This window comes from Acinetobacter sp. ESBL14 (assembly GCF_036668815.1).
GTDB lineage: Bacteria > Pseudomonadota > Gammaproteobacteria > Pseudomonadales > Moraxellaceae > Acinetobacter > Acinetobacter gyllenbergii.
This window is the reverse complement of record NZ_JAZEVS010000008.1, coordinates 57110-114780: the sequence shown is the minus strand read 5'-3', so window position 1 is coordinate 114780 and position 57671 is coordinate 57110. Positions and strand designations below refer to the sequence as shown.

Below are 57671 nucleotides of genomic sequence, written 5' to 3'. Positions count from 1 at the left end.
TTTACGCCTGTGCGCAACATATTACGTATTAGAGCAATTAAGACCCCAATAAAACCACCAGCCAAAATGGCAAGAATCAAAACCAGGAGTTTTTTCGGTTTAATTGGTTCAACGGGCTGAATTGCGGTATCGACAATACGAACATTACCAATCTCACCTGCTTTGGCAATACGCAGTTGTTGGTAGGAGTTTAACAATGCAGTGTAGAGTTGGGTTTTGACTTCAACTTCACGATACAGTTGTAGATATTGTCTTTGCACATCTGGCAATTGTTTTAAGGTATTGTTTAATTCAGCGATTTGTTTATTTAATGCAGTAATTTGAGCATTGATTTCACGCATTGCCGGATGTTGGGCTGTGTACTTGGCTGCGAGGTCTGCTTGTTGTTGTTGTAATTCAATTTTTTTGGTTTCTAAGGCAATACTTTGGGTCAGATACAGTTCAGACTCTTTGGTGACATCGACAGTATTATATTGTTGACGGAATTTATTGAAGACACGCTCGGCATCATCCAGTTGCTTTTTAAGCTCAGGGAGCTGTTCATCAAGAAATTTTAAAGTTTGTGCTGACTCAGCTGAACGACGTTCAATGTTTTGTGCGCTATAGGTCACTAAGATTGCATTTAAGACTTTGGTGATATGCTCTTGATCTTGTCCTTGATAGCTGAGACCTAAAATACCAGTGAGTTTTCCTCTTTCTGCAACGGAATAGTTAGAACTTAGTGTATCAACAGCCGCAGGCATAGATAAATTTTTAATATTATAGGCTGTATCTAATAATTGATCCTTTGTAAAAATGCCAACTTTCCATGTGCCTTTAGCCCCCATGACTTGATTTAACTGATTAAGGGGGACTGTTAGGATGACCTCTTCAGTTTTAGGGTCGGTTAAACGTAAAGACTGTTTATCAAAATTCAGAGAGAGTTGCTTGTCGAGGTAATAAGAAGGCACTTCAAATTGACGGATTTCAAAGCTTTTGAGACCATCGTTAAATATCACTGAGTTTTTTGTATAGTTCGTTTGATAATCTGTATTGTTTAATAAACGATGACTAAGAGTGTCTTCGGTACTCGAAATTTCAATATTAAGATGTAAATCTTTAATAACCGACCCTAAAACCAGACGAGATTTTAAAATTTCAATTTCAGCTTGAGCTGGTGATTTTTGCTCAATCATTTGAGAAAGATCACCTAAAAGAGCAGCGGATGCTCCTTTACTGTCTTCAACCTGCACTAAAGCATCAACAGAATAGGTGTCTGGTGTAACACGGAGATACAGTAAAGCGATGACTAAGCTTAGAATAATACACAATGCAACGAGCTTCCACTGCGCGATGAGGGCAAAGAACAGCTCTTTGAGGTCAATGGTATCTTCAGTATTGGTATTTTGGCTCATAATCTTAATCTAAAAAGTTAAATATAATTTTTCCAGTCAGTAACGCACTGTTGAATTAGTTGACAGGTATTATCAAAAAAAACTTGATCGTGTTGGTAGGGGTCAGGGACGTTTTTATTTTGCCAATGCCCAAGCCGAAACACTTTCCCTTTTGCAAATGGCCATGTTTGCTCAATATGCTTTTGTTGATTGTTGCTCATCACTAAAATCAGATCTGCCTGTTTCAGCAGTTCTGCATTGAGTTTCTTTGCAATATGTGGACTCATATCAATATTTAAGCGCTGCATACACAGTTGTGCCTTGTCATCGGCGGCATGTCCAATCAACCCAGAAATACCTGCAGATTCAATCTGCATTTCTGGGTATTGTCGTTTAAGTAGATATTCCGCCATTGGGCTGCGGCAAATGTTACCGACACAAACAACCAGAATTGTTTTAATATCCATTTTAATTATTGTCCCAAACGGTCTATGTTATATAACGCACTAGAGAAAGGAACAACTTGGTTGATCACACGCTGCCAACGAGTTAGGCCTGTTGCATCGACATAAACAATATCATTACTACGCAGTCTAAATTGATTGGCCAGACCAAAGTCGCCCAGACTCATTAAGTTTAAATGATAGAGTTCGGTATGACGATCATTAGGATTGGTTCTTAACACATAGATGCGGCTAGCACTAGCAGAGTTTGGGTTTAAGCCCAAGCTTTCACCTAAGGCATCGCTGAGGGTCATGCCTTGATCGCGCATAGGTAAAGCCTGATTTTTACCTGATTCACCCATCACATAGATTTTTTGATTTTCTCTAGGACTGACATAAATCGTATCATTCGGCTGTACCAGTAATTTGTGCAGGGAGTAGCCCGATTTTTCGAGTGCAATGGTATTGAGGTCATAAGTGATACCATTGCGAATCAGTTGAATAAAGGTATTATCGCCTTTATCTGTCACGCCACCCGCCATGCCCAAGGCGGTATAGATACTAATAGGTTGATCATTGAGGAAGAACTGTCCGCCTTTAAGTACACTGCCTTGGACCGAATAGCGTTGCCCTTGATAAGACAGTACACGTACAATCACATCAGGATTTTTAAGGTACTGAGCAAATTGGCTACGCAGGTCATTATTCAACTGAGCCAATGTTTTCCCCGATGCTTTATAGCGACCCACTAAGGGGATTTGTACAAAACCGTTATAGTCAATCGGATAGCCATTGGCCTGAATCGATTGATCGTTGGTCAGGTTATTGACTGGCGGCGTAATTTCAGGATAAGCCCACAGTTGAATCGAGAGTACATCACCAGGACTCAAGCGATAAGCGAGTTGTTGTTGTTTAAAAAGCGTCGAGTAATTATTTCGATAATCAATTTGAGCGGGTTGAATCGCTGGTAGATTGTCTTGGGTAATTTTTATAACATTAACATTGGTTCCTTGGTCGGTAGTGTATACGCCTTCACTCGGAATATCATGTGTTTGCAAGCCTGAAGTCACAGCACAAGCTGTCGCACTAAGACTAATCGCAAGAATGGAAAAAAGTTGGTAATGCTTCACACTCGACCCTTGAATAGTTATATCTGTTGTCACACAACAACATATCTTTGGACTTAGAATTCGGCTCATTCTAGCTGAAAAAGTTTAAAAAAGCACAGAAGAATCATTTCGGTTTGTAGGTTTAGTATTACTAAACTGATAGCTATAAGTAGAAACACATTCATCATACAATTGAAATGCGGCATTCATAAAAAATTTGCTATAGTACGCACGATGATGAATATGCGACATTAAAGGCTGAAACAATTATTTTGATCCAGAGAAAAGCTGTATTAGAGTAGTGGCTACTTAACATACAGCATGTTGAGATTATGAAGATATAGTAATTATTGCTTTTATGGCATATAGGGTTGCCAAGCTATTTTTATTATGACGACATCAAAATATGGATTGTTCTGCCCTTAAAAAAGCAAGTTATATACTCACTAGGGATGATGACAGGTGATTAAGAAGTAATATTACTGGCTATAAGTTGATTGTACGATTTGTAAAAGCCTGTACACAAACAGAGATGGGTAAAAAAGCGATATATTCTGTGAATTGAACTTGAAGCGTGTTTTAAACGGGTTTGAAACACATGCTCGGTTCTGATTTAGTTAATTAATAATTCAATTGTTTGAAAATGAGGAAGAGATGTTACAAGATTCAACAATACTGGTAACAGGTGGAACAGGTTCTTTTGGTAATACATTTATCCCAATGACATTGGCGAAGTATAACCCTAAAAAAATAATTATTTTTTCTCGCGATGAAATGAAGCAATGGGAAATGGCGAAGAAATTCAAAGATGATAGCCGTGTTCGTTTTTTCATTGGCGATGTTCGCGATAAAGAGCGTTTATATCGCGCATTAGATGGTGTGGACTATGTTGTGCATGCTGCTGCTACAAAAATCGTCCCTACGGCTGAATATAATCCTTTCGAATGTATTAAAACAAACATCAATGGTGCCATGAACCTTATTGATGCTTGTATTGATAAAAATGTAAAAGGTGTCGTGGCTCTTTCAACAGATAAGGCAAGTAGCCCAATTAACTTGTATGGTGCAACAAAACTTGCATCTGACAAACTATTTGTTGCTGGTAATGCATATTCTGGTGAACATGGCACGAAATTTTCAGTGGTTCGTTATGGGAATGTCATGGGCTCTCGTGGGTCTGTGATTCCTTTCTTTATGTCAATTAAAGATAAGGGTGTATTGCCAATTACTGATGATCGTATGACGCGCTTTATGATCTCGTTAGAGCAGGGTGTAGAGCTTGTTTGGCACGCATTTGAAGACATGGTTGGGGGAGAGATTTATGTGAAAAAAATTCCTTCAATGAAAGTCACTGAACTTGCTAGCGTTGTTGCACCAGAAGCGAAACAAGAAGTTGTCGGCATTCGACCTGGTGAAAAACTACATGAGCAAATGATTAGTGTTGAAGACGCTTATTATACTTATGAGTATCCAGAACATTATAAAATCTTACCAGTGATTAATGACTGGGCTGAAACACAAGAGCGTATTAAAGACGGTAAACGCGTTCCAGAAGGTTTCCATTATTCTAGCGATAACAATACTGAATGGATGAGCCCAGAAGATTTGCAAAACTGGTTAGTTCAAAATGCTGAGAAAGTAGGAAATATCTAATATGTTTATCCCTTATGGCAGACAAAATATAAATCAGGCTGATGTTGATGCAGTTGTTCAGGTTCTTCAATCTGATTTCTTAACACAAGGACCACAAGTTCCTTTGTTTGAAAAGTCAATCGCAGAATTAGTTGGGGCGAAACATGCCTTTGCTATGAATAGTGCGACATCAGCTTTGCATGTGGCTTGTTTGGCTTTGGGATTAAAACAAGGAGATGTCCTTTGGACATCTCCTATTACTTTTGTTGCATCGGCAAATTGTGCTTTGTACTGTGGAGCCGATGTTGATTTTGTAGATATAGACCCAGATACGTATAATCTTTCAGTGACTGCTTTAAAAGCAAAGCTGGAGCTTGCAAAACAAAATAATAAACTACCCAAAATCGTAGTGCCTGTGCATTTGTGTGGGCAATCCTGCGATATGGAAAAGATTCATGCGCTCTCGTTAGAGTATGGATTTAGTATTATTGAAGATGCCTCTCATGCGATTGGTGGTAAGTATAAAGACCAGTATATTGGTTCTAATCAATATTCTGATATTACGATTTTCAGCTTCCATCCAGTTAAAATTATTACAACTGCAGAAGGTGGAATGGCACTGACCAATAATGACGAATTGGCGAAGAAAATTGACTTGTTGCGAAGCCATGGTGTTACAAGAAACACTGAGTTTATGACGAAGCCTTCAGAAGGTCCTTGGTACTATCAACAGGTTGAGCTGGGTTACAATTATCGCATGACTGAATTACAGGCAGCGTTGGGCGTTACACAGTTGGCTCGCTTAGAAACGTTTGTTGCTAAGCGACACGAGATTGCTAAAAAATACAATGAATTATTTAAAGATTTACCTTTAATCACACCGTATCAATTACCAGACACATATTCTGGATTGCATTTATATGTAATTCGTTTAATGCAAACAGAGTTAAGTAAAGGCCGTAAAGAAATCTTTGAAGCATTGCGAGAAAAGGGTATCGGCGTAAATGTTCATTACATTCCTGTCCATGTTCAACCTTATTATGCGCAGTTAGGCTTTAAGCAAGGCGATTTCCCAGAAGCAGAAGCTTATTATGAAACAGCAATTAGTTTACCGATGTTTCCTGATTTGAATGATGAGCAAATCCAGTATATCTACCAAACACTAAAAGAGGTTTTGGTATAACAATGCAACTGGCTGTTATTCCTGCACGAGGTGGAAGCAAAAGAATCCCTCGTAAAAACATTAAAGACTTTTATGGTAAGCCGATGATCGCATGGTCTATAGAGGCGGCATTGAAAAGTGAATGTTTTGATGAGGTGTGGGTTTCAACTGATGATGAGGAAATTGCTGATATTGCAAGACAATATGGAGCAAAAATTCCATTCATGCGGCCTGCTCATTTGTCCGATGATTTTGCAACAACTGCTGATGTCATGCAGCATGCAACACACGCTTTTGCACAATTGCAGGGACAACGACCAGATTATGTCTGTTGCCTATATGCAACAGCACCATTTGTACAAACAGATGATTTGAAAACTGGGCTCAAGTTGTTGCAAAACCATCCGCTAGATTATGCATTTAGTGCAACAACATTTGCGTTTCCGATTCAAAGAGCAATTAAATTAAATCAAGATGGAAATGTTGAAATGTTCCAGCCTGAAAACTTTAATAAACGCTCTCAAGATTTGGAAGAGGCATGGCATGATGCTGGCCAGTTTTATTGGGGAACTGCACAGGCATGGTTAGACAAGTCTGTAATTTTCTCTAATAGATCAAGAATTGTTGAATTATCTAGAACACGAGTTCAGGATATTGATACTCCAGATGACTGGCATCGTGCAGAGTTGATGGCACAATTATTATTAGACGTATAAACGATGAAGTTTTGTTTTCGAGCTGATGCATCTTTACAAATAGGTTCAGGGCATGTGGTACGTTGTTTAACGATAGCAGACGCTTTGGCTAGACATGGACACGAGGCCTATTTTATATGTCGCGAGCATCACGGTAATTTAATTGAGTTTGTTAGACAACGTGGTTATGCCGTCTATACCTTAGCTGAACCTGTGCTTAATACCAGTTCTGAGTTGTCCGAATACCAACGCTGGTTAGGGGTAACAGAACAAAAAGATGCTCAAGAAACATTAGCAATTTTAACTGAACAGCCTGTAGATTGGATTATTGTTGATCATTATGCTTTGTCCGCAGTATGGCAACAAGTTGTTCGTCCGCTAGCTAAACGCATTGTCGTTATTGATGATTTGGCAAATCGTTTACATGATGCTGATATCATTTTGGATTGTGGCTTAGCAAATACATCTTCAGATTATGAGAAATTAAATAACCGTAAAGGCCATTATTTAATGGGGCCACGCTATGCTTTATTGCGCCCCGAATTTCGTAGCAAACGATTATGGCTAGAGCAGCATCCAAAAACCTATCACCATGATAAGTTAAAAATTTTGGTGAATTTAGGTGGAATAGATAAAGATAACTTAACAGGCAGCGTGTTGGACGTTTTATCACGTAGTCCACAGCAACAGCATTTATCTATTACTGTCGTCATGGGGGTAAATGCACCTTGGAAAGAGTCTATTCTGGAGCAATCAAAGAATTTACCATTCAGCAATCATATTTTGATTAATGCCAATAATATGGCAGATTTAATGCTTGAGCATGATTTAGCAATAGGTGCTGCTGGTAGTACAGCTTGGGAGCGAAGCTGTTTAGGCCTGCCTACAATTATGATTTGTATGGCAGATAATCAGAAAATGATAGCAAAATATTTACATGATCTAGGGGTAACGATCTCCCTAGATCAAACAGAAATTGATGCAAAGCTATTACAGATATTACAACAGCTTGATCAAGAACGATTGCAACTCATGCATCAAAAAGCCTTAGCTATTACGGATGGTATTGGTGCAGATTTATTGTTGCAAATCATTTTTTCTGAGGAATTTAATGCATGTTAGATCTAAAAGATGCACAGCTCAGAGTATTGAGTGATGATGATCTGGAAATGGTACTGCAATGGCGTAACCATGATGATATTCGCAAGTGGATGGTTAACTCGGATGTAATTACTTTAAGTGACCATCTTGCTTGGTTTGAGAGAAATAAGAATAGAGCTGACCGCTTGTTCTATATTTTTGAATATCAGCAGCGACCGCAAGGCTACATCTCTTTTGTTGCTATTCCAAATAGTACGGCATATGAGTGGGGCTTCTATGTGAAACCTGATGCAGAAAAGGGAATGGGGCATTTATTAGGGAGCGCTGCATTAACCCTTGCATTTGAGGAGCTTGGACTCGATAAGATTTTTGGTCAGGTTTTGGCATTTAATGAAAAATCATTAAGTTTCCATAAAAAAATGGGTTTTGTCCAAGAGGGTTTGTTGAGAAAGCATTTCAAAGATCATCGAGGCACATTTGATATATATCAGTTTGGTTTGCTACAAGCAGAATGGTTAGAGGATAAATGAAATGAGCAAAAAAATTACAATTAATAATCGTGATATTGGTACAGGCTTTCCACCGTATATTATTGCTGAGCTTTCTGCAAATCATAACGGTAGCTTAGATACGGCACTCAAAATTATTGAAGAAGCCAAGCGCTGTGGTGCCGATGCGATTAAATTACAAACTTATAGCGCAGATACCATCACACTAAATAGCCAAACTGAAGAGTTTATGATTCGTGGTGGTTTATGGGATGGCCAGTCTTTATATGAACTTTATCAAAAAGCTCAAATGCCATGGGAATGGCACAAGCCACTTTTTGAGCATGCACGTGCTTTAGATATCACGATTTTTAGTTCCCCATTTGATAAAACAGCAGTAGATTTACTTGAAGATCTGAATGCCCCTGCATATAAAATTGCTTCTTTTGAAGCGGTAGACTTGCCATTAATTAAATATGTGGCTTCGACAGGGAAGCCAATGATTATTTCGACTGGAATGGCAGACAAAGATGAGATCGGTGAGGCAATTCAAGCTGCTTATGATGGTGGTTGTAAGGAGCTTGTGGTTCTACACTGTGTAAGCGGTTATCCTGCACCTGCAGAAGATTATAATCTATACACCATGGTCGATATGGCAAAATCTTTTAATGTGCCAGTCGGACTTTCTGACCATACACTAGATAATACGACTGCAATTACGTCTGTTGCTTTGGGTGCATGTCTCATCGAAAAGCATTTTACGCTAGATCGTAAAGGGGGCGGGCCAGATGATAGTTTCTCTTTAGAGCCAAAAGAACTACAGCAGTTGTGTCAAGGTGCTAAAACGGCTTGGCAAGCACTGGGCAATGTAGATTACGGTAGAAAGTCTAGTGAACAAGGAAATGCTCAATTTAGACGTTCACTTTATTTTGTCAAAGATTTAAAAGCTGGCGATATTATTGATGAATCTTGCATTCGTAGTGTACGACCTGGTTATGGTTTACCACCAAAATTTTATGATGAACTTTTAGGAAAAAGAGTTAATCAAGATATTTCAAAAAATACAGCTACAAGTTTTGATTGTATTGATAGATGAAAAAACATTTATTATCCATATTTAATCTAGCAGTACGAGGATTAAATTTAGCCAGTAAATTTATTTTAATTGTTTTTCTGGCTAAATTTTTAACAGTTGCAGAGCTAGGATTATATGGGTTGATTGCTGCGACAATTAATTTTGCTATGTATTTTATCGGGCTTGATTTTTATGTTTACAGCAATCGAGAACTACTGAAAAGTTCAGATACTCAAAGAAATACTATTGTGAGTAGTCATGCACAACTGCTATGTTTTGCTTATCTATTTGCTTTACCTACTTTGTCTATTATTTTCTTTAAAGATTTTTTGTCACTGGAATACCTTATTTCATTTTATGGACTAATTATACTTGAGCATTTAAATCAAGAGTTTACGCGTTTATTAATTGTGTTGAAAAAACCAATTAGCTCTAATTTGCTGTTGTTTGTACGCTCTGGTGGTTGGAGTTTTATTATAATTCTCATGCATTTTTTGCATGTTAATTTAACTTTAATGGATGTTTTAAATGTTTGGATAATTGCTGAAGTATTATGTTTTGTATTAAGCATTATTCTGCTTTATCGAGAGCAGGTTCGTCTTTACTTATTTCAACAAGTGAATTGGAGCTGGATCTGGAAGGGGCTAAAAATTTGCTTGCCTTTTATGCTAGGTACTTTGGCTGTACGCGCAATATTTACTGGTGATCGCTACATACTAGAATATTTTTATGACGCTAATATTTTAGCAGCGTATGTCTTTTTTGCTTCGTTAGCTGCTGCAACAATGAGTTTTATGGATGCAGCAGTTTTTTCATTTGATTACCCTGAACTAGTGAGATCAATGAATACACGAGACAATAAGCATAGGGAACTTATAAAGAAACTATATAAAAAAGTAGCGTTTTTATTGGTTTTGATTAATTTTAGCGCATATATTTTTATTGATTTATTGTTGAAGCTAATTGGAAAAGATATTTTTAATTCTTATCTAAATTACTTTTATTTGTTAATGTTAGTGCAGGTCTTATATGCTTTTAGCATGATCCCTCATTATATTCTATATGCCTTGGATGCAGATAAGCCTATTATTGTAACTCAAATATCTAGTTTAGTTATCTTTCTTTTATTCTGTTTTGGTCTGATTGGATTGTTGCGGGAAGATTATGGGATATTTGTTGCACTATTAGTTTCATTCTCTTTCTTGTTTTTGTCGAAATATATCTATTCTTGGAGATTGTTAAAGAGATATGAACATTCTTATTCTAGTTAATCCCGCGAAAAATTATAAATATTTTTTCTATAATGTTGCTAAATCGTTGGTGGATTTAGGTCATAGTGTATATTACGCATATGATACGGAAAAAAATAAAATTTTATTTCCAATTCCTGAAATAGATGAATCCTCTAACAGTTACTTTTTCGACGTTTTTTTTAAAAATAGTCAAGAAGAAAGCTTTCAATCTAATGGTGAGTTTCTTTTTGATTGTACTTGGGGGGAGTATTTTTATTCAGATTTTGATCGATTTTTAACTCATGGTTATAATTTGGAAAAAGATGCTGAAGAGTGGGTAAAGATCCGTAAAAAGATGGATAGTTTTTTTTATAAAATTATAACAGAAAAAAATATCGACCTCGTGTTGTATGAAAATATTTCCAATAGTTTTGAGTACTCAGCATATAGAGTAGCTCAAACGTTAGGTAAAAAGTATTTTGGTTTAATTGCATCACGTATACCTGGACGTTATGAAATTCAAACTTCTATTATTGATGATTTATTAGTAGATTTAGAGCAGGTGAAGAAAAAGCCGCTTACAGAAGAAGAAATAAGTTGGTATAAAGATTATAAATCTAATATTAATAAAATCGAACCCGACTATATGAAACAAAATGGTTTAGATAATGTTTCTTTGTTGAATAAGGTGAGTTCTAATATTTTTTATAAAATTCTCAGGTCTATAAAAGCTGATATTAAATATGGAGCAAGCTCAGATTATGCTAGTGGGCTTCTGTTTTTGAGAATTTTGTCGGCTTTGAAAGTTGCTATAAATAGAAGATTAAACCATAAAAAAACAAAAAAATACTTTTTGAAGGTGAGTGAGGTTAATGATATTAAACAGCAACATAGGTTTTATGTCTATCCTATGCACTATCATCCTGAATCATCAACGTCAGTATTAGCCCCTCAATATACGAATGAGTATCACAATATATTAAATATTTCTAATAATTTGCCGTTTGGGCAATATTTGTATGTGAAAGATCATAGAAGTGCTATAGGCTTAAACTCCGATGAGTTTTATCGAAAAATTTCAGCATTGCCTGCAGTTAGATTAATTCCCGCAGAGTATAACATTAAGGATTTAATAAAATATTCTGCTGGTGTGATTACGGTTAATAGTACTGCTGGTTATGAAGCTCTTATCTTAGGTAAGCCTGTATATTTATTAGGAAATGTTTTCTATCAAAATTTTTCTAATGTTGCTCGTCTAGAAAATTTTGATAGTCTTAAATCTTGTTTAGAAAACCCCACTGCTTTTACAGAGAGCGTGGCAGATATTGTTGCTTATAGACGTGTAACCTATGAGGGGATTCTTAACTTTAATATGGTTGAGTACGATAAGAATAAACATTTCTTTGATCAACTTTCAAAAAATATAGAAGAAAAGATGTCAATATGAATTTGCTAATAATATCTATTCTGACTTTTATATTGTTGGGAATAAACATTTCTATTTCTAATGAAGTGCCAACTATGCGTATTTATGTTGATTATTTTTCAATAATTATATTGGTATGCTGGTTTGTAGCTGTGGTTAAGAGAGTTAAAGTTCCATTTTTATCTAATATTTATTTCTGTTTAACTGTCTTAACTACAGTCTGTATTTCTATAATTTTAGAGCACGGCATTTTTCTTACGGAAATCCAAGAAATTACATACAGAACTGGTCTGCCTACACGGGCTGCAATGCAAGTCTTTCTTTTATTTGGAGGACTTTTTTTGGGGTATTCTTGTCTTGATAGGTATATTAGAAAAATCGAGTTTTTTAGGTTTGACTCTTATTCTAATTTTTTAATAGAAAGATCTTTTGTTGCAGTAGTTATTATAAGTTTCTTGACGCTATTAGGTATTTTTTTAATTTATGGTTTCCCTTTTTTAATGAGTTTACATCGGCAGAATTATTGGGCATCTTATGCTCCTGAATGGGGGGCTACATTAGTTAATGCAATAATTCAATTTAACCTTGGATTGGGGTATTTGTTCTATAAGAAAAAATCAAAAATATATCTAAATTTAATGTTAATATCTATTTTTGTTCTTTTTTGCGCTGGTGTTCGATTTACTGGAATAATAACAACCCTATTTTTGTTTTTCACCCCCTTTATTGTCTTAAATGCAAACTCAGTTAGGCTTCTTAATAAGAAAGTAATAGTTGCATCAGGTTTTATTCTTAGTTTTGTTGTGGTTGGGATTTTTCTAGGGTTCCAAAGCTTAGATGATGTTTCAACATCTGAAAGATTTTTTACTCGTGTAAGCTTGCAACCACAGATGTGGTGGATTACTGATTTAAATTCCTCTGTTTTTCCACGTGATATATATTTAGCTTTTGTTCATTATTTAGGTTTTGGAGCCGAACCAAAATCAGTTGGTCCATATTTTTTTATGTATCAATTTGCACCTACATATGTTGCTGAAAGTTTATTTGAAACTGGAAGTACTTTTACATCAGTTGGTGTTTTTAATCATGTGTATTTTTTTGGTTATTTTCTTGGTGGCCTATTAAATTTCATATACGGATTAGTTTTAGCTTTTTGTACTTGGCTGTTTGTTAGTTCTGTTAGATCTAATAATTTAATAATTGTTCTGCTAGTTTTTAGGCTAATGTATACTATGCAGATTGTTATTGTTTCTGCTACAAATTACCAATTATTTACTTTTAAATACCTTTTATTCCTGTTGGTAATCATGCTTTTAATAGTGCTGTCTATGCGGAAAAATGTATAAGGTGTTATATGTTTAATGGTTTTTTCTTCTCAGTATTGGCCTCTTTATATCATAAAGAGAATCCTGTTTATTTAGATAGTTGTTTGAAAAGCATTTGGGATAATCAAAATTTAAAACCAAATGAAATTGTATTAGTACTTGATGGTCCCATAGGTGGAGAACTTACTGCTTGCGTACAAAATTGGCAGTCAAAAATTGGTGAGACGCTAAAAATTATCGCACTCCCTCAAAATGTTGGACTTGGAAAAGCATTAAATGAAGGTTTAAAACATTGTAGTTACGATTGGGTCTTTCGTATGGATACGGACGACATCTGTACCGCTGATCGTTTTGAAAAGCAGGCGGCTTTCATACAACAGCATCCAGATGTAGTATTGTTTAGTGGGCAGGTGATGGAATTTGATCAGGATATCTCTGATGCCAATGTTTTGAAAGCTGTACCACAAACTTATGAAGAAATTAAAGAATTTGCAAAAAAACGATGCCCTTTTAACCATATGACTGTTGCTTACAAACGTGAAGTTATTTTAGCTCTTGGTGGATACCAACATCACTTGTTCATGGAGGACTACAACTTATGGTTGCGTGTGATCGGTAACAATCATAAAGTGGCGAACTTGCCAGATGTTCTGCTATATGCTCGTGTTGGCAATGGTATGCATGCACGTCGTAAAGGTTTCGAATATATTAAAAGTGAAAAACAGTTACTAGATTTAAAGAAACAGCTAAAGTTACAAAATCCTCTATATGCTAACATGCTGTTCTTGGTAAGGTCTGCATTTAGGCTGTTGCCAGCAAATATGCTAGGGAAAATTTATAATAGCTTTCTTCGTAAAGATATTAAAAAATGAGTGAATGAAAATATGAAGCGCTTAGTCGACATAGTTATCTCTTTAATAGCTTTAGTAGTGTTGTCGCCAATATTTATAATTGTAGCTTTTAAGGTACGTAAGAATCTAGGATCTCCAATATTCTTTTATCAAGAAAGACCTGGGAAGGACGGAAAATTATTTAAAATGATCAAGTTCCGTTCAATGAAGGATGCTTTTGATGCAGAAGGAAATCCATTACCTGACGAAGCTCGTATAACACCGTTTGGTCAAAAACTACGTTCAACCAGTCTAGATGAAATGCCGCAGCTACTGAATGTATTAAAAGGCGACATGAGTGTGGTCGGACCTCGTCCAATGCTCAAAGATTTTGTTGAACTATATTCCCCAGAACAAGCACGTCGCTTAGAAGTCCGTCCTGGAATGACAGGACTGGCTCAAGTGAGTGGGCGTAATGAACTGGATTATGAAGAACGATTCAAATGTGATGTGTGGTATGTTGATAATCACAATACTTGGGTTGACTTTAAATTGATGTTCCAGACCGTTAAAGTGATGTTGAGGAGAGAGGGAATTAATGCTCCTGGTCATGTTGGACCCTCACTGTTTAAGGGAAATGGATCTCAAGATAATGTTGACCAATCTGTGAAGTAACGATTTATTTTTTAAGTAATAATGATGATGATCAAAAAAGCAATTTTACCCGTCGCAGGTTTAGGTACCCGATTCCTACCAGCAAGCAAATCTATTCCAAAGGAAATGGTGACCGTTGTTGACCGTCCCGCAATTGAATATGTAGTTCGAGAGGCTGTTGAAGCAGGTATTGAACAAATTATTTTAGTGACGCACTCATCAAAGGCATCAATTGAAAATTATTTTGATCGTAATTTTGAGTTAGAAACAACCTTAGAGCAGAAAAAGAAGTTTGATCTGCTGAAAGAGATCACTGATATTTTACCAAAACATGTCAGTGTTATCAGTGTGCGCCAACCACAGCCTTTAGGTCTTGGGCATGCGGTATTGTGTGCTAAAGATATTGTAGGTGATGAGGCTTTTGCCGTGTTATTACCTGATGTTTTAGTTAAAAATCAGACTGCTGAGAATGATTTATCTCTGATGATTCAACGGTTTGATCAATCTCAGGCTGCACAGATTATGGTTGAGGCTGTGCCAGATCATTTGGTCGACCAGTATGGCATTGTAGATGTAGCTGTTTCTCCAAATGAAGGTGAAAGTATCGTCATGCAGGGTATTGTAGAGAAACCTGCAGTAGGTACCGCGCCTTCAAACTTGTCTGTTGTTGGTCGTTATATCCTACCTGCTCAGATTATGGAGCTGCTAGCACATACCCCACGTGGGGCGGGCAATGAAATTCAACTGACTGATGCGATTGCAGCATTACAGCAATCGGAAGCGGTTGAAGCGTATCGTATGAAGGGGCAGACCTTTGACTGTGGTAGTAAGCTGGGTTATCTAAAAGCTGTATTACACTATGGGATTGAACATCCAAAACTTGGCGAAGATTTTAAAAGCTTAATCAAAGAGCTGGCTCTCTAGATTGGGGGCAAATGTTTATGAAAGTTGCAATTTTTGGTAATACTTTATATGCAGGCGTCATGTCTGCATTATTGTCCGAATCTGGGCACTTTGTATATTGGTGTTCTCAACTTGATGGGAATGTGGAGGGGCAGCAATATTCATTTCATGATGAAAATGTCAGCCATCTTCTGGAAAAACAGCGGAACAGCGGTTTCTTAAGTTATCGTGAGTTGGATGGTATTCCGCTGGATATTGATGCCTATTTATTTAGTTTTAATCAGACTCAAGAACAGCAAGTTTTTCAACTACTGCAATCTTTAAAACAGCGCCCAATTATTCATCCGAAGTTAATGATCAATGCTTCAACTTTTGGTTTGCAGGGTACTGAGCGCTTTAAGCAAATTCTTTCTGAAGATGACTGGGTGTATTTGCCAGATACGATTCAGGAAGGGAATGCTTTACATAGTTTGACTCAGGCCAAACAGCTGATTGTGGGATGTACTCAAACCGATGTTCAGATTAAAGTCAAAGAACTGCTTCGCCCTTTTTTCCCTTTAGCGCAGCAATATCTGTTTATGCCAATTTTAGATGCCGAGTTTACCAAACTTAGTATCTCGGGCATGTTGGCGACACGAATTAGCTATATCAATGACTTGGCCGTGGTCGCTGAGAAACTCGGAATTGATATTGCTTCTGTTCGACAGGGCATGGCAGCGGATAACCGGATTGGCTCAGCTTACTTGGCGCCAGGTGCGGGTTTTGGTGGTGAAAATTTTTCTCATGATATTTTGACACTCTCCAATACCGTTGCAAATACTGGGGTAAAAAGCCAGTTGTTGGGTCAGGTCTGGGAAATTAATGAGCAACAGAAAGAAATCCTATTTCGTAAGCTATGGAATTATTACCATGGTGATTTACAAGGGAAATCTGTTGCGATTTGGGGAGCTTCTTTTAAGGAAAATACCTCAAGTATTCAGCAGTCCCCAATTCATCAAATGCTTGCAGCACTTTGGGCTCAAGGTGTAACGGTTCATCTGCATGATCCGCAAGCTTTAGATGAAATAAAACAGATGTATGGACAACGCGAGAATTTGATTCTTTGTGAAGATCAATATGATGCGGTCAAAAATGTGCATGGTCTTTGCGTGCTGACCGCATGGAAACAGTATTGGAGCCCAGAGTTTAAACAACTTGAGCAGCTCATGGCGCATCCGTTAATTTTGGATGGTCGTAATATTTATAATCCGGACTATGTTAAAGCACAAGGTTTTGCATATATGGGGGTGGGACGTTAATGATGGTAAAGCAGATTCAGCCCTTTGCAGTCAAGGAGCAGGTTTCAGTGCTTGAGCATTTGTCATCTTTAAAACAGCAATTTAAAGAGATCCATCTAAAAGCATTATTTGCAGAAGACTCAACACGATTTAAACGTTTTTCAGTTGAATATGATCAAATCGTTTTAGATTTTAGTAAGCATCGTATAGACCAGACGATTTTAAATGGTTTGGTGGATTTGGCTCAGGCGCAAGATTTAAAAGGCTGGATCAAAAAGCTCTTTTCATCTGAACCGATTAACTATACTGAACACCGCGCAGCGATGCATTGGGCTTTACGCTTACCACAATCGAGTTCAGATTTTACTGAAGTGAATCATCAGGTACAGCAGCAGCTAGAACGTATGTATGCTTTGGTGGATAAAATCCATGCAGGGCAGTATCGTGGTGCGACGGGTGAGGTGATTCAAGATGTAGTCAATATTGGTGTGGGTGGCTCTGATCTCGGCCCACTCATGGTGACGCATGCACTCTCCGACTTTAAGGTCGCGACCACAAAAGCTTTAGATGTGCATTTTGTTTCGACCATGGATGGCAGCCAGTTATCTGAGTTATTGCATCAACTCCGTCCTGAAACAACCTTATTTATTATCTCGTCAAAATCCTTTGGCACCATTGATACACTTTCCAATGCACAAACCGTGCGTCAATGGTTAGAAAAGGCATTGGGGCATAATGACAAGATTCTGCAAAATCATTTTATCGGGGTTTCGACTAAGCCTGACAAGATGACAGAGTGGGGCATTGCTGCTGATAAACAGCTGTTGTTATGGGATTGGGTCGGCGGTCGTTATTCACTGTGGTCATGTATTGGTTTACCAATTGCCCTGACCATTGGCGTTGAGGGATTTAAGCAACTGTTAGCAGGTGCTTATGCGATTGACCAGCATTTTCAATCCGCACCATTTCAGCAGAATATTCCTGTTTTGATGGGGCTTTTAGGTGCGTGGAATAACAATTTTCTGGATATCCAGACCCATGCAGTTTTACCGTATGATGGCCGTCTCAAATATTTCGCCGCTTATTTGCAGCAGCTTGAAATGGAATCTAATGGTAAATCGATTCAACGCAATGGAGAAAAGGTCAGTTCAGCCACTTGCCCAATTGTGTGGGGCGAGGTTGGGCCCAATGCACAGCATGCCTTTTATCAGTTGCTGCATCAAGGCACGCACTCCGTCAGTTGTGACTTTATTGCCCCTGTGAAACGCTATAATGCTAATCAGTTTACCTATGCTGAAAGTGCAGAGGCCTTGGCTGAGCAGCATCATTTGGCTTTATCCAACTGTTTAGCACAGTCGCGCCTGTTGGCTTTTGGGAATCAAGCCTTGGCAGCAGATGAACTGGAAGATTTACCAACGTATAAACAATATGAAGGCAATCAACCCAGCTCCACTATTTTACTCAAAGAGCTGAATCCTTATAGCTTAGGGATGCTGATTGCGATGTATGAACATAAGGTTTTTGTGCAGTCGGTATTGTGGAATATTAATCCCTTTGACCAATGGGGCGTTGAGAAAGGCAAAGAAATTGCCAATCAGCTGTTACCGATTTTGAACCGTGAACAGGATGATCTCTCTAAATTTGATGCATCAACACAAGGTTTGTTGAAAATATTATTAGGAAAAACAGATGGCTAAAATTTTAGTGACGGGTGGTGCGGGCTATATTGGCTCCCATACTTGTTTAGAGTTGCTTACTGCAGGTCACGAGGTGATTGTTTTCGATAACCTCTCAAACAGCTCAGATGAATCTTTAGGTCGAGTACAAGCATTAGCAAATAAAAGTTTGGTGTTTGTGCAGGGTGATATTCGCAATCAGGCTGAGTTAGATTCAGTTTTCCAAGACCATCAGATTGATGCGGTCATTCATTTTGCTGGTCTGAAAGCGGTTGGTGAAAGCCAGCAGATTCCATTGGCTTATTTTGATAATAATATTGCGGGTAGTATCCAGCTGGTCAAGGCGATGGAGCGCGCAGGTGTATTTAGCCTGGTATTCAGCTCATCTGCAACGGTTTATGACGAAGCCAATGTGTCGCCTTTGAATGAAGATATGCCAACGGGAATGCCAAATAACAATTATGGTTATACCAAACTTATCGTTGAGCAAATGCTGCAAAAACTTGCACAAGCAGATGCACGCTGGTCGATTGCTTTACTTCGTTATTTTAATCCTGTCGGCGCGCATAAAAGCGGTCAGATTGGTGAAGATCCGCAGGGGATTCCAAATAATCTCATGCCGTATGTCACACAGGTCGCAGTGGGCCGTCGTGAAAAATTGTCCATTTATGGCAATGATTATGACACTGTAGATGGTACTGGTGTTCGTGATTATATCCATGTGGTGGATCTGGCGAATGCTCATTTGTGTGCTTTGAATAATCGTTTATCTACACAAGGCTGTCGTGCTTGGAACATTGGCACGGGCAATGGCTCATCGGTATTACAAGTCAAAAATACCTTTGAGCAAATCAATGGTGTGCCTGTTGCGTTTGAATTTGCACCACGTCGTGCAGGTGATGTTGCCACTTCTTTTGCAGACAATACGCGTGCATTGAGCGAGCTCGGTTGGCAGCCTCAATATACCTTGGAAGATATGCTGGCGGATAGCTGGAATTGGCAGAAGCAGAATCCCAACGGCTTTAACTGAATGTTAAAGCAATAAAAAAGGAGCAATATGCTCCTTTTTTATTGGGCTGAATTAACCCTGAATTAACCCAGTTAATTCATCAACATAATGTTGCATCGGTTGCGGATTTTGATCGGCACGGCTTTCAATATTTAAACGCAGTAAAGGCTCGGTATTGGAAGCACGGACATTTAAACGCCATGCACCAAAATCAAGGCTCACCCCATCAGTACGGTCCACTTGCGGATTTTGATCGGCATAATGATCAAAGATCTTTTGTACGGTGGCTTGGGTATCTGCCACTTTAAAGTTGATTTCACCACTACACGGGAATTTGGCAATCATGTTTTCAACCAGCGTTGAGAGTGATTGGCCTGTTTCCGAGAGTAGGGCAATAGTCAGTAACCAAGGAATCATACCGCTATCGCAATAGGCAAAATCACGGAAATAGTGGTGCGCGCTCATTTCACCGCCGTACACGGCATTGTGTTCACGCATGACATCCTTAATAAATGCATGTCCAGATTTAGATTGTACTGCGATGCCGTGGTATTGATCGACGATGTCAAAGGTATTCCAGACCAAACGTGGGTCATGCACAATTTTTTCACCAGCCTGTTTGATCAGGAAGGCCTGTGCCAATAAACCAACGATGTAATAACCTTCGATAAATTGCCCTTTTTCATCAAACAGGAAGCAACGGTCAAAGTCGCCATCCCAGGCAATGCCCATATCGGCTTGATGCTGAAGTACGGCATCACGCGTACTGTCTCGGTTTTCAATGAGGATTGGGTTCGGGATACCATTCGGGAAAGTGCCATCTGCTTCATGGTGAATTTTAATGAACTCAACGGGAATGTTCAGTTGTTGGAATTTTTGTTCGATGGCATCAATCACATGACCTGCTGCACCGTTGCCTGCATTGACCACCAGTTTAAGCGGTTTAATTTTTTGTGGATCAATATAGGTCAGAAGGTGATCAATAAACTCAGGCAAAATATTATAGTTTTGCGTTGTGCCTTTTTGCGATACTTCGTTAAATTGGCCAGTTTCAGCCAATGCCTGAATTTCTTTTAATCCCGTTTCTGCGCTGATTGGACGTGCATTCTCACGCACCAATTTCATCCCGTTGTAATCCATTGGGTTGTGGCTGGCAGTCACTTCAATCCCACCTTGTACATCAAGATGGAAGGCAGCGAAATAGACTTCCTCAGTCCCTGTCATACCGAGATCAAGTACATTTACTCCTGCATCATTTAAACCCTGAATGGTTGACTGTTTTAGGCCTTCGCTACTTAAACGGATATCACAACCGATCACAACCGTTTTTGGTTGATAGATTTGTCCATAGGCACGACCAATGTTATAGGCAATCTCTTCATTCAGTTCTGTGCCGAGTTTGCCGCGAATATCGTAGGCTTTAAAGCAAGTCAGTTGCGTCATATTTTTCAATTCAATTGCTGTTTTGAGTTGTGAACAGATTATACAGATATCGTCTAAAAGTCATATTTATAGTTTTGTCTTTCGCGATTGGTAACCCGAAGTACACAAATGGAATACTGCTCGGGATATTTTTTATCAGACTTTAGTCGAATGCTGAAAGCCCACAGCAACAGAAAAGGGTTGATTTGATTTTAATTATTATTGGTCTTACCAATATTGGTGGGTGATTGGTGGTTGCGCCTGATAATTCATGTAATTAAGATAAACGACTTGTGTAAATGGATAAATTTTGCCAATAAAATTTATATTGGTCATACCAATATTCGTGATGATGTTTTGTCTCGAAGTGAAAACAAAATAGCGCCCAGCATTTCAAGGAGATGAGAATGCTTAATGTGTGGCAACAACTTTATGATCCTTTGAATAATATTTGGTTATCCAGTGCCGTTGCGCTGATTCCGATTATCTTCTTCTTTCTGGCTTTGGCGGTATTTCGTTTAAAGGGCAGTATTGCGGGGACCTGTACGGTCATTCTTGCCCTTGTCATCGCTTTAGTGTTTTATCAGATGCCAGTAGAAATGGCATTTGCTTCCGTGGTTTATGGCTTTTTTTATGGTTTATGGCCGATCTCTTGGATTATTATCGGGGCGGTGTTCCTGTATAAAATTTCGGTAAAAACGGGGCAGTTTGATGTGATTCGCTCCAGTATTTTATCGATTACTGAAGATCAGCGCCTACAGATGCTGTTGGTAGGTTTTGCCTTTGGGACCTTTTTAGAAGGTGCGGCAGGCTTTGGTGCCCCTGTTGCGATTACGGCAGCCCTGCTGGTTGGCTTGGGCTTTAAACCGCTATATGCGGCGGGCCTTTGTCTGATTGTGAATACGGCACCTGTGGCCTTTGGTGCCATGGGGATTCCGATTATTGTGGCGGGGCAGGTGTCGGGTGTCGATACCATGGAAATCAGCCAGATGGTCGGTCGCCAGTTGCCTTTTTTAACCATCATTGTGCTGTTCTGGATTATGGCGATCATGGATGGTTGGCGTGGCGTGAAAGAAACTTGGCCTGCGGTACTGGTCGGTGGTAGTGCCTTTGCGATTGCACAATATCTGACCTCGAACTTTTTGGGACCCGAACTGCCTGATATTACCGCTGCAATTGCCTCATTGGTCAGTTTGACCTTGCTGTTCCGTGTCTGGAAACCGAAACATATTTTCCGTTTTGAAATGACTGATGAACAAGCAGCTAGCTATGCGGCCTCATCACAACAGCGTTATAGCATTGCTCAGATTGCCAAAGCATGGTCGCCGTTTATGATTTTGACGCTGATGGTGACGATTTGGAGTATCAAACCATTCAAGTCATTATTTGCCAAAGACGGTGCCTTGGCGGATTGGATTTTTAAAATCGAAGTGCCTTATCTGCATAAGTTGGTGGAAAAAATGCCGCCGATTGTGTCTGAAACCACGGCCTATGAAGCGATTTATAAATTCGATTGGTTCTCTGCCACAGGCACTGCCATTTTTATTGCGGCGATCATCACCATCATTTTCCTGAAAATGAAAACCCGTGACGCGGTCAGTACCTTTGCTGAAACATTAAATGAGTTAAAAACCCCAATTTATTCGATTGGCATGGTATTGGCCTTTGCCTTTATTGCCAATTACTCAGGCCTGTCTGCGACCTTGGCTTTAGCACTTTCACATACAGGGCATGCCTTTACTTTTTTCTCACCCTTCTTGGGTTGGCTGGGTGTCTTCCTGACGGGTTCCGATACCTCATCCAATGCCTTGTTCTCGGCATTGCAAGCCACCACAGCGCAGCAAATCGGTATTCCAGAAGTGTTACTGGTGGCTGCCAATACCAGTGGGGGCGTAACCGGCAAGATGATTTCACCACAATCGATTGCGATTGCCTGTGCCGCGGTGGGTTTGGTTGGAAAAGAATCGGACTTGTTTCGTTTCACGGTAAAACATAGCATCATATTTACTGTCTTTGTCGGCATCATTGTCACGGTTCAGGCTTATCTGGTGCCGTGGATGATTCCATAACGCTAATCAAGGAAATGTGATGAGAATCTCCGATCAAGTGGTCAAGAAATTACAGGCACTCATTGAGCAACGCCAGATGAAACAAGGTGATCGCTTACCTGCCGAGCGTCAACTGGCGACCAGCTTAGGCGTATCTCGTCCGTCCTTGCGTGAAGCGATTCAACAGTTGAATAGTCAGGGGGTGTTGAGTAGCCGCCGTGGTGATGGGACCTATATTCAACAATTACCCGAGCAGTGGCCGCAACAGCTCATCGTCAATCCGATCAGTCATTTGATTGAAGAAGATCCACTGTACCGTTTTGATGTACAGGAAGCGCGTTTGTTGCTTGAAGGCGGCACTGCATGGTACGCCGCATTGCGTTCAACACCTGAAGATCGTGCCAAAATTCATCATTGTTTTGATGAGATCAGCCGTTATCAAAATGCAGGTGATTCAGCTCGGGCGGCAGTGGCAGATGCAGAATTTCATTTAGCGATTGCGGAAGCCTCACACAATATTGTGCTGATCCAAATGATGCGTAGTTTGTTTGACTTGCTGCAATACAACGTCTTGCTCGGACGGAACAAAGTTTATAACCATCCTGTCAATGGTGACTTGCTCAGCGAGCAGCATTTTCAGGTGATGGATGCGATTGATCGTCAAGATCCCGAAGCTGCACGCCAAGCGGTGTGTGGGCATATTGAATTTGTGATTAATCATGTACGTGCTCTGGGCGAAGATGAAGCGCGCCAGAAACGTGCAACACGTTTAACGAGAGTGGACTCAAAATGATTATTTCTTCTGGCAATGATTATCGTGCTGCGGCACAACGTCGTTTACCGCCATTTTTATTTCACTATATCGACGGTGGTGCCTATTCAGAACATACCTTAAAGCGCAATGTGCAGGATCTTTCTGACATCGCCTTGCGTCAACGGGTGTTGAATGACATGTCCGCGCTGAGTCTGGAAACCAAACTGTTTAATGAAACCTTGTCGATGCCTGTGGCATTGGCACCTGTGGGTTTAACCGGTATGTATGCGCGTCGCGGTGAAGTTCAGGCGGCAGTGGCAGCCGATCAAAAAGGGATTCCATTTACTTTATCGACAGTTTCTGTCTGTCCGATTGAAGAAGTGGCACCTGCAATTCAGCGTCCAATGTGGTTCCAGCTCTATGTGTTGCGTGATCGTGGCTTTATGCGTAATGCCCTGGAACGTGCTAAAGCGGCAGGTTGTTCAACACTAGTGTTTACCGTGGATATGCCAGTGCCGGGTGCGCGCTATCGCGATGCGCATTCAGGTATGAGTGGTCCAAATGCGGCGATGCGTCGTTATATGCAGTCTATGTTTCATCCGCATTGGGCATGGAATGTCGGGATGTGTGGTCGTCCGCATGATTTGGGCAATATCTCGAAATACTTAGGTAAACCGACTGGGCTTGAAGATTATATCGGCTGGTTAGGTTCTAATTTCGATCCGTCGATTTCATGGAAAGATCTGGAGTGGATTCGTGAGTTCTGGAATGGCCCGATGGTGATTAAAGGCATTCTAGATCCTGAGGATGCCAAAGATGCAGTCCGTTTTGGTGCAGATGGCATCGTGGTATCCAATCATGGTGGGCGGCAACTGGATGGGGTGCTGTCTTCTGCGCGGGCTTTGCCTGCGATTGCTGACGCGGTGAAGGGTGATCTGGCGATTCTGGCTGATTCAGGTATTCGTAATGGTCTGGATGTGGTGCGGATGTTGGCCTTGGGTGCGGATACGGTGTTATTGGGTCGTGCCTTTGTTTATGCCTTGGCAGCAGCAGGGGGGCAAGGGGTGTCTAACTTGCTCGATCTGATTGATAAGGAAATGCGTGTGGCGATGACCTTAACAGGGGCTAAGTCGATTCAAGAGATTAATGCGGATTGTTTGGTACAGGCAATCAAACAAGGTTTTTAAAAATAATTTGCTAAGTGATGCAGTAGGCACGGCCTCCAAGTCTGGTGACATGCTTATGTCTGAGGTATAGGCATTTGTCACTTTTGAAGGATCAAAAGTAACCAAAAATCCTCTATTCCGATGACGGTACTTCCCTGCTACCGCATCGGAACAGGCGGCATCCTTGCCGCCAACTGTGATAGTAAATACAGGGCTGATTCAAATTAGTGAATCAGCTAGTCCAATGATAAATGACAAACCGTAAGTCCCTGCCGTGCTGATCTAGTTTTAGCATGCATAAGATATAGCTAGATTTTATATGTATGACCCAAAGGAGCCATCATGCAAACATTTTCTCCCAAAGCAGTGATTGGTCGTTTACAGCAGATTGTTGGACGTCAGCATGTACTGAGCGATGATCAAAGTACCCGCCAGTATCGGCAAGGTCGTCGTTTTGGTGAGGGTAAAGTCTTTGCAGTAGTGATCCCTGGCACCTTGCTGGAACAGTGGCAGGTGCTGCAAGCAGCAATTGACGCGGATTGTATCGTCATCATGCAAGCGGCCAATACGGGCCTGACTGGTGGTTCAACCCCCTATGGCGATGATTATGACCGACCTGTGTTGATAATGAGTACGCGCCGTTTAAAAGGCATTCAAGTGATTCATAAGGGTCAGCAGGTGATTTGCTTGCCGGGGGCGACCTTGGACGATCTGGAACAGATACTCAAAGGCTATGATCGTGAACCGCATTCGGTGATTGGTTCTTCCTGTATCGGTGCTTCGGTGCTGGGTGGTGTTTGTAACAATTCTGGCGGTGCCTTGGTACGCCGTGGGCCTGCTTATACGGAGTTGGCACTATATGCGCAGGTCAATGCCCAAGGTCAGTTGGAGTTGGTGAATCATCTGGGGGTGAACTTGGGCGCAACGCCAGAAGAAATCCTGACCCGTTTAGAACAGCAGCAATATCAAGCCACAGATATTTTGGATGATGCAGAAAAACAGGCATCTGATCAGCGTTATGCGCAAGATGTTACCCAAGTCGATGCCGATAGCCCTGCACGTTTTAATGCTGATCCCTCACGTCTGTTTGAAGCCTCGGGCTCGGCAGGAAAAGTCTGCGTATTTGCGGTACGTCTGGATACCTATGAAAAGGTCGAGAGCAATGTCTTTTATATCGGCAGCAATGATGCCGACGACCTGACCGCGATTCGCCGTTATTTATTGACTTCATTGCCAAGCTTGCCGATTGCAGGGGAATATATTCACCGCGATGCCTATCATATCGGTGAAAAATATGGCAAAGATACCTTTCTGTTTATCGAGAAATTTGGCACAGCTAATGTGCCGAAAGCTTTTGCATTAAAAGACAAGGTCGATGGCTTTTTAGAAAAATTTAAAATCAAAGGGCTGACCGATCATCTTTTACAAGCGGTCACTTCGTTGTTACCGAGCCATTTACCGAAACGGATGACCGAATATCGTGATCGTTATGAACATCATCTGATGTTACGCGTTGAAAATAATTGCAAAGCCCAGACCGAGCAATTTTTACAAGACTATTTTGCGGTGCATGCTTCGGGCAATTTCTTTGTCTGTGATGCGGATGAAGGGCGTAAAGCCTTTTTGCATCGTTTTGCCGTGGCAGGTGCCGCAATTCGTTATCGTGATACCCATCGGGATGAGGTAGAAGATATTGTGGCGCTAGACATCGCTTTACGCCGCAATGACCGTGAATGGGTCGAGCAATTGCCTGTGGAGATGGAACAGCAGATCATACATAAGCTCTATTATGGGCACTTTTTCTGTCATGTCTTTCATCAAGATTACATCCTTAAAAAAGGCAATGATCCTTTAGCGATGGAACATCAGATGTGGCAATTGCTAGATGCCCGCCGTGCTGAATATCCTGCCGAACATAATGTCGGTCATTTGTATATTGCCAAGCCTGCATTGGCCAATTTCTACCAGAAACTTGATCCGAATAATTGTTTTAATGTCGGGATTGGACAGACTTCTAAATTAAAATATTGGGGCAAGGCCAAGTCCTGACTTTAAATAAAACAGGAAATAAAAAAGGCGCTTCAAGCGCCTTTTTTATGCGTGATAACTTAAGCGGTTGCAGCAGATTTTGCTAAAACTTCAGCCACTGCTTTGGCAACTTTGTATACGTTGTTCATGTTCAGGCCTGCAACACAGATACGACCACTGCGTACCAAGTAGATTGCATATTCTTCACGAAGAATGTCCACTTGCTCAGCGGTTAAACCGGTATAGCTGAACATGCCTTTTTGATTCACAAGGTAGCTAAAGTCACGCTCAGGAAGGGCTTTAGTCAACTCATCTTTTAAGATGCTACGCATTTTGATAATACGCTCACGCATCTCTTTGACTTCGCCTTGCCATTGTTGATTCAGATCAGCGTCATTTAACACTTGATCAACCAACCATGCACCTGTTGTTGGTGGGCTAGAGTAGATACGACGTACCGTTGCTTTCAACTGACCGAATGTGCATTTTGCTGCTTCAGCATCGTCACATACGAACGTTAAACCGCCAACACGCTCACCGTAAAGTGAGAAGATTTTTGAGAACGAGTTGCTGACAATAAAGTTCAGACCTGATTGGTCTAGGGCACGGATGGCATAAGCATCTTGTTCCATACCATCGCCGAAACCTTGATACGCGATGTCGAGGAATGGAATCAGGTTACGTTCTTTTAATACCACAATCACTTGATCCCATTGTGCTGGATTCAAGTCTGCGCCTGTTGGGTTATGGCAGCATGGGTGCAATAACACAATGCTTTGTTCTGGCAATGTTTTCAGTGTAGACAACATCCCATCAAAATCAACGCCACGTGTTTCAGCATCGAAGTATGGGTAGAAGTTGCTCTTGATGCCTGCACCATTGAAGATGGCAACGTGGTTATCCCAAGTTGGCTGGCTGACCCAAACTTCTGAATTTGGGAAGTAGGTTTTTAAAAAGTCTGCACCGACTTTTAATGCACCAGAACCACCCAACGTTTGAATTGTTGCAACACGACCTTGTTGAATTGCAGGGCTGTTTGCACCAAACAATAAGGCTTGAATCGCATCACGGTAAGGCTTGAAACCTTCCATTGGTAAGTAAAGCTTGGTTTGCGTATTTTTAGGTGCAATACGTTTTTGTGCTTCGATAATGGTATCAAGCTGAGGAACGATACTGTCTTCGTTATAGTACAAACCAATACTGAGGTTGACCTTTTCAGCACGTGGATCAGCATTGAACTGTTCCATCAATGAAAGGATCGGATCGCCTGCATAAGGTGGGATATGTTGAAACATTAACAATGTCCTTTTCTTCAACAAAGTGCATAGATGTCTGGGGAGGTTGGCGCTTCAGGAGCGGAACCTTTGATGCCCAATAATGTATCAATAAAGGCTGCATGAAGCACGCTGTTATTTACATTTTGGTGCAGTATTTACTTACAAAATTTGTCGCTACGAGCTGATTATAAAGATTGTCTACAATCAAGCTGTCATACCATGGTCGTAGTATTAAAACTATAAGGCTGCCCAATAGACCAAAGCGCAGGGCTGAATAATGAGTTTGAATATTGTTAATTTATTGTTTTTTATATTTTTATATAAGATTTTTGCAAGTGTGTTGATCAGCAAGTTGGTTATATCTCGCTAGTCGAATTGGCAGCACCAGTCAGATTTATTGTCGACAATCCTATTGCATTTTTTCTTTTATCTGGTTATAAAATCATAAAAATTGTAGAGATTGTCGACAATATGCAAGATACCCTTGTTCCTCAAGCCCTCAGCACCAGTCAGGGAATGACCCTGACGGAACACGTATTTAAGCAAATTCAGTCGGCAATTGTGTTAGGGCATATTCCTGCGGGCAGTAAGATTTCAGAACCTGAACTCGCGCGTATTTATGGCATCAGTCGCGGGCCTTTACGTGAGGCGATTCATCGTCTAGAAGGGCAGAAACTGGTGGAGCGGACTGCGCATGTCGGTGCCCGTGTGGTGTCACTGTCACTGCAACAGTTTCAAGAACTCTATCAAATTCGTGCCTCTTTAGAAGGCTTAGCCTGCAAACTCGCAGCACAGCATATTGATAAAAAACAGATTCTGGCCTTGCGTGATGTATTGCGTATGCATGCCGAGGATGAAAACTTTAAAGCAGGCAAGGGTTACTATCTGCAAGAAGGTCAGGATGATTTCCATTACTGCATTATCAAAAGCAGTGGCAATAAAACCTTAGAAAAAATGTTATGCGATGAGCTGTATCACCTCATCCGGATGTATCGAATCCAGTTTTCAAATACCCCAGATCGCCCAAGTAAAGCTTGGGATGAACATATCCGTATATTAGATGCGATTGCTGAAGGTGACGGTGAACTCGCCGAAATGCTGATGCACCGTCATATCAATGCATCTTACAAAATTGTTGAGCAAACATTGCTACAAAATCAAGGAGAACAACAACATGGCTAAACAGTCTGCTGGTCAGCTATTCCGCGACGCGGTCGCAAATGAAAAACCATTACAAGTGGTGGGGGCGATCAATGCCAACCATGCGTTATTGGCAAAACGCGCTGGCTACAAGGCGATCTATTTGTCAGGCGGTGGTGTGGCTGCTGGTTCTTTGGGTTTACCAGATTTGGGTATCAGTAACCTTGATGATGTATTGACCGATGTACGCCGTATTACCGATGTCTGTGATCTGCCATTGTTGGTCGATGTGGATACAGGTTTTGGTGCTTCTGCGTTTAATATCGCACGTACCACCAAGTCGATGATCAAGTTCGGTGCTGCTGCAATGCATATCGAAGACCAAGTCGGTGCTAAACGTTGTGGTCACCGTCCGAATAAAGCCATCGTAACCCAACAAGAAATGGTCGATCGTATTAAAGCCGCGGTCGATGCACGTACCGATGACAGCTTTGTGATCATGGCACGTACCGATGCGCTCGCGGTTGAAGGTTTACAAGCTGCGATTGACCGTGCAGGGGCGTATATCGAAGCAGGTGCAGACATGCTGTTCCCAGAAGCGATCACTGAATTGGCTATGTATAAGCAATTTGCGGAACTGACTAAAGTGCCCGTTTTAGCCAATATCACCGAATTTGGTTCAACGCCATTATTTACTACGGAAGAATTGGCTTCTGCCGATGTCAGCATTGCGCTCTATCCACTGTCTGCATTCCGTGCCATGAATAAAGCAGCAGAAAATGTTTATGAGACTTTGCGTAAAGAAGGCACGCAAAAGAATGTGGTCGATACCATGCAAACCCGCCAAGAACTGTATGAACGCATTAACTACCATGCGTTTGAACAATATCTTGATGGAACTTTTGCGAAGAATAAATAAGTAAACCCTTAATTCATAAGAATTTAGGTTGAAATTTGCTATGCAGAAAAGTCATCTGCAACCTGCGTGGTTTAAACAAGATATTGTTTCTGCGATAGATTGATTAAATGGTGTTATTGGACAGGTTTTGCAGATGACAATGGTTTTGCCTACTTTTCCCGAAAGAAAAGTAGGTCGAACCGAAGGTTTATCCTGAAACAGGATGAGAACTCGGCACGACTCCGTTGAGTTGCTCAAAAATAAATTAAATAGATAGAAAAGGACAATCTTATGAGCAGTAATGAAACGCCAACAGGCTTCAAACCAAAAAAATCAGTTGCACTCAGCGGACAAGTTGCAGGCAACACTGCACTCTGTACCGTAGGCCGCAGCGGCAACGACTTACACTACCGCGGCTATGACATTCTTGACCTTGCAGTGGGTAGCCAATTTGAAGAAGTGGCACACCTTCTGGTACACGGCAAACTTCCAAACAAAGCCGAACTCAAAGCCTATAAAGCAAAATTAAAAGCACTCCGTGGTTTACCCGCAGCATTGAAAACTGCACTTGAGCAACTGCCACCATCTGCACACCCAATGGATGTGATGCGTACTGGCGTCTCTGTATTGGGTTGCTTAACCCCAGAACATGAAGACCACAACGAAGCGGGCGCAAAAGACATCGCTGATAAATTGATGGCAAGCTTGGGTTCAATGTTGTTGTACTGGTATCACTTCAGCAACAACGGTCGTCGTATCGAAGTTGAAACCAATGATGACTCGATTGCTGCACATTTCTTGCATCTCCTTCATGGTGAAGCGCCATCAGAAGAATGGATTCAAGCGATGCACACTTCTTTGATTCTGTATGCAGAGCATGAGTTTAATGCCTCGACCTTTACGTCACGTGTGGTGGCAGGGACAGGTTCAGACATGTACTCAGCAATCACAGGCGGTATCGGTGCGTTACGTGGACCTAAACACGGTGGTGCCAATGAAGTGGCGTTCGTGATTCAACAACGTTATGACAATGCAGATGAAGCAGAAGCCGACATTCGTAGCCGTGTGGAGAAAAAAGAAGTGGTGATCGGTTTTGGTCACCCAGTTTATACCGTTTCTGATCCACGTAACGAAGTGATCAAGCAAGTGGCGCGTGAACTTGCTGAAGCACAAGAAAATACCAAGATGTATCTGATTGCTGAACGTTTAGAAGCCGTGATGAAAGAAGTGAAGAACATGTTCCCGAACCTCGACTGGTTCAGTGCGGTGAGCTATCACTTGATGGGTGTGCCAACGGCAATGTTCACGCCATTATTCGTGATTGCACGTACTGCGGGTTGGTCTGCACACGTGATTGAACAGCGTCAGGACGGTAAAATCATTCGTCCAAGTGCCAACTATACCGGTCCTGAAAATCTTGAATTCAAACCATTGGCGGAGCGTGGTTAATGAACACAAAATATCGTAAACCGCTGGCAGGTACCCAGCTCGAATATTATGACGTGCGTCAAGCCGTTGAAGATATTCAGCCAGGCGCATACGAAAAGCTGCCATACACCTCGAAAGTGCTCGCTGAACAGCTGGTGCGTAAAGCGGATGCCGAGAATTTAACGGCCTATTTAACCCAGTTGATCGAAGGCCGTCAGGATCTCGATTTTCCATGGTATCCAGCACGTGTGGTCTGTCACGACATTTTAGGTCAAACCGCATTGGTGGATCTTGCGGGTCTGCGTGATGCGATTGCCGATAAAGGTGGTGATCCTTCCAAAGTGAATCCTGTGGTTCCAACCCAGTTGATCGTGGATCACTCTTTGGCAGTGGAGTTCGGTGGCTTTGACCCTGATGCATTTGAGAAAAACCGTGCAATCGAAGACCGTCGCAACGAAGACCGTTTCCACTTTATTGAGTGGACCAAAACCGCTTTTAAAAATGTCGACGTGATCCCTGCGGGTAACGGCATCATGCATCAGATCAACTTGGAGAAAATGTCTCCAGTGATTCAAAATCGTGATGGCTTGGCTTTCCCTGATACCTGTGTTGGTACCGATTCACATACCCCACATACCGATGCGCTTGGCGTCATTTCAGTCGGTGTTGGTGGTTTAGAAGCTGAGAACGTGATGCTCGGCCGCGCGTCTTGGATGCGTCTGCCAGACATCATCGGGGTTGAGTTTGTCGGTCAGCGTCAAGCAGGCATTACTGCAACGGATATCGTGTTGGCATTGACTGAGTTCTTGCGTAAAGAACGTGTCGTCGGTGCTTACCTCGAGTTCTTCGGTGAAGGTGCTGACAGCATGTCGGTAGGCGACCGTGCCACCATCTCAAATATGACGCCTGAATATGGCGCAACTGCGGCAATGTTCTATATCGACCAGAACACCATTGACTATTTACGTCTGACCGGTCGTGAAGATGCGCAAGTGGCATTGGTTGAACAATATGCCAAAGTAATTGGTCTTTGGGCATCGGATATGACTCAAGCACAGTACCCACGTGTACTTCGTTTTGATCTTTCAACGGTGACTCGTAACATTGCAGGCCCATCAAACCCGCATGCACGTGTCTCTACCGCTGATTTGAAAGCCAAAGGCATTGCAGGGAATTTGGATCTTGCCAAGGCACAAGAAGCAGAAGGTTTAATTCCTGATGGTGCTGTGATTATTGCTGCAATTACCTCATGTACCAATACCTCTAACCCACGTAACACGGTTGCTGCTGGTTTATTGGCACGTAAGGCCAATGAGCTGGGCTTGGTACGTAAACCTTGGGTAAAATCATCATTTGCACCGGGTTCTAAGGCAGCTGCGCTGTATTTAGAAGAAGCAGGTGTGTTGGGTGATCTTGAGAAACTTGGTTTTGGTATCGTAGCCTATGCCTGTACCACCTGTAATGGGATGTCAGGCGCACTTGATCCTGTGATTCAACAAGAAATCATTGAGCGTGACTTGTATGCGACTGCCGTGCTTTCGGGCAACCGTAACTTCGATGGTCGTATCCATCCATATGCAAAACAAGCATTCTTGGCATCTCCGCCGTTGGTTGTAGCCTATGCGATTGCAGGAACCATTCGTTTTGATATCGAAACAGATTCGCTTGGAAATGACAAAGACGGTAATCCAATTTACCTGAAAGATATCTGGCCTTCGGATGCTGAAATTGATGCGCTTGTCAAAGAAGCCGTGAAGCCTGAACAGTTCCGTAAAATCTACATTCCGATGTTTGATTTGGGTGTCAATGAAGAAGCGGCGAGCCCACTGTATGATTGGCGTCCAATGAGTACTTATATTCGCCGTCCTCCATACTGGGAAGGGGCGTTGGCTGCACCACGTACTTTAGCCAACATGCGTCCGCTTGCGATCTTGGGTGACAATATCACCACGGATCACTTGTCTCCATCGAATGCGATTGTGTTAGACAGTGCTTCAGGTGAATATTTGGCGAAAATGGGTGTGCCTGAGGAAGACTTTAACTCTTATGCAACCCATCGTGGTGATCACTTAACCACACAACGTGCCACCTTTGCCAACCCGAAACTGTTTAATGAAATGGTGGTTCGTTCAGACGGCAGCATTAAGCAAGGTTCAAAAGCGCGTGTCGAGCCAGAAGGCGAAGTGATGCGTATGTGGGAAGCGATTGAAACCTACATGAACCGTAAGCAACCGTTGATCATTGTGGCGGGCGCGGATTATGGTCAGGGTTCAAGTCGTGACTGGGCAGCAAAAGGTGTACGTCTTGCAGGTGTTGAAGCGATTGTGGCCGAAGGTTTTGAGCGTATTCACCGTACTAACTTAGTGGGTATGGGCGTTTTACCGCTTGAGTTTAAGCCGGGCGTTAACCGCAAAACTTTGAAGCTAGATGGTACTGAGCTGTATAGCGTAATTGGTAATATTGCACCACGTTCGACCTTAACTTTGGTGATTGAACGTGCTACAGCAGATGGTAAGGAAGAGATTGTTGAAGTGCCTGTGACTTGCCGTTTAGATACAGAAGAAGAGGTTTCTGTGTATGAAGCGGGTGGGGTGTTACAGCGTTTTGCGCAAGACTTTTTAGAAGGTCAGGTGGCTTGATGCCTTAGCTAAAAAGCGATCAACAGTGTGATTAAAAGACTCTACTTTGCGTAGGGTCTTTTATTTTTATATAAAAGAAATCCGGCTTCATCTTTTTTATCTTGAATATGAATGATGTTAAGTATTTAGCTGTATTTGGCTTGATTTATTTTGATCAAATATTGTTGCTAAAATGATCAAATAGTATATATCATAAGGTATATATCAGAATAGTTGGAGTAGCAACAATGTCTACCGCAAAAGTTTTTATGACCGGTCGTAGTCAAGCGATTCGCTTACCGAAAGAGTTTCGATTTGAAGGTACAGAAGTTGAAATATTTCGCCGTGGCGATGAAGTAATCCTACGTGAAAAGCCAATGACCGCGGAACGCTTATTCAATGTATTGGCACAAATGCCAGATGATTTTTATGCAGAAGGAAGAGTGGATCAACCACCGCAAGAACGAGAAGAGTTTTAATGCAGACACAATATTTATTGGATACCAATATTTGTATCTATATCAGCAAACATCAGCCTGAAAATGTCCGTCAGCATTTTGAAAAGCATCTTCCCAATCGAAATATTTTAATCTCGGTGGTTACCTTAGGTGAACTACGTTTTGGCGCTGAAAAATGTCAAAGTAAAGAAAAAGCATTAAAAGTCATTGATGAGTTTACATCAATGATTCAAGTGGCTGAATTAGATGAAGATGTTGCGGATCATTATGCGCAAATACGTCAAGCGCTTTCTTCTCAAGGTCAGATCATTGGATCTAATGATTTATGGCTTGCAGCGCATGCCAGAGCAAATAATTGGGTGATGGTCACCAATAATGAAAAAGAGTTTTTACGTGTTGATGGACTGCGTGTGGAGAATTGGGTGTCAACTCCCTTATAACTCGTTTAAATTGTAAATAATCCTCAACCTTCACCTTTCCGCCATCACCATTCGTCGGAAAGGTCAATAAATAATCAAAACTATCACGCTATAGTATATGTACCATTTCTAAAATCTATGGAGAGCAAAGATGGTCACTGCTGGCGAAAAACCTGGAACAGGCTTCTATTTTTGTGTTCAATGCGGACACCGCACCTATTTAGAAATTGGTACTGATCGTTTACCTCCGTGTACCAAATGCCTTGGCAATCAATTCAACAGTAAGAATGCCTAAGCCGCAAAATACCAAACAGTTACCCACTGTTTGAATAAAAGCCCTATCCCTTGATAGGGCTTTTTGTTACCTTAAAAATAAGAGGTAAATAACAAGACCTGTCATAGGCATAGAAAGGTAATCCGTGATGGAAACAATTTTAGGACTCTGTATTGGCGTTGGACTCAGCGCAGCTTGTGGCTTTCGTGTCTTTGTGCCGCTATTGGCGATGAGTATTGCGACCCTCATGGACTGGTATCAACCTGCCCAAGGTTTTGAATGGCTGGCACTTCCATCAGTCTGTATGGCATTGGGTTTCGCCACAATCTGTGAAATCGCAGCCTACTATGTGCCGTGGGTAGATAACCTATTAGATACCATTGCTACACCTGCTGCTGTGGTGGCGGGGACACTGACCACGATGGCGGTCAGCAGTGGCGAAATGTCCCAGTTTGCCACTTGGGCAGCGGCATTGATTGTCGGTGGCGGAACCGCTGGTGTGGTGCAAATGAGTACGGTTGCAGCACGTGGTGTCTCGACAGCAACCACAGGTGGATTGGGGAATTTTGTGATCTCGACCGGTGAGTTGATTGGCTCGATCGTATTGTCGATTTTGGCTTTTATCATGCCTGTGCTAATTACCGTCTTGGTGATTGTTTTTATTATTGTTGCCGCACGCTGGATTCGTTCAAAAAAACAAGAGAAACTCAGCCATTCCATATAAATGCAATAAGTCTGATAACAACCTGAATGGTGACATAAAAAGATGATCAAGACGCAAGTGATTGCCGCATTATTCGTATTATCAGGCTTAGCGATACTGCCACAACTCAGCTTTGCTCAAGAACAACCGACAGCGGAAGAGCTTAAATTAGGCCAAGACCAAGTCACTTATCAAGCCTATATCCCTGCAAAATATCGTTTATTTAAAGCCATTGAAGGTGACTTGAATAAAGATGACATAAACGATGTCGTGCTGATGGTGAAAGCAACCGATCCCAAAGATTTTGTTGAACATGAGTACCGTGGTCGTATCGATATTAACCGCCGCGGCGTGATTGTATTGCTGAATGAAGAAGGCAAATACAAGCCGATTGTCAGTAACTTAAGTTGTTTTTACTCGGAAAATGAAGACGGAGGTGTTTATTTCGCCCCTGATATACGCGTAGAAATTAACAATAATGTGCTGAATGTACACTTTGCCCATGGACGCTATGGCTATTGGCGTTATCTATTTCGCATGGAAGGCAATGACCTTCGTCTGATTGGTTATGACAATTCAAGCAATCATGGGCCTTATATTGAAAGCCAAACCAGTATTAACTTTCTAACAGCAAAGAAAGTTATTCGTGACAATTTAAGTCAAGACTTTGAAAGTGAACCAAAATTTAAGGAAAGGTGGAGTAAAATTAATCCAGCCCCAATCTATCTATCGAAAATTAAAGAGTTTGATTATTTAAGTTTTTAAGAACGGGGCACAAGTTTGAAGATTGTTGCCGTAGGTTGAATTCGCGCAAAATGCCAAGAGAAATTCAGTCATTGTTTATAAAAGAAATAGCATCAATAACCACCTGAATGATGAGATAAAAAGATGATAAAGACCCAGCTCATTGCCGCCTTATTCGGCTTTTTAAGCCTATCTGCACTGCCGCAAGTCAGCTTTGCCCAAGAACAACCGACAGAGGAAGAAATTAAATTAGGTCAAGATAAAGTCACCTATCAAGCCTATATCCCTGCAAAATACCAACTCTTTAAAGCCATTGAAGGCGATCTGAATAAAGATGGCTTGAAGGATGTGGTGCTGATCGTCAAAGCCACCGATCCCAAAGCCTTGGTTGAACATGAATATTATGGACATTTAGACCGCAACCGCCGTGGCGTGATTGTATTGCTGAATGAAAAAGGCAAATACAAAGCTATTGTCAGCAATCTCAATTGTTTTAGCTCAGAAAATGAAGATGGCGGTGTCTATTTCCCACCCGAGCTATGGATGGAAATTAAAAATAATCTGCTGAGCGTTTATTATTCGCATGGACGTTATGGCTACTGGCGTTATCTATTTCGCTTGGAAGGCAATGATCTGCGCCTGATTGGTTATGATGATTCAAGCAATCATGGCCCGCTCATTCAAAGTGAAACCAGTATTAATTTTTTAACAGGCAAAAAGGTTTTTCGTGACAATTTAAGCCAAGACCCAGAAAAAGATCCACGGTTTAAAGAAACATGGAGCAAAATCAATCAAGTGCCGATTTATCTATCCAAGATAAAGGACTTTGATGATTTAAGTTTTTAAGCACTGGCGCCTATCGAAAAACCAGTCAGAACAGCGTAAATTAGCGGCACTTATAATATTGCGTTCAAGCTTATGATGATGACTTGGATTCTGTTCACGCTCATGGCTGCATTTATGCAGGCTTGGCGCAATGCATTTCAAAAACAACTCAGTACCAGCGTGGATGTTTATGGCACCACACTGGCTCGCTTTATCTTTTCACCCATCTTTGCCTTTAGTTATTTGGCTTTTCTCTATTGGCATCAACCGGTTACAGCATCGGTGCATTTTTCTGATAAATTCTGGCTGTATATTGTGATTGCAGGCATTAGTCAGATCTATGCCACTGCTCTAATGGTGAAACTGTTTCAACAAAAGAACTATGCTATTGGGGTGGGACTGGCTAAAAGTGAAGCGATCTTGGCAGCCTTGGTCGGTGTGCTGTTCTTACAGGAACATCTCAGCACATGGGGCTGGGTTGGGGTAGTGATTGGTGGACTTGCGGTATTTTTACTGAGCAAAGGCAAGCAACAGTCCGATCTGTCCTTTAAAACCTTGATGATTGGACTTGGGAGTGGCCTGTGTTTTGCGATTACCTCTTTATTGGTGCGCGAAGCCAGTTTAGAACTGAGCATGTTGCCATTCTTACATCGTGCGGCTTGGGTACTGTGCAGTCTGATCAGTTTTCAATGCATCGTACTGTTGGTCTATCTCGGATTTTTCAGCCGCCCGACATTGTTTAAAATGTGGCAACGTGTTGGCTTAACCTTAAGAGTGAGTATCTGTAGCTTTTTGGCGTCCGTTGGTTGGTTTAGCGCCATGAGTATGCAGACTGTGGCGATTGTGAAAACGCTGGGTCAGGTCGAAATTCTATTTAGTCTATTAATCTCAGCCTTCTTTTTTAAAGAAAAGCTCGCCAAAACTGATCATTTAGGCCTGTGGCTGGTGATTGTGGCAGCGATTATGGTGATTTGGGCATAAATCAAAAGTTCTTTTTGAAAAAATACACATGTAAATTTGGATTTATCGGAATTTAAATCGTGGTTCTTTGTTAGATATGGGAAATATTTTAACTTTTAGAATAGAGTGTGCAAAATTATTTCATTGATCACCAAAAAAAGCTGTTTTTAGGAAAACAATCCCACCGTGATCTGCCTAAACTATGTCTCAAGGGTGTGAAAGGGATCGAAAAGAGTAGCATGCACCGACGCTTATAAAGCAAGTGTGTACGAACCCAAAAGGTCTCGATTCGGCTTAGGACGCTATAGATCAAAAGTTTATAGGCAAAGGTTATGGCTTACAAAGTCATAGGTGTTGAAGTAAACAACCTCTGTTTTCCCTTGATACCCTAAAAAATTTAAGTAAATAGAAAAGAATAATCAGACCTAAATAATAAAAACTTGATCAATAAAACCAAAATTGAATGTGAAGTAAATCTTGAAATCCTTCAATTGTGAATATAAGTCGATATTTTTATATTAAAAAACAAGGTGATATAATTGTTTTTATATTAATAAATCAAAAAAATCACAGTAATAGGTCAGCACCCGCATGAATGAGTTCGAGCTTAAAATTCGCTATCCACATCAAATGAATCACAATGAAATCGATCATGTGGGCAGATTCGATTTGGCAACCATTTTAACCAAATTTGACGAGATGACATGGCGTCAGCAGTTGGTTCGTCAATTACAACTCAATGGTGCAGATACCCGTTTTATGGTGACGGATCATCGTACTGAACAGACCATTGCGATTACTCTGGATGCCTATGCCAAGTCACAACAGCTTGAATTTAAACTGGACAGTGATATTCCCGTCATCATTCCTAAAAAGGATCTGTTTGGTTTGATCACACGTAAAAGCAAAGACAGTATTTCGTTTAAACAACTCAGCCTTACCCGAGTCAAAGACTACTTGATTGCATTCTTAAATCGGGACATTGCTACATTAGAAGAGATTTATAAACAAGGTTTGGGCAAGGGCTTAAAAACGTCATCTTGATCGTGATGGCGATGAGGAAAATCAGCAGTTGCGAAAGCCGTTGACGCAACTATAATCACTCCCCATCCTGTACCCGATTGCATTTGTTCTGTTGCCATGGCTCTAAACGACAATTTTATTTATACCCCGCCACAAGATGCTTTAGAGATCGTCTATGAAGATGACGATTTGCTGGTGATCAATAAGCCTGCTGGGCTATTGTCTGTGATGGGGCGTTTACCTGAACATCAGGACAGTGCCTATTTACGGGTTTTAGAAAAATATCCTGCGGCCAAAGTCACGCATCGTCTGGATATGGCAACTTCGGGCTTACTCATGTTTGCCAAACATCGTGATGCAGAAGTGGCGATCAGTAAAATGTTTCAGGCGCGTACTGTCAAAAAATACTATGTGGCCTTGGTACAGGGACAGATTCAGCGCGAGGGTAGTGTGGAAGTCCCCCTGATCACCGATTGGGAAAACCGTCCGCGTCAGATGGTTCATTTTGAATTGGGTAAGCCTGCCAAGACCTTATTTCAACGGATGCACTATGATGCAGTAACGGATCAAAGTCGTGTTCGCTTAGAACCTGTCACAGGGCGTTCCCATCAACTGCGCGTGCATATGATGCATATCGGCCATCCAATTATGGGCGATAAGCTTTATCATCCTGAGCCCGCCAAATTCCATTTAAAACGCATGGCGCTGCATGCGGCTTATTTGGCATTCCAACATCCACTCAAGCTACATGCAGTTGAAATTCATTCTGAGGTAAGATTCTAAGACAACAATAAATAGGCAAGATCATGTATTCGATTCAACACGCTGGATGGACAGCACTCTCAGAGATACAGCAACGGCAATTAAAAGCGCTGTTATTAGAGGCTGATCCAAGTTGGCAGCAGATCTCAACCTATTTATTGCAGTCGAATCTGTTCTTTATATTGAATGATCAGGCGCAGCTCATTGCACAACTTTGTTTGTTCAAAATAGATGATCAAGCGGAAATTAAAAACCTAGCTGTAGATTCATGTTATCAAGGACAAGGTCTTGCCAAGGCTCTGATTCAATCTGCTATTGCAGAGAGTAAAGGTCAAAATATCCAAATTTTATGGGTCAAAACAGGCAATTCCAGTTTGGATCAATTGGCGCTTTATCAGAAATGTGGCTTTCGTTTGTCGCATATAGAGCCAGACGTATTTAGAGATTATCCAGAACCCATCTATGAACATGGCATTCGCTGTCTCGACCAAGTGGTCCTGCGTCTGGGATTAGATTGAATACAGGCTTCGTCTGTTATTCTTGTTTTTGACTACAATATTTATATTAATGCGTCTAAAAACTGACATAAAAATCGGTTAATCTATAGCCAAATATCAAGCCCAAAACACAACAAAGGATATTTCTATGACACGCGACTATGACCAATTCCCAGATAATGATAATGGCAATGTGCTGTGGCAGATGGTTGAGGATGGCAATGACCTGAGTGAGCCGCATGAAGTCGAATTTTCGATTGTTTTTGAGAAGCAGGAACAAGTTGAAAAATGTGCCTTGCATCTGTTACACCAAGAACAAAAAATTTCTTTTTTTCAGGAAGAAGTCCATTCAGACGGTTCAGATCTGTGGGTTCTGAATATCCATGTGAATATGATTTTGGAATATGAGGATATCGCAGACTTGGAAGAATGGATGACCAAGATCGCTCAAGAGTTCAATGGCGAGTATGATGGCTGGGGCTGTATGAGCTATATTTATGACGAAGATGAATAACCCTTGTTCTGTTGGATAAAAAAGCTCTGTTCAGAGCTTTTTTTATTGATTATCAATCAGAGTTTAAACGCCCATATCCAAATATAAAGACTCTTTGACTTCTTCCATCACCACATAGCTATGTGAAGAGGCTGAGGCAGGTAGTTTTTTTAATAAGTCACCTAACAGACGGCGATAGGCACTCATTTCTTTTAAGCGTGCTTTGACCAGATAATCAAACTCACCTGAAATCAAATGGCATTCCAGTACTTCGGGGATATCGACTAAATCTCGTGCCACCTGATCAAATACATCACCCGATTTGGCCGAGAGCTTGATCTCCAAAAACACCAACAAGTTGCGATCCACATATTCAGGATTGAGTCGGGCGTAATAGCCCATGATGATACCTTCACGTTCCAAACGTTTGACCCGTTCTGAGCAGGGGGTGGTAGACAGGTTGACCCGAGATGCCAACTCACTGATGGCAATCCGGCCTTCACGCTGCAAAATGTCTAAAATCAGGCGATCAATACGGTCTAATTTACGCATCATTTATTTCCTTTTATTTTCATTTTTTCGTGACGAAAATATGAAATTACCTAGATTATACCCATAAAATCAGTGAAAAAAACTATTGATCCAAAAATATACTAGTTAAATAACCTAGTGTGTGCTTGAGGGATCTATTATGCGCGTAATCGTTTTAGGAAGTGGCGTCATCGGTGTGGCAAGTGCCTATTATCTTGCACAACAAGGTGCGCAAGTGACGGTACTTGACCGTCAATCAGGACCTGCCAAAGAAACCAGTTTTGGTAATGCAGGTCAAATCTCCCCAGGATACTCAACCCCGTGGGCAGCACCGGGTATTCCATTCAAAGCCGTTAAGTGGATGTTCCAGCATCATGCGCCATTAGCCATCAATATTGATGGCAGTATGTGGCAGTTGCAGTGGATGGCACAGATGCTAAAAAACTGTAATCCACAAAGCTATGCAGTGAACAAAGAACGCATGATGCGTGTGGCAGAATACAGTCGTGACTGTTTACGTGATTTAAGAGCAGAAACCGGCATCAACTACGAAAACCGTTCAAAGGGCACCTTACAAGTGTTCCGTAGCGATGCACAACTTGAAGCGGTACAACGTGATATTCAAGTATTGCAAGAATGTGGTGTCGACTTCGCGTTATTGAATGCCCAAGAATTGGCGAGTGTAGAGCCGGCTTTGGCCCATACCGATAAACTGGTCGGTGGCTTACATTTACCCAATGACGAAACGGGTGATTGCTATTTATTTACCAATGCCTTGGCAAAGCTTGCGCAAGATTTGGGTGTGGAATTCAAATTCGATCAAAATGTCGAAAACCTGATTGTTGAAGGCGATGAAATCAAAGGCGTCAAGGTCAATGGTGAGGTTCTCACTGCGGATCGTTATGTCTTGGCCTTTGGCAGTTATTCGCGTGATTTCTTAAAACCATTGGAACTGAATTTACCAGTTTATCCAGTCAAAGGTTATTCACTGACGATTCCGATTGTAGAGCCAAAATTTGCACCACAATCTACGGTCTTGGATGAAACCTACAAAGTTGCGATTACCCGTTTTGATCAACGTATCCGTGTTGGTGGTATGGCAGAACTCAGTGGTTTTAATCTCGGATTGAATCAAGATCGCCGTGCCACCTTGGAAATGGTGACTCAGGACTTGTTCCCAGGTGGTGATCTCGCTCAGGCTTCATTCTGGACAGGCCTACGTCCAATGACCCCAGACAGCACGCCGATTATTGGTGCAACCCAGTACAAGAACCTGTTCCTGAATACGGGACACGGGACTTTAGGTTGGACCATGGCTTGTGGTTCAGGCAAATTGATCAGTGATCTGGTTATGAACCACCGTCCTGACATCAGTACCGATGGTTTGTCGATTCAACGTTATTCACACGCTGCTTAATTGCACAGACAAGGAAGTGAATTATGCCTCGTCCAATTACGGCGGTGATCCATGCCCAAGCCTTACGCCAAAATCTTGCGGTGGTAAGGCAAGCAATGCCAAACAGCAAAGTGTTTGCGGTGGTTAAAGCCAATGCTTATGGGCATGGCATTGAACGTGTTTATGCATCTTTTAAAAGCGCCGATGGTTTTGCCTTGCTCGATCTGGACGAAGCTAAACGTCTGCGGGCTTTGGGCTGGACAGGGCCGATTTTATTGCTGGAAGGGATTTTCTCTGCCCAAGACCTGTTTGATTGTGCTCAATACCAACTCAGTTTTACCGTGCACAATACGCAACAGGTGGCGTGGATACAGCAGCATGCTTATCCAGCCCAGTTCGATATTTTCCTCAAAATGAACAGTGGCATGAACCGTTTAGGGTTTAAACCACCGCAATATCGTGACATTTGGCAGCAGCTGAGCCAGTTGGACAACATTGCCAGCATCACCCATATGATGCATTTCTCCGATGCCGATGGTGACCGTTTTGGTGAAACAGGCATTGACTATCAACTGCAGCAGTTCGACGCCGCGATTGAAGGTTTGCCAGGGGAACGATCGGTCAGTAACAGTGCTGCAATCTTAAGATATCAAACCCAACTACAGTCGGACTATGTACGTGGCGGCATCATGCTGTACGGTAGTTCTCCCGATTATCCCAAGCATACGATTCAGGACTGGGGTCTTGCGCCAAGCATGAGCTTGCGCAGTGAGATTATTGCTGTGCAACAGCTCGATGCACAGGAAAGTGTTGGCTATGGTTCCAGCTATGTGGCCGAGCAACCGATCCGAATCGGGATTGTGGCCTGTGGCTATGCCGATGGTTATCAACGCATTTCAGCAACAGGCACCCCAGTTTTGGTCAATGGGATTCGTACCCAAATCATTGGACGGGTCAGCATGGATATGTTGGCGGTAGACCTCAGCCCGATCAGCGATGCCGATGTTGGCAGTGAAGTGGTGCTTTGGGGCCAGTCCAGTTCAGGCTCAGTTTTAGCCATTGATGAGGTGGCAGCAGGTTCAGGCACTATCGGTTATGAACTGATGTGTGGCGTGACTGCACGTGTTTCATTTATTACTCAGGAATAAGGATTTCTTATGTCTCATTCAGATATTCAAAAGCTCAATACCAATGAAGTCATGAGCGCAGTGACGGTCTTCAATCAAGTGGTGTATTTATCAGGTCAGGTGCCTAAAAATGTGGACCTAGATATTGAAGGGCAAACCCGTGAAATACTTGCAACCATCGAACAACTACTCGCTTCAGCAGGGACGGATAAATCACGTTTATTGTCTGCGCAATTATTTTTAAAAGATCTTTCAGACTTCCCTGTGGTCAATACCATTTGGATTGACTGGTTAAAAGGTCATGTTGCACCTTCGCGCGCGACTATTCAGGCAGACTTGGTCAATCCGAAGTGGTTGATCGAAATTGCAGTCGTTGCAGCACAAAAATAAAGCGATCCGCTTTATTTTTGTTTAAAAAATATAAAAAAAGAAGAAAAGTAACGTATTTGCAGTAGATAAAACGTAGTCAGATACGTATTTTCTTGCAATCGAAATGAGTCAGCCGTCTTTAAAAGACAGCTAGGGTATGGCGTATAAATCAAGGCTGACTCATTTAGGAAAAAAGTAAAAGGAACTTTATATGACGGTTACATCTCAACAGTCAGAAGGCGAACAGTCGCCCCAAGACTTACAACGTAAACTCTCCAATCGCCATTTGCAGTTAATCGCCATTGGCGGTGCAATTGGTACGGGCCTATTCATGGGCTCAGGCAAAACCATCTCTTTGGCAGGCCCATCGATTTTGTTTATTTACATGATCATTGGTGGCATGTTTTTCTTTTTAATGCGTGCACTGGGTGAGTTATTACTTGCCAACCTGCATTACAAATCCTTTGTCGATATGGCGCATGATCTGATTGGACCATGGGCAGGTTATTACATGGGCTGGACCTATTGGTTGGGTTGGGTGCTGGTCGGGATTGCCGATCTGGCCGCCGTAATCAATTATCTCACCTTTTGGTTGCCCGAAGGCACCATGTTTACTCCAATTGGACAGGCCGCCATTAGTGCAGGCTGTGTATTGTTTGTGCTGTTCTTAAACCTGCTCACCGTGCGCCTATTTGGTGAAATTGAATTCTGGTTTGCCCTGATCAAGATTTTAGCGATTATCGGTTTGATTGGTGTTGGTGGTTATATGATCTTTAGCCATTTCCATGCACCGCATGGTGCTGTCGCTTCGCTCAGTAATGTTTGGTCGCATGGTGGTATGTTTCCAAAAGGTTTGGATGGCTTCTTGGCTGGTTTTCAGATCGCAGTCTTTGCCTTTGTCGGTGTGGAATTGATAGGAACTACCGCTGCTGAAACCAAAGATCCGCATAAGAATTTACCCAAGGCCATTAATGCGATTCCGATTCGGATTATTTTGTTCTATGTGTTGGCCTTGTTGGTGGTGATGTCAGTGACACCTTGGAACATTATCCGTGCCGATAAGAGTCCATTTGTGGAGTTGTTCCTGAATGCAGGGATTGTCACCTCGGCCATCATCATGAATTTGGTTGTCCTGTCTTCGGTGATGTCTTCTATGAACAGTGGTGTGTTCTCCACCAGTCGGATGCTGTTTGGTTTATCTAAAGATGGTCAGGCACCCAATGCCTTTGGGCGTTTATCCAAAAGTGCCGTGCCTGCCAATGGTCTGATCTTCTCGTGTGTGTTCATTATGGGCGGGGCGGTGTTGCAATACTTTGTGCCGAATACCCTTGAGGCTTTCACTTTGGCGAGTTCACTGTGTGTGATTCTATTCATTAGTGTCTGGAGTCTGATCATGGTGTGTTATCTGCGCTACCGAAAATTACGTCCAGAACTGCATGCACAATCCAAGTTCAAAATGCCGGGTGGTGTATTCATGTCTTATATCGTGATTGCTTTCTTGTTATTTGCTTTGGTGATTTTGGCACTTGAACCAGATACCTTAAAAGCACTGTATGTTAGCCCATTGTGGGTGGTTATTTTGGCAGTGACCTACCAGCTGATGTATAAACCCCGCATGAAAAAATTGGGGCGTGAATTGACCCAATAGCCTATGCTGATAGGAGTAAAAAACCGATCTCCATTGATCGGTTTTTTATGGTCTAGCGATTGTGTTTAATCCACCAATAAGTGCTGATATTGATCGGCCTGTTTACGTAGATAATCCCAGACCAGTTTAATACGGGGTTCATGTTGCAAATCGACAAAGGTCAGCATCCAAAAGGTATGGGTATAGCGCACCTGTTGCTCCAATACAGCTTCAAGCTCGGGTTTATCATCGGCCAAAAACTTGGGCAAAATGGCCAATCCTGCACCTGCACTTACGGCAATTTGTTGGGCTAAAATACTACTGCTGCGGAAGTTGGCATTCAGTTTCAAAGGTAAACGTTCCAGACAATATAGCTCAGGGCTATACACAAGATCATCAATATAATTAACAAAACGATGTGGGGTTAAATCCTGCAAATGCCGAATTTGTGGATGCTGAGACAGATAGCTTTTGCTGCCGTAAATTTTTAAACAATAGTCGGACAAGCGCGTGATGATATAGGGCCCTGAAGTTGGGCGCTCAATTGAAACCACAATATCGGCTTCACGATGCGACAGTTTGATCATTTTCGGCACGGGAATCAGGTCAATGGTCAGCGAGGGATATTGAATGGAAAACTCCGCTAACAAGCGTGCCAGAAAGGCAGTACCAAAACCTTCAGGTGTGCCAATTCGCACACGGCCTTGCAAAGGTTGGTCGGGCTTTTCAATTTGCAGAAAGGCATATTCCATTTGCTCAACCCGTGGCACTAACGCCATGCCTTCCAGCGTCAGCTCATAACCCGAGGCCTCACGTTTAAATAAGGTCACCCCTAAAGCTTGCTCCAACGCCTGAATCCGTCGAGCCACAGTACTGTGTTCTACGCCAATGATCCGTGCCGCATTGGTCAAGGTTTTGGTACGTGCCAGTACTAAAAAAAACTGTAGATGATCCCAATCCACTTTCATTGTTATGGTCTTCCTTGTGCATATTTGCACAACGATCGTGCATTAATTTGCGTTGGTGGTCAAAGCTTTCTTTGCTAGTCTCGAATAAAACCTGAATAAAGAAAATACGACGATCTATATTTTCTGAATACTGAACACAATAAAAATACGGCCTATGGAGAGGTTATGAACACAATCCAAAATATTCAATTGGAAACAGCCAAGTTACTCATTAATGGCAGTTTTATCGAATCTGAAACCCAACAATGGCAAGACATTATTAATCCTGCTACACAGGAGGTGATTGGTCGTGTGCCATTTGCGACGGTGCAGGAAGTCGATGCGGCAATTCAGTCTGCACAAGCAGCATTTGCTTCTTGGCGTCAAACCCCGATTCAGGCACGTATGCGTATCATGCTGAAGCTGCAAGACCTGATTCGTGCCAATATGAAAGCAATTGCACAGGTGCTGACGGCTGAACAAGGCAAGACTTTGGCCGATGCGGAAGGTGATATTCAACGTGGCCTGGAAGTGGTTGAGCATGCCTGTTCGGTTGGTACCTTGCAAATGGGTGAATATGTTGAAGGGGTGGCGCGTGGCGTCGATACTTATACCGTACAGCAACCTTTGGGCGTTTGTGCAGGGATTACCCCATTTAATTTCCCAGCCATGATTCCGCTCTGGATGTTCCCGATGGCGATCGTCTGTGGCAATACCTTTGTGTTGAAGCCTTCTGAACAAGATCCGCTTTCGACCATGATGTTGGTGGAACTCGCGATTCAGGCCGGTATTCCAGCAGGGGTACTCAATGTGGTGCATGGCGGTAAAGAAGTGGTTGATCGCTTGTGTACGCATTCTGATATTAAAGCGATTTCCTTTGTCGGTTCGACCGCAGTGGGCACCCATGTCTATAACCTTGCAGGGCAACATGGCAAACGTGTGCAATCGATGATGGGCGCGAAAAACCATGTGGCGGTAATGCCCGATGCCAATAAAGAACAAACCTTAAATGCTTTAGTCGGTGCGGCATTTGGTGCAGCAGGGCAACGTTGTATGGCGTTGTCGGTCGCCGTGATGGTTGGTGAAAGTAAACACTGGATTCCCGAGTTGGTTGAAAAAGCCAAAACTTTAACCGTGAATGCAGGCCATGAACCAAATACCGATATTGGCCCTGTGATTTCAAAACGTGCCAAAGCCCGTGTACTGGATTTGATCAATAGCGGGGTCGAGCAGGGTGCAGAACTATTGCTGGATGGTCGTGATGTTCAGGTGTTGGGTTATGAGGACGGCAATTTTGTCGGTGCGACCATCTTTAGTGGTGTAAGCACGGATATGCGGATTTATAAAGAAGAAATCTTTGGACCTGTACTGGCGATTATTTGTGTTGATACGCTTGAAGAAGCGATTACCCTGATCAATGCCAATCCATTTGGTAATGGTGTCGGTTTATTTACGCAAAGTGGTGCGATTGCGCGTACTTTCCAGAACCTGATTGATATCGGCCAAGTTGGTATCAATATTCCAATTCCTGTGCCTGTACCGTTCTTTAGCTTTACCGGTTCACGTGGTTCTAAACTGGGTGATTTGGGCCCTTATGGTAAACAGGCGGTGCAGTTCTATACCCAAACCAAAACCATTACCAGCCGCTGGTTTGAAGACAGTCACGAAGTGGGCGGTGTCAACACCACCATCAATTTACGTTAAGGGGATCACGGATGAATATCGCCTTTATCGGTCTAGGCAATATGGGTGGCAGAATGGCCCAAAATCTGCTTAAAGCCGGACTAACCGTCTATGGTTATGACCTCAGCGAAGTGGCCATTCAGCACTTTGCCGAGGCGGGTGGTGTAGTGTGCGACAGCCCTCAAGCGGCTGCCAAACAAGCCGATGTGCTGATCAGTATGTTACCTGCGGCCAAACATGTCAAAGAAGTCTATCTCGGTGAAAATGGCGTACTTGAAGTACTGAAAGCAGGCAGCTTATGTATCGATAGCAGTACCATTGACCCACAAACCATCAAGGACATTGCAGCGGTTGCCCAAAGTAAAAATATCCATATTTGCGATGCGCCTGTTTCAGGCGGCACCATTGGCGCACAAGCAGGGACTTTGACTTTTATGGTCGGTGCCAATGACCAGACTTTTGATGAAGTCAAACCTGTACTCAGTCACATGGGCAAAAACGTGGTGCATTGCGGCGAGGTGGGTGCAGGTCAAATTGCCAAAATCTGCAATAACCTGATTCTCGGAATTTCTATGGCTGCCGTAGCCGAAGGCATGGCGCTAGGGGCCAAACTGGGCATTGATCCAAAAGCCTTGGCTGGGGTGATTAACACCTCAAGTGGTCGTTGCTGGAGTTCGGAAGTCTGTAATCCATGGCCACAGATTAATGAAAATGCACCTGCTTCGCGTGGCTATCAAGATGGTTTTGCGACTCAGTTGATGTTGAAAGACTTGGGTCTTGCGGTAGAAGCGGCAGGGCAAGTCAAACAACCGATTGTATTGGGTGGGATGGTGCAGCAGCTGTATCAGCAAATGTGTATGCGGGGCAATGCGCATCTCGATTTTTCCAGCATTATTCAGCAATACCTGCCGCCAGAGGCATAACAGCTACAGCCAAAGGATGGCTTTTATCAAAAAATTAAACCCTGTCATGAATAACAATCAAAGCAGACTGAGGGAACACAGATGTTGAATTATAAAGAGACGGTACGGGCTTTTGATCTGCACAGTACAGCAACACAAATGCTGTCAGGTTCAGTCGATGCATTAAATGCCTGTTATGAATGTTGTGATCGCCATGTGCATGACGACAAGATCGCCTTGTATTGGCAAGGCAAAGATGGTCGAAAAGAACAATACACTTTTCGCCAGTTACAGCAATGGTCGAGCCAATTTGCCAATTTCTTAAAATCGCAGGGTGTAAAAGCAGGTGATCGTATTTCAGGATTACTGCCGAGAACACCTGAGCTGTTGGTGACGATTTTTGCGGCATGGCGGATTGGTGCGGTATATCAACCTTTGTTTACTGCTTTTGGCCCCAAGGCGATCGAGCATCGTCTGCAACTGGCCCAAAGTAAGCTGGTGGTGACGGATACGGGTAACCGCAGCAAACTCGATGAAGTTGAGCATTGTCCAGCGATTGTCACGGTTGCAGATCAGCAAGCCACACCGCTAAATCCAGAAGACTTTAATTTTTGGGATGAAGTACAGCAGCAACCTGAGCACTGTGACTTGGTCATGCGAACCCTGCAAGATCCATTTTTATTGATGTTTACGTCAGGGACCACAGGCCCCGCCAAACCATTAGAAGTGCCGTTAAAAGCCTTACTGGCCTTTGCGCGTTATATGCAAGATGCGGTTGGTTTAAGGGAGGAGGATTCATTCTGGAATATTGCCGATCCAGGATGGGCATATGGCCTGTACTTCGGTATTACTGGCCCCTTATTTTTGGGGCATGCCATCTTGTTCTATGACGGTGGTTTTAGTACCGACAGCCTGTGTCAGATTGTCAGGGATTATCAGATTACCAATCTGGCGGGAGCACCTACAGCGTACCGCATGATGATGGCAGCAGACCCTGCCCAGATGGCCGCGTTAAAAGGTCAGTTCCGCGTGGTCAGCAGTGCAGGTGAGCCATTGAATCCAGAAGTGATTCGCTGGTTTAAACAGGTGTTGGATGCACCGATTTATGATCATTATGGGCAAACTGAAGTGGGTATGGTGGTGTGTAATCATCATGGTTTAAGCCATGAGGTTCGTGTTGGTTCAGCAGGTTTTGCCAGTGCAGGTTATCGTGTTGCTGTGGTCAATGAACAGGGTGAAGAATTACCCGCAGATACGCCGGGAATTTTAGCCGTGGATATCAGCCAGTCACCGATGATGTGGTTTGGTGGCTACCATGAAACCCGTAAATCGCCTTTTATTGGTCAGTACTATTTGACGGGTGATACTGCCGAGTTGCATGCCGACGGCAGCATGAGTTTTGTCGGACGCAGTGATGATGTGATTACCACGTCGGGTTATCGGATTGGCCCCTTTGATGTGGAAAGTGCCTTGCTGGAACATGATGCCGTGGTTGAAGCGGCAGTGATCGGGGTGCCTGATCCAGAGCGGACCGAGGTGGTAAAAGCCTTTGTGATTTTATCAGCAGGGATTCAGCCCTTGGAACAACTGGCGGAAGAACTGAGCCAGTTTGTGAAAAAACGTCTGTCTGCCCATGCTTATCCACGCTTGGTCGAGTTCGTTACCGAACTACCAAAAACCCCAAGCGGTAAAATTCAGCGCTTTTTATTGCGCAATCAGGAAATTGCCAAACAGCAAGCGAAAGCAGTTTAAGGATGTCATGATGCAATTGACTGAAGAACAAGGTCTCATTCGAGATATGGCGAAAAGCTTCGCCCAAGAACAGATTAAACCGAATGCCAGTGACTGGGATCGACATGGTACTTTCCCAAAAGCAGCACTGGCACAGATGGGACAGCTTGGCTTTATGGGCATGCTGATTCCTGAACAATGGGGTGGTTCAGATACGGGCAATCTTGCTTATGTACTGGCGCTTGAGGAAGTGGCCGCAGCCGATGGTGCCACTTCAACCATCATGAGCGTGCATAACTCGGTGGGCTGTGTGCCGATTTTAAAATTTGGTACCGATGAACAGAAAGAACGCTTTTTAAAACCCTTGGCACAAGGTGAAATGATCGGTGCTTTTGCCCTGACTGAACCGCATACGGGTTCAGATGCGGCAGCGATTAAAACCCGTGCCGTCAAAGATGGCGATGACTATATTCTCAATGGTGCCAAGCAGTTTATTACCTCGGGTGATAATGCAGGCGTGATTATCGTATTTGCCGTGACTGATCCCAGTGCGGGCAAGAAGGGTATCAGTGCCTTCCTCGTGCCACGCGAGACACCGGGTTATGAGGTGATTCGAGTCGAAGAAAAACTGGGTTTACATGCCTCGGATACCTGTCAGATTGCCCTCACCGATGTGCGTATTCATAAAAGTCTGATGTTGGGTGCGGAAGGTGAGGGGCTGAAAATCGCCCTTGCCAATCTGGAAGGGGGACGTATCGGCATTGCGGCACAGGCGGTGGGTTTGGCACGTGCAGCATTGGAAGAAGCCACACACTATGCCAAAGAGCGTCTGACCTTTGGCAAACCAATTTTTGAGCATCAAGCACTGGCTTTCCGCCTTGCCAGTATGGCGACCGAGATCGAAGCGGCTCGACAACTGGTGCACTACGCTGCACGTCTTAAAGAAGCAGGGCAACCCTGTCTCAATGAAGCTTCCATGGCCAAGCTATTTGCTTCAGAAATGACCGAGCGCGTCTGCTCGGCTGCGTTACAGGTGTTTGGTGGCTATGGTTATCTGAAAGATTTTCCGATTGAACGCATCTATCGTGATGCGCGGATTTGTCAGATTTATGAAGGCACCAGTGATATTCAACGTTTAGTGATCGCACGTAGCTTATAACCACATAACAAGGAATTTATGATGCAGTGGCAAACCATTTTATTAAAAAAACACAATGGCGTAGGACTGATTACCCTGAATCGTCCACAAGCCCTCAATGCCTTAAATACTGAGTTGATTAGTGAAATCAATCAGGCGCTAGATGAGTTAGAGAAAGATCGCGAGATTGGCTGTATGGTGTTGGCAGGCTCAGAAAAGGCCTTTGCCGCAGGTGCTGATATTAAGGAAATGGCGGATCTGAACTTTCCTGACATTTATTTTGATGACTTTTTCCATCTGGCCGATCGTATTGCGCAACGCCGTAAACCGTTGATTGCTGCGGTCAGTGGTTATGCGCTTGGCGGTGGTTGTGAGTTGGCACTGATGTGCGACTTTATCTATTGTGCGGACAATGCCAAGTTCGGTTTGCCCGAAATTACTTTGGGTGTGATTCCTGGGATTGGCGGCACACAACGTTTAACCCATGCAATTGGCAAAGCCAAAGCCATGGAAATGTGTTTTACCGCACGGCAAATGGGTGCAGTTGAAGCTGAACAAAGTGGGTTGGTGGCACGGGTATTTAGTAAAGAACAATTACTTGAACAAACTCTGCAAGCCGCAGAAAGCATTGCTGCACACTCTTTAACGGCCAATATGATGCTGAAAGAAAGCATTAATCGTGCTTTTGAAGTCAATCTGACCGAAGGCTTACGTTTTGAAAGACGGATGTTCCATTCGATTTTTGCCACATCGGATCAGAAAGAAGGCATGCAGGCCTTTGTGGAAAAACGACAAGCCAAATTTAATCATCGATAAGAGACCAATAAAATGAATATCGAAAATCAGTTAATGATTGAGCAGAAAGGTGTATTGGGTCTGATCAGCTTGGATCGAGTGAAGCATTTAAATGCTTTGTCACTGGAGATGATTGAGGGCATCTGTAGCCAACTGGAACTATGGCGTTATGATGCAGCGATTCAAGCGGTTTTGATTAAATCGAATAGCCCGAAAGCCTTCTGTGCAGGTGGTGATATTCGCTATCTGTATGACAGTTATAAGAATGATACAGCGGATTATAAGGGCTATTTTAGCGCCGAATATAAAATGCTGAACCTGCTGCGTGAATATGAAAAACCTATCGTTGTGGTGCTGGATGGTTATGTGCTCGGTGGCGGTTTTGGTTTGGCGCAAGCCTGTCATATTGTGGTGAGCAGTGAAAAATCTCGATTTGCCATGCCTGAAACGGCGATTGGCTTTTTTCCTGATGTCGGTGCGACTCATTTCCTGTCGCGACTGGATGATGTTGGGGTTTATCTGGCCCTTACGGGTGAGCAGATCAGCAGTAGTGATGCGCTTTATTTAGATTTAATCGATTATCACGTACCGAGTGACAAATTAGATGCTTTGCAAGAGGCATTGATCAATGAACCGAATTTAAGCAAACAGAATATTGAGCATATTGTCGCTTGTTTTATTACCCGACCTGCTGAAAGTGAACTGAAACAATTGGCAGATGGTATTCGCAAACATTTTGGATTTAAGCATTTGGACGAAATTGAGCACAGCCTTGCGAATGAGCAGGATGAGCAATTGCAGCCTTGGGCAGAAAAAATGCTCAGCATCTTGCAGCAACGCTCATTTATTGCCAAACAAACCAGTTTGAAGCTGCAACATTTAGGACGTGGCTTGTCTTTAGCGCAATGTATGCAACTGGAACGGGATCTACAAGATATTTGGTTTGAACATGGTGATTTTATTGAAGGCGTGCGTGCACTGATTGTGGACAAAGATAAACAGCCGCAATGGCAACAACGTAATTCAGAGCTGGAACAGATTCTGGAAAAACTCAGCTAAATCCAATCATGCATATTGACTCATCTAAGGAGAATTAAGCAGTCTGACATGCTGGTGGTCAGGATTGACGATCAGCAAAAAACCTAAAACAAGAAGATCCAAGAAAGGAACATGATGATGCAAACAATACATGGAAACGGTTCATCTGCAAAAAAGTCCTCTCATCGCTTGGCGGGTATCTCAAGTATGGTAGGCACCACCATTGAGTGGTATGACTTTTTTATCTACGGTGCTGCAGCAGCTTTAATCTTTAATAAATTGTTTTTCCCCAACCTTGATCCGCTAACAGGTGTGCTTGCTGCGTTCGCTACTTATGCGGTGGGTTTCATTGGGCGACCCTTGGGTGGCTTGGTGTTTGGGCATTTTGGTGACAAGATCGGGCGTAAATCGATGTTACTGTTGACCTTGATGTTGATGGGGATTCCAACCGTCCTGATTGGTCTGCTACCGACCTATGAATCAATTGGCTATTGGGCCGCCATCTGCTTGGTGATCTTGCGCTTTGTGCAAGGTATGGCGATGGGGGGCGAGTGGGGCGGTGCCGTGCTGATGGCGGTGGAACATGCGCCAGATGGCAAAAAAGGTTTTTGGGGCAGTCTTCCTCAAGCCAGTACTGGCGGTGGCTTAATGCTGGCCTCGATTGCATTGGGATTAGTCTCTTTATTGCCAGAACAGGCTCTGTTTAGTTGGGGCTGGCGGATTCCGTTTCTTGCCAGCATCGTGTTACTGGCAGTCGGTTGGTACATTCGCGTGAAAGTGCCCGAGTCTCCAGACTTTGAAAAAGTGAAGCAGCAAGCGGAAGGAGTCAAAGTCCCTGCTTTGCAAGTCTTTAAAAAACATCCGAAGCAACTGATCACCATTATTGTGGCACGTGCGGCGGAGAATGCATGGTTTTATATTGCCTCGACCTTTACTTTGGCCTACACCACCACACAACTCGGAATTGCCAGACAAGAGATTTTATTTGCAACCATTTGTGGCGCAGCCGTGATTTTAGTGATGACGCCATTATGTGGACATCTGTCTGATAAAGTGGGTCAGCGCAATATGTTTATGTTCGGTTTGTGTGTACTGGCATTATATAGCTATCCATTCTTTAGCATGCTCAATACCAAAGACCCTGTGTTGGTTTGGACCGCAATTGTGTTGGCGATTGGCGTGGTTTTCCCGATTATGTATGCGCCACAGGCTCAATTGTTTGCTCGCCAGTTTCCCGCAGAAATTCGCTATAGCGGGATTTCGATTTCGGTACAGTTGGCTGGGGTATTGGGGGGTGGTATCGCGCCGTTGATCGCGACAAAATTACTCAGTGTTGGTGGAGGCAATCCGTATTTGATCATGCTGTACATTGGTTCAATGGCTATAGTTGCAATTATTGCAACCACATTTATGCCACGGGATGGACTGCTGGCTGGGATGCAAACTGAGCGCAAAAAAGCAGTCAATGTACAAGCCAAAGTCACAGAACCGTCTTAAGGATAAGAAATGAATCTGAAAAGGTGATTCCAAGTAATTGGAAGCACCTTTTTCTTTGAGGAATTTAAAAGGTTCCACGTGGAGCATCAAATATTTAGATATGAGGGGCTGGTTGATTCTTAAGCTTTGTTGCAAAGTGTATTTATTTAGGCTTATTTAAATTGAAATGCGCTAGTATTCTGAGTGAGTCCATAATCAAGGAAGGATGATTAGAATGAATACCGTTGCTGAATGGGTTAAACAGGCAAAAGCCGAGATTGAAAATTTGACCCCAGATCAAGTTGAACAAGAATTAGCTTCAGGACAGGCCATACTGATTGATGTGCGAGATGCAGAAGAGCGGGTTGCTGGAACAATTGCAGGCGCATTGCATATCTCCCGCGGCACTTTAGAGTTTGCTGCTGATCCGAGTAGTCCGATGTATAAGTCTGAATTGCAACCGAATAGCAGAACCATTCTACATTGTGCAGGTGGTGGGCGTTCGGCACTGGCAGTAAAGACCTTGCAGGCATTGGGCTATCGTAATGTGGCACACCTTGATGGCGGCTTTAAAGTGTGGGTAGAGGCAAATAAACCCGTGCTTTAAAATTACATATGAAACTAAAATACAAGAAAAAAGCCCTAATCTTTCGACTAGGGCTTTTTTGAATCTGGAGCGGGAAAGGAGACTCGAACTCCCGACCCCAACCTTGGCAAGGTTATGCTCTACCAACTGAGCTATTCCCGCTAATTGAGCAGTTTTTACGAAAACTTACACTAAAAAATTTGAGCGGGAAAGGAGACTCGAACTCCCGACCCCAACCTTGGCAAGGTTATGCTCTACCAACTGAGCTATTCCCGCATGCCGTGTATAATACATTATGCAAAAATAGGGTCAATAATTTTATGCAAAGAAATTGATTATTTGCATAAAATTAAAGCACTTTCATGCAAAAAAGGTAGGGTAAAGCAAATTTTTGTACAAAAGTTTCCCTCAGATTGCGCTCATGTATACTAATACGCTATCTCAATCTGACCTTACAGAGTGACTGATGAACTTAGAACAACAGTTGATTGAACGTTTAAACACGCTCGCACCGATCCATCTTGACGTTATTAATGAGTCGGCTGGACATGGCGGTTATTTTCCAGGCAAAGAATCGCATTTTAAAGTGATTGTGGTGAGTGATGAATTCCAAGGTCTGCGTCTGGTACAACGTCATCAAAAAATTTATGCGGTGGCTGCCGAGTTAATGAGCCCAGGCCGCATCCACGCGTTAGCGATTCATGCCTATGTGCCGAGTGAGTGGCAAGGTGAGGCGCCTGCAAGTCCTGAATGTGCACATGCACCAAAAAGCTAAGGATTAATCATGGAGCTCTTCCTCACTAAAATTATGCACATGTCTGCAGTGAGCCTATTGATCATTGTGTTTGTATTACGTGGTTCAACACTCTTTGTTGGTGTCCAAGATCAGCAACCCAATCCCAAAGCCCGTAAAAGCTTGGTGGGTTTGCAACATCTGTCTTTAAGCTTGATTATCGTGACAGGTGTAGTTTTACTGTT

At 42.6% G+C, this 57671-nt stretch carries 55 protein-coding genes and 2 tRNA genes (2 of these 57 running past the window's edge); 48 read left to right on the top strand and 9 right to left on the bottom strand.

The genetic code is table 11. The features are described 5' to 3' along the window. The 3 genes in view from V6E90_RS19940 to V6E90_RS19930 are tightly spaced (at most 17 nt apart) and all read right to left on the bottom strand, a layout consistent with a single transcriptional unit that may run on beyond the window. A protein-coding gene (locus V6E90_RS19940) for a polysaccharide biosynthesis tyrosine autokinase (RefSeq protein WP_332606279.1) crosses the window boundary here: on the bottom strand, positions 1 to 1394 show its 5' portion. The gene continues 793 nt to the left of window position 1, outside the view; 1394 of the gene's 2187 nt are visible here — the first part of the coding sequence; the start codon lies at positions 1392 to 1394; the stop codon falls past the left edge of the window. Positions 1395 to 1411: 17 nt separating this feature from the next. Next, complete coding sequence (locus V6E90_RS19935) at positions 1412 to 1840, bottom strand: low molecular weight protein-tyrosine-phosphatase (RefSeq protein ID WP_016542501.1); 429 nt, start codon at positions 1838 to 1840, stop codon at positions 1412 to 1414. 5 nt (positions 1841 to 1845) lie between these two features. Continuing rightward, on the bottom strand, positions 1846 to 2946 hold the full coding sequence (locus V6E90_RS19930) for a polysaccharide biosynthesis/export family protein (protein WP_016542502.1): 1101 nt from the start codon (positions 2944 to 2946) through the stop codon (positions 1846 to 1848). A 633-nt stretch (positions 2947 to 3579) separates the two neighbouring features. Here V6E90_RS19930 and pseB point away from each other — a divergent pair. Genes pseB through galE form a run of 15 tightly spaced genes read left to right on the top strand, consistent with a single transcriptional unit; the run spans position 3580 to position 19431 of the window. Continuing rightward, complete coding sequence (gene pseB, locus V6E90_RS19925; protein WP_016542503.1) at positions 3580 to 4578, top strand: UDP-N-acetylglucosamine 4,6-dehydratase (inverting); 999 nt, start codon at positions 3580 to 3582, stop codon at positions 4576 to 4578. Position 4579: 1 nt separating this feature from the next. Then, positions 4580 to 5740, top strand: a complete 1161-nt coding sequence (gene pseC, locus V6E90_RS19920; protein WP_332606278.1) for a UDP-4-amino-4,6-dideoxy-N-acetyl-beta-L-altrosamine transaminase — start codon at positions 4580 to 4582, stop codon at positions 5738 to 5740. Positions 5741 to 5742: 2 nt separating this feature from the next. Further along, positions 5743 to 6435 (top strand): pseudaminic acid cytidylyltransferase, encoded by a 693-nt coding sequence (gene pseF, locus V6E90_RS19915; RefSeq protein ID WP_332606277.1) that lies wholly within the window; start codon positions 5743 to 5745, stop codon positions 6433 to 6435. Positions 6436 to 6438: 3 nt separating this feature from the next. Beyond that, a complete protein-coding gene (gene pseG / locus V6E90_RS19910) occupies positions 6439 to 7536 on the top strand; it encodes a UDP-2,4-diacetamido-2,4,6-trideoxy-beta-L-altropyranose hydrolase (RefSeq protein ID WP_332606276.1) in 1098 nt (365 codons plus the stop codon). Beyond that, a complete protein-coding gene (gene pseH / locus V6E90_RS19905) occupies positions 7530 to 8045 on the top strand; it encodes a UDP-4-amino-4,6-dideoxy-N-acetyl-beta-L-altrosamine N-acetyltransferase (protein ID WP_332606275.1) in 516 nt (171 codons plus the stop codon). Before pseG ends, pseH begins: the two co-directional genes overlap by 7 nt. 1 nt (position 8046) lies before the next feature. Next, a complete protein-coding gene (gene pseI / locus V6E90_RS19900) occupies positions 8047 to 9099 on the top strand; it encodes a pseudaminic acid synthase (protein ID WP_016542508.1) in 1053 nt (350 codons plus the stop codon). Continuing rightward, a complete protein-coding gene (locus V6E90_RS19895) occupies positions 9096 to 10349 on the top strand; it encodes a lipopolysaccharide biosynthesis protein (RefSeq protein ID WP_332606274.1) in 1254 nt (417 codons plus the stop codon). Before pseI ends, V6E90_RS19895 begins: the two co-directional genes overlap by 4 nt. Beyond that, a complete protein-coding gene (locus V6E90_RS19890; RefSeq protein ID WP_332606273.1) occupies positions 10327 to 11757 on the top strand; it encodes a capsular polysaccharide export protein, LipB/KpsS family in 1431 nt (476 codons plus the stop codon). The genes V6E90_RS19895 and V6E90_RS19890 overlap by 23 nt, the downstream gene beginning before the upstream one ends. Continuing rightward, positions 11754 to 13082 carry a DUF6418 domain-containing protein gene (locus V6E90_RS19885; protein WP_016542511.1) on the top strand — a complete coding sequence of 443 codons (1329 nt, stop codon included), beginning with the start codon at positions 11754 to 11756 and terminating at the stop codon, positions 13080 to 13082. The genes V6E90_RS19890 and V6E90_RS19885 overlap by 4 nt, the downstream gene beginning before the upstream one ends. 8 nt (positions 13083 to 13090) lie before the next feature. Next, entirely contained in the window at positions 13091 to 13933 is an 843-nt protein-coding gene (locus V6E90_RS19880; RefSeq protein WP_332606272.1) for a glycosyltransferase, read from the top strand. A 12-nt stretch (positions 13934 to 13945) separates the two neighbouring features. Continuing rightward, positions 13946 to 14566, top strand: a complete 621-nt coding sequence (locus V6E90_RS19875; RefSeq protein WP_065344122.1) for a sugar transferase — start codon at positions 13946 to 13948, stop codon at positions 14564 to 14566. Between the two features lie 27 nt (positions 14567 to 14593). Next, positions 14594 to 15469: a UTP--glucose-1-phosphate uridylyltransferase GalU gene (gene galU / locus V6E90_RS19870; RefSeq protein ID WP_032861086.1), complete on the top strand. Its 876-nt coding sequence runs from the start codon at positions 14594 to 14596 to the stop codon at positions 15467 to 15469. Between the two features lie 17 nt (positions 15470 to 15486). After that, on the top strand, positions 15487 to 16746 hold the full coding sequence (locus V6E90_RS19865) for a nucleotide sugar dehydrogenase (protein WP_023271027.1): 1260 nt from the start codon (positions 15487 to 15489) through the stop codon (positions 16744 to 16746). A 2-nt stretch (positions 16747 to 16748) separates the two neighbouring features. Continuing rightward, entirely contained in the window at positions 16749 to 18422 is a 1674-nt protein-coding gene (gene pgi / locus V6E90_RS19860) for a glucose-6-phosphate isomerase (RefSeq protein ID WP_016542516.1), read from the top strand. Continuing rightward, entirely contained in the window at positions 18415 to 19431 is a 1017-nt protein-coding gene (gene galE, locus V6E90_RS19855; protein WP_023271026.1) for a UDP-glucose 4-epimerase GalE, read from the top strand. Before pgi ends, galE begins: the two co-directional genes overlap by 8 nt. Positions 19432 to 19482: 51 nt before the next feature. Here the strand turns inward: galE and V6E90_RS19850 are convergent, their stop codons facing one another. After that, positions 19483 to 20853, bottom strand: coding sequence for a phosphomannomutase CpsG (locus V6E90_RS19850; RefSeq protein WP_332606271.1), 1371 nt, complete (start codon positions 20851 to 20853; stop codon positions 19483 to 19485). Positions 20854 to 21233: 380 nt separating this feature from the next. Between V6E90_RS19850 and lldP the strand changes: the two genes are divergently transcribed. The 4 genes from lldP to dld all read left to right on the top strand — a co-directional run bounded on the left by lldP (position 21234) and on the right by dld (position 26849). Next, the gene (gene lldP / locus V6E90_RS19845; RefSeq protein WP_171068323.1) at positions 21234 to 22901 is read left to right on the top strand and encodes an L-lactate permease; all 1668 of its coding nucleotides are present in this window, start codon (positions 21234 to 21236) and stop codon (positions 22899 to 22901) included. Positions 22902 to 22920: 19 nt separating this feature from the next. Then, complete coding sequence (gene lldR / locus V6E90_RS19840; RefSeq protein WP_332606270.1) at positions 22921 to 23673, top strand: transcriptional regulator LldR; 753 nt, start codon at positions 22921 to 22923, stop codon at positions 23671 to 23673. Further along, positions 23670 to 24821, top strand: a complete 1152-nt coding sequence (gene lldD / locus V6E90_RS19835) for an FMN-dependent L-lactate dehydrogenase LldD (RefSeq protein ID WP_332606269.1) — start codon at positions 23670 to 23672, stop codon at positions 24819 to 24821. The genes lldR and lldD overlap by 4 nt, the downstream gene beginning before the upstream one ends. Positions 24822 to 25142: 321 nt before the next feature. Continuing rightward, complete coding sequence (gene dld / locus V6E90_RS19830) at positions 25143 to 26849, top strand: D-lactate dehydrogenase (RefSeq protein ID WP_332606268.1); 1707 nt, start codon at positions 25143 to 25145, stop codon at positions 26847 to 26849. A gap of 59 nt (positions 26850 to 26908) precedes the next feature. Here the strand turns inward: dld and V6E90_RS19825 are convergent, their stop codons facing one another. Then, a complete protein-coding gene (locus V6E90_RS19825) occupies positions 26909 to 28123 on the bottom strand; it encodes an amino acid aminotransferase (protein ID WP_332606267.1) in 1215 nt (404 codons plus the stop codon). Positions 28124 to 28576: 453 nt separating this feature from the next. On the opposite strand from V6E90_RS19825, the gene V6E90_RS19820 reads away from it, so the two are divergent. The 15 genes from V6E90_RS19820 (at position 28577) to V6E90_RS19750 (ending at position 41368) form a co-directional block, all read left to right on the top strand. Then, complete coding sequence (locus V6E90_RS19820) at positions 28577 to 29287, top strand: GntR family transcriptional regulator (RefSeq protein WP_005186499.1); 711 nt, start codon at positions 28577 to 28579, stop codon at positions 29285 to 29287. Next, positions 29280 to 30164 carry a methylisocitrate lyase gene (prpB, locus tag V6E90_RS19815; protein ID WP_016542523.1) on the top strand — a complete coding sequence of 295 codons (885 nt, stop codon included), beginning with the start codon at positions 29280 to 29282 and terminating at the stop codon, positions 30162 to 30164. Before V6E90_RS19820 ends, prpB begins: the two co-directional genes overlap by 8 nt. Positions 30165 to 30434: 270 nt before the next feature. Further along, complete coding sequence (gene prpC / locus V6E90_RS19810) at positions 30435 to 31592, top strand: bifunctional 2-methylcitrate synthase/citrate synthase (RefSeq protein ID WP_005200876.1); 1158 nt, start codon at positions 30435 to 30437, stop codon at positions 31590 to 31592. After that, positions 31592 to 34210 carry a Fe/S-dependent 2-methylisocitrate dehydratase AcnD gene (gene acnD, locus V6E90_RS19805; protein ID WP_332606266.1) on the top strand — a complete coding sequence of 873 codons (2619 nt, stop codon included), beginning with the start codon at positions 31592 to 31594 and terminating at the stop codon, positions 34208 to 34210. The genes prpC and acnD overlap by 1 nt, the downstream gene beginning before the upstream one ends. Before the next feature lie 227 nt (positions 34211 to 34437). Further along, entirely contained in the window at positions 34438 to 34668 is a 231-nt protein-coding gene (locus V6E90_RS19800) for an antitoxin (protein WP_332606265.1), read from the top strand. After that, positions 34668 to 35087 (top strand): type II toxin-antitoxin system tRNA(fMet)-specific endonuclease VapC, encoded by a 420-nt coding sequence (gene vapC, locus V6E90_RS19795; RefSeq protein ID WP_332606264.1) that lies wholly within the window; start codon positions 34668 to 34670, stop codon positions 35085 to 35087. The genes V6E90_RS19800 and vapC overlap by 1 nt, the downstream gene beginning before the upstream one ends. 130 nt (positions 35088 to 35217) lie before the next feature. Next, positions 35218 to 35361, top strand: a complete 144-nt coding sequence (locus tag V6E90_RS19790; RefSeq protein WP_004637424.1) for a zinc ribbon-containing protein — start codon at positions 35218 to 35220, stop codon at positions 35359 to 35361. 127 nt (positions 35362 to 35488) lie between these two features. Beyond that, the gene (locus V6E90_RS19785) at positions 35489 to 36064 is read left to right on the top strand and encodes a DUF4126 domain-containing protein (protein WP_332606263.1); all 576 of its coding nucleotides are present in this window, start codon (positions 35489 to 35491) and stop codon (positions 36062 to 36064) included. 42 nt (positions 36065 to 36106) lie between these two features. After that, positions 36107 to 36808 (top strand): hypothetical protein, encoded by a 702-nt coding sequence (locus V6E90_RS19780; protein ID WP_332606262.1) that lies wholly within the window; start codon positions 36107 to 36109, stop codon positions 36806 to 36808. A 123-nt stretch (positions 36809 to 36931) separates the two neighbouring features. Then, positions 36932 to 37633, top strand: a complete 702-nt coding sequence (locus V6E90_RS19775; RefSeq protein WP_332606261.1) for a hypothetical protein — start codon at positions 36932 to 36934, stop codon at positions 37631 to 37633. Between the two features lie 72 nt (positions 37634 to 37705). Continuing rightward, positions 37706 to 38593, top strand: coding sequence for a DMT family transporter (locus tag V6E90_RS19770; RefSeq protein ID WP_332606260.1), 888 nt, complete (start codon positions 37706 to 37708; stop codon positions 38591 to 38593). Between the two features lie 570 nt (positions 38594 to 39163). Further along, a complete protein-coding gene (locus V6E90_RS19765; protein ID WP_332606259.1) occupies positions 39164 to 39616 on the top strand; it encodes a hypothetical protein in 453 nt (150 codons plus the stop codon). 96 nt (positions 39617 to 39712) lie between these two features. After that, positions 39713 to 40378 carry an RluA family pseudouridine synthase gene (locus tag V6E90_RS19760; protein WP_332606258.1) on the top strand — a complete coding sequence of 222 codons (666 nt, stop codon included), beginning with the start codon at positions 39713 to 39715 and terminating at the stop codon, positions 40376 to 40378. Positions 40379 to 40401: 23 nt separating this feature from the next. After that, complete coding sequence (locus V6E90_RS19755; protein ID WP_262757996.1) at positions 40402 to 40875, top strand: GNAT family N-acetyltransferase; 474 nt, start codon at positions 40402 to 40404, stop codon at positions 40873 to 40875. A 127-nt stretch (positions 40876 to 41002) separates the two neighbouring features. Then, complete coding sequence (locus tag V6E90_RS19750) at positions 41003 to 41368, top strand: ribonuclease E inhibitor RraB (RefSeq protein WP_016542535.1); 366 nt, start codon at positions 41003 to 41005, stop codon at positions 41366 to 41368. A gap of 63 nt (positions 41369 to 41431) precedes the next feature. Here V6E90_RS19750 and V6E90_RS19745 read toward each other — a convergent pair whose 3' ends face one another. Further along, complete coding sequence (locus V6E90_RS19745) at positions 41432 to 41899, bottom strand: Lrp/AsnC ligand binding domain-containing protein (protein WP_004773316.1); 468 nt, start codon at positions 41897 to 41899, stop codon at positions 41432 to 41434. A 139-nt stretch (positions 41900 to 42038) separates the two neighbouring features. Between V6E90_RS19745 and V6E90_RS19740 the strand changes: the two genes are divergently transcribed. The 4 genes from V6E90_RS19740 (at position 42039) to V6E90_RS19725 (ending at position 46418) form a co-directional block, all read left to right on the top strand. Continuing rightward, positions 42039 to 43295 (top strand): D-amino acid dehydrogenase, encoded by a 1257-nt coding sequence (locus V6E90_RS19740; RefSeq protein ID WP_016542536.1) that lies wholly within the window; start codon positions 42039 to 42041, stop codon positions 43293 to 43295. A gap of 23 nt (positions 43296 to 43318) precedes the next feature. Continuing rightward, positions 43319 to 44422, top strand: coding sequence for an alanine racemase (gene alr, locus V6E90_RS19735; protein ID WP_332606257.1), 1104 nt, complete (start codon positions 43319 to 43321; stop codon positions 44420 to 44422). 9 nt (positions 44423 to 44431) lie between these two features. Further along, positions 44432 to 44791 (top strand): RidA family protein, encoded by a 360-nt coding sequence (locus tag V6E90_RS19730; RefSeq protein ID WP_332606256.1) that lies wholly within the window; start codon positions 44432 to 44434, stop codon positions 44789 to 44791. A 190-nt stretch (positions 44792 to 44981) separates the two neighbouring features. Further along, a complete protein-coding gene (locus V6E90_RS19725) occupies positions 44982 to 46418 on the top strand; it encodes an amino acid permease (RefSeq protein WP_016542539.1) in 1437 nt (478 codons plus the stop codon). 65 nt (positions 46419 to 46483) lie between these two features. Here the strand turns inward: V6E90_RS19725 and V6E90_RS19720 are convergent, their stop codons facing one another. Beyond that, positions 46484 to 47365 carry a LysR family transcriptional regulator gene (locus tag V6E90_RS19720; protein WP_332606255.1) on the bottom strand — a complete coding sequence of 294 codons (882 nt, stop codon included), beginning with the start codon at positions 47363 to 47365 and terminating at the stop codon, positions 46484 to 46486. 165 nt (positions 47366 to 47530) lie between these two features. On the opposite strand from V6E90_RS19720, the gene V6E90_RS19715 reads away from it, so the two are divergent. From V6E90_RS19715 to V6E90_RS19680, 8 genes are all read left to right on the top strand, one after another. Then, on the top strand, positions 47531 to 49048 hold the full coding sequence (locus V6E90_RS19715; protein WP_332606254.1) for a CoA-acylating methylmalonate-semialdehyde dehydrogenase: 1518 nt from the start codon (positions 47531 to 47533) through the stop codon (positions 49046 to 49048). 11 nt (positions 49049 to 49059) lie between these two features. Then, positions 49060 to 49950 carry a 3-hydroxyisobutyrate dehydrogenase gene (gene mmsB / locus V6E90_RS19710; protein ID WP_016542542.1) on the top strand — a complete coding sequence of 297 codons (891 nt, stop codon included), beginning with the start codon at positions 49060 to 49062 and terminating at the stop codon, positions 49948 to 49950. Positions 49951 to 50031: 81 nt separating this feature from the next. Beyond that, positions 50032 to 51681, top strand: coding sequence for an AMP-binding protein (locus V6E90_RS19705; RefSeq protein ID WP_332606253.1), 1650 nt, complete (start codon positions 50032 to 50034; stop codon positions 51679 to 51681). A 10-nt stretch (positions 51682 to 51691) separates the two neighbouring features. After that, a complete protein-coding gene (locus V6E90_RS19700) occupies positions 51692 to 52819 on the top strand; it encodes an acyl-CoA dehydrogenase family protein (protein ID WP_332606252.1) in 1128 nt (375 codons plus the stop codon). Positions 52820 to 52840: 21 nt separating this feature from the next. After that, positions 52841 to 53614, top strand: coding sequence for an enoyl-CoA hydratase (locus V6E90_RS19695; RefSeq protein WP_332606251.1), 774 nt, complete (start codon positions 52841 to 52843; stop codon positions 53612 to 53614). 12 nt (positions 53615 to 53626) lie between these two features. Then, positions 53627 to 54652, top strand: a complete 1026-nt coding sequence (locus tag V6E90_RS19690; protein WP_332606250.1) for an enoyl-CoA hydratase/isomerase family protein — start codon at positions 53627 to 53629, stop codon at positions 54650 to 54652. Positions 54653 to 54769: 117 nt separating this feature from the next. Further along, complete coding sequence (locus V6E90_RS19685; RefSeq protein ID WP_332606249.1) at positions 54770 to 56128, top strand: MFS transporter; 1359 nt, start codon at positions 54770 to 54772, stop codon at positions 56126 to 56128. A 214-nt stretch (positions 56129 to 56342) separates the two neighbouring features. Beyond that, entirely contained in the window at positions 56343 to 56714 is a 372-nt protein-coding gene (locus tag V6E90_RS19680) for a rhodanese-like domain-containing protein (RefSeq protein ID WP_332606248.1), read from the top strand. Between the two features lie 65 nt (positions 56715 to 56779). On the opposite strand, the gene V6E90_RS19675 is transcribed toward V6E90_RS19680, so the two are convergent. Continuing rightward, a tRNA-Gly gene (locus V6E90_RS19675) sits at positions 56780 to 56855 on the bottom strand. A 41-nt stretch (positions 56856 to 56896) separates the two neighbouring features. Continuing rightward, positions 56897 to 56969, bottom strand: a tRNA-Gly gene (locus tag V6E90_RS19670). A 190-nt stretch (positions 56970 to 57159) separates the two neighbouring features. Between V6E90_RS19670 and V6E90_RS19665 the strand changes: the two genes are divergently transcribed. Then, the gene (locus V6E90_RS19665; RefSeq protein WP_016542554.1) at positions 57160 to 57468 is read left to right on the top strand and encodes a BolA family protein; all 309 of its coding nucleotides are present in this window, start codon (positions 57160 to 57162) and stop codon (positions 57466 to 57468) included. 9 nt (positions 57469 to 57477) lie between these two features. Next, a protein-coding gene (locus tag V6E90_RS19660) for a SirB2 family protein (RefSeq protein WP_332606247.1) crosses the window boundary here: on the top strand, positions 57478 to 57671 show its 5' end (the start). It continues 196 nt past the right edge of the window; the window shows 194 of its 390 coding nt (coding positions 1-194); the start codon lies at positions 57478 to 57480; the stop codon falls past the right edge of the window.

What these genes read in the sequence shown, in the direction of transcription:
- V6E90_RS19935 (WP_016542501.1), bottom strand. Translation starts at nt 1,840, where the DNA reads ATGGATATTAAAACAATTCTGGTTGTTTGTGTCGGTAACATTTGCCGC.
- pseB (WP_016542503.1), top strand. Translation starts at nt 3,580, where the DNA reads ATGTTACAAGATTCAACAATACTGGTAACAGGTGGAACAGGTTCTTTT.
- pseC (WP_332606278.1), top strand. Translation starts at nt 4,580, where the DNA reads ATGTTTATCCCTTATGGCAGACAAAATATAAATCAGGCTGATGTTGAT.
- pseF (WP_332606277.1), top strand. Translation starts at nt 5,743, where the DNA reads ATGCAACTGGCTGTTATTCCTGCACGAGGTGGAAGCAAAAGAATCCCT.
- pseG (WP_332606276.1), top strand. Translation starts at nt 6,439, where the DNA reads ATGAAGTTTTGTTTTCGAGCTGATGCATCTTTACAAATAGGTTCAGGG.
- pseH (WP_332606275.1), top strand. Translation starts at nt 7,530, where the DNA reads ATGTTAGATCTAAAAGATGCACAGCTCAGAGTATTGAGTGATGATGAT.
- pseI (WP_016542508.1), top strand. Translation starts at nt 8,047, where the DNA reads ATGAGCAAAAAAATTACAATTAATAATCGTGATATTGGTACAGGCTTT.
- V6E90_RS19895 (WP_332606274.1), top strand. Translation starts at nt 9,096, where the DNA reads ATGAAAAAACATTTATTATCCATATTTAATCTAGCAGTACGAGGATTA.
- V6E90_RS19890 (WP_332606273.1), top strand. Translation starts at nt 10,327, where the DNA reads ATGAACATTCTTATTCTAGTTAATCCCGCGAAAAATTATAAATATTTT.
- V6E90_RS19885 (WP_016542511.1), top strand. Translation starts at nt 11,754, where the DNA reads ATGAATTTGCTAATAATATCTATTCTGACTTTTATATTGTTGGGAATA.
- V6E90_RS19880 (WP_332606272.1), top strand. Translation starts at nt 13,091, where the DNA reads ATGTTTAATGGTTTTTTCTTCTCAGTATTGGCCTCTTTATATCATAAA.
- V6E90_RS19875 (WP_065344122.1), top strand. Translation starts at nt 13,946, where the DNA reads ATGAAGCGCTTAGTCGACATAGTTATCTCTTTAATAGCTTTAGTAGTG.
- galU (WP_032861086.1), top strand. Translation starts at nt 14,594, where the DNA reads ATGATCAAAAAAGCAATTTTACCCGTCGCAGGTTTAGGTACCCGATTC.
- V6E90_RS19865 (WP_023271027.1), top strand. Translation starts at nt 15,487, where the DNA reads ATGAAAGTTGCAATTTTTGGTAATACTTTATATGCAGGCGTCATGTCT.
- pgi (WP_016542516.1), top strand. Translation starts at nt 16,749, where the DNA reads ATGGTAAAGCAGATTCAGCCCTTTGCAGTCAAGGAGCAGGTTTCAGTG.
- galE (WP_023271026.1), top strand. Translation starts at nt 18,415, where the DNA reads ATGGCTAAAATTTTAGTGACGGGTGGTGCGGGCTATATTGGCTCCCAT.
- V6E90_RS19850 (WP_332606271.1), bottom strand. Translation starts at nt 20,853, where the DNA reads ATGACGCAACTGACTTGCTTTAAAGCCTACGATATTCGCGGCAAACTC.
- lldP (WP_171068323.1), top strand. Translation starts at nt 21,234, where the DNA reads ATGAGAATGCTTAATGTGTGGCAACAACTTTATGATCCTTTGAATAAT.
- lldR (WP_332606270.1), top strand. Translation starts at nt 22,921, where the DNA reads ATGAGAATCTCCGATCAAGTGGTCAAGAAATTACAGGCACTCATTGAG.
- lldD (WP_332606269.1), top strand. Translation starts at nt 23,670, where the DNA reads ATGATTATTTCTTCTGGCAATGATTATCGTGCTGCGGCACAACGTCGT.
- dld (WP_332606268.1), top strand. Translation starts at nt 25,143, where the DNA reads ATGCAAACATTTTCTCCCAAAGCAGTGATTGGTCGTTTACAGCAGATT.
- V6E90_RS19825 (WP_332606267.1), bottom strand. Translation starts at nt 28,123, where the DNA reads ATGTTTCAACATATCCCACCTTATGCAGGCGATCCGATCCTTTCATTG.
- V6E90_RS19820 (WP_005186499.1), top strand. Translation starts at nt 28,577, where the DNA reads ATGCAAGATACCCTTGTTCCTCAAGCCCTCAGCACCAGTCAGGGAATG.
- prpB (WP_016542523.1), top strand. Translation starts at nt 29,280, where the DNA reads ATGGCTAAACAGTCTGCTGGTCAGCTATTCCGCGACGCGGTCGCAAAT.
- prpC (WP_005200876.1), top strand. Translation starts at nt 30,435, where the DNA reads ATGAGCAGTAATGAAACGCCAACAGGCTTCAAACCAAAAAAATCAGTT.
- acnD (WP_332606266.1), top strand. Translation starts at nt 31,592, where the DNA reads ATGAACACAAAATATCGTAAACCGCTGGCAGGTACCCAGCTCGAATAT.
- V6E90_RS19800 (WP_332606265.1), top strand. Translation starts at nt 34,438, where the DNA reads ATGTCTACCGCAAAAGTTTTTATGACCGGTCGTAGTCAAGCGATTCGC.
- vapC (WP_332606264.1), top strand. Translation starts at nt 34,668, where the DNA reads ATGCAGACACAATATTTATTGGATACCAATATTTGTATCTATATCAGC.
- V6E90_RS19790 (WP_004637424.1), top strand. Translation starts at nt 35,218, where the DNA reads ATGGTCACTGCTGGCGAAAAACCTGGAACAGGCTTCTATTTTTGTGTT.
- V6E90_RS19785 (WP_332606263.1), top strand. Translation starts at nt 35,489, where the DNA reads ATGGAAACAATTTTAGGACTCTGTATTGGCGTTGGACTCAGCGCAGCT.
- V6E90_RS19780 (WP_332606262.1), top strand. Translation starts at nt 36,107, where the DNA reads ATGATCAAGACGCAAGTGATTGCCGCATTATTCGTATTATCAGGCTTA.
- V6E90_RS19775 (WP_332606261.1), top strand. Translation starts at nt 36,932, where the DNA reads ATGATAAAGACCCAGCTCATTGCCGCCTTATTCGGCTTTTTAAGCCTA.
- V6E90_RS19770 (WP_332606260.1), top strand. Translation starts at nt 37,706, where the DNA reads ATGATGATGACTTGGATTCTGTTCACGCTCATGGCTGCATTTATGCAG.
- V6E90_RS19765 (WP_332606259.1), top strand. Translation starts at nt 39,164, where the DNA reads ATGAATGAGTTCGAGCTTAAAATTCGCTATCCACATCAAATGAATCAC.
- V6E90_RS19760 (WP_332606258.1), top strand. Translation starts at nt 39,713, where the DNA reads ATGGCTCTAAACGACAATTTTATTTATACCCCGCCACAAGATGCTTTA.
- V6E90_RS19755 (WP_262757996.1), top strand. Translation starts at nt 40,402, where the DNA reads ATGTATTCGATTCAACACGCTGGATGGACAGCACTCTCAGAGATACAG.
- V6E90_RS19750 (WP_016542535.1), top strand. Translation starts at nt 41,003, where the DNA reads ATGACACGCGACTATGACCAATTCCCAGATAATGATAATGGCAATGTG.
- V6E90_RS19745 (WP_004773316.1), bottom strand. Translation starts at nt 41,899, where the DNA reads ATGCGTAAATTAGACCGTATTGATCGCCTGATTTTAGACATTTTGCAG.
- V6E90_RS19740 (WP_016542536.1), top strand. Translation starts at nt 42,039, where the DNA reads ATGCGCGTAATCGTTTTAGGAAGTGGCGTCATCGGTGTGGCAAGTGCC.
- alr (WP_332606257.1), top strand. Translation starts at nt 43,319, where the DNA reads ATGCCTCGTCCAATTACGGCGGTGATCCATGCCCAAGCCTTACGCCAA.
- V6E90_RS19730 (WP_332606256.1), top strand. Translation starts at nt 44,432, where the DNA reads ATGTCTCATTCAGATATTCAAAAGCTCAATACCAATGAAGTCATGAGC.
- V6E90_RS19725 (WP_016542539.1), top strand. Translation starts at nt 44,982, where the DNA reads ATGACGGTTACATCTCAACAGTCAGAAGGCGAACAGTCGCCCCAAGAC.
- V6E90_RS19720 (WP_332606255.1), bottom strand. Translation starts at nt 47,365, where the DNA reads ATGAAAGTGGATTGGGATCATCTACAGTTTTTTTTAGTACTGGCACGT.
- V6E90_RS19715 (WP_332606254.1), top strand. Translation starts at nt 47,531, where the DNA reads ATGAACACAATCCAAAATATTCAATTGGAAACAGCCAAGTTACTCATT.
- mmsB (WP_016542542.1), top strand. Translation starts at nt 49,060, where the DNA reads ATGAATATCGCCTTTATCGGTCTAGGCAATATGGGTGGCAGAATGGCC.
- V6E90_RS19705 (WP_332606253.1), top strand. Translation starts at nt 50,032, where the DNA reads ATGTTGAATTATAAAGAGACGGTACGGGCTTTTGATCTGCACAGTACA.
- V6E90_RS19700 (WP_332606252.1), top strand. Translation starts at nt 51,692, where the DNA reads ATGCAATTGACTGAAGAACAAGGTCTCATTCGAGATATGGCGAAAAGC.
- V6E90_RS19695 (WP_332606251.1), top strand. Translation starts at nt 52,841, where the DNA reads ATGCAGTGGCAAACCATTTTATTAAAAAAACACAATGGCGTAGGACTG.
- V6E90_RS19690 (WP_332606250.1), top strand. Translation starts at nt 53,627, where the DNA reads ATGAATATCGAAAATCAGTTAATGATTGAGCAGAAAGGTGTATTGGGT.
- V6E90_RS19685 (WP_332606249.1), top strand. Translation starts at nt 54,770, where the DNA reads ATGCAAACAATACATGGAAACGGTTCATCTGCAAAAAAGTCCTCTCAT.
- V6E90_RS19680 (WP_332606248.1), top strand. Translation starts at nt 56,343, where the DNA reads ATGAATACCGTTGCTGAATGGGTTAAACAGGCAAAAGCCGAGATTGAA.
- V6E90_RS19665 (WP_016542554.1), top strand. Translation starts at nt 57,160, where the DNA reads ATGAACTTAGAACAACAGTTGATTGAACGTTTAAACACGCTCGCACCG.